The following is a 56,954-nucleotide window of genomic DNA, read 5'->3' as shown; positions in this document are numbered from 1 at the left end:
CCGGCAACCAGCGCTACGACCACACCGGCCCGCTGCTTCCAGGCATATCGGTGTGTTGACACGTCCACCGCCTTCCGGGCTGACTTCCCTCTGGCCGGCGGGGCGCCGGGCCGGGGATCATCACGGTACGAATACGCCGTCGGCAACTATGCCTTGTCCGACTGGATCGGCGCGACCCAGGGCCGACGTCAGGTGCGCGACCTGCGGGTCGTATCGTCCCGTCGTGTCCTCTCCGCACATTAAATCCGCTGCCGTTGTGGCCGCGTTGTCGGCGCTCGACGAGGGGCGTACACCCGAACGGCCGGTGTTCCGAGAGGCGGTCCGGTCGCTGTTGGCCATCCTCGCGGAGCGCGCCCCCGGCCGATCGGTGGAGGTGCGCGTACCACCATACGGTGCGATCCAGTGCGTACCCGGACCTCGACACACCAGGGGAAACCCGCCGAACGTGGTCGAGATGGCCGCGGGGACGTGGTTGGAGTTGGCTACCGGGCGGATCGGCTGGGCGGAGGCGGTCACCGAGGGTCGTGTCCAGATGAGTGGTGTCCGGGCGGACCTCTCGGCGTATCTGCCCCTCTGATCGTCCGATGCCCCACTCATCGTGACGCTCGGCAGGGGAAACGTGACTATCTGTGTCGACGGCGATTCGCGTACACTGTCAGGCGATGACAGTGGTCCCGGCAGACGAGTGTGGATCCGCCCGTGATCCCGCCCAGCCGGTCCAGACCAGCATGAGGGAGCGGTAGGTGCCCCGAGGCGACGGCCGGCTGAGCCACGACCTTGACCCCCAACGACCTGGCCCCCAAGACGCCTGTGGTGTCTTCGGTGTCTGGGCGCCCGGCGAAGAGGTCGCCAATCTGACCTATTTCGGCCTCTATGCCCTGCAGCACCGTGGCCAGGAGGCGGCGGGCATCGCGGTGAGCGATGGTTCCGGCGTGGTGGTCTACAAGGACCTCGGCCTGGTGGCCCAGGTCTTCGACGAGCCCACCCTGGCGAGCCTGCGTGGCCACCTGGCGATCGGGCACGCGCGTTACTCCACGACCGGCGCGTCCAACTGGGAGAACGCCCAGCCGACGATCCGGTCCACCACCTCCGGCACGACCATCGCGCTGGCCCACAACGGCAACCTGGTCAACACCGCCGAGCTGGAGAAGGAGGTCGCCGACCGCGGCCTCGTCGCGGACGGTTCGACGAACGACACCTCCCTGGTGACGATGCTGCTCGCCGGCCGACCGGATCTGTCGGTCGAGGCGGCCGCACTGGAGGTGCTGCCGCAACTGCGCGGCGCGTTCAGTTTCGTCTTCATGGACGAGTCGACCCTCTACGCGGCCCGTGATCCGCACGGCGTGCGCCCGCTGGTGCTCGGCCGACTGGAGCGCGGGTGGGTGGTGGCCAGCGAGACGGCCGCGCTGGACATCGTCGGTGCGAGTGTGGTCCGCGAGGTCGAGCCGGGCGAGCTGATCGCGATCGACGAGAACGGGCTGCGCTCGACCCGGTTCGCCGCGCCCGAGCCGAAGGGCTGCCTCTTCGAGTACGTCTACATCGCCCGCCCCGACGCCACGATCGCCGGGCGCAACGTCCACGCGGCACGGGTGCAGATCGGTCGGCAGCTGGCCAAGGAGCACCCGGTCGAGGCCGACCTGGTGATCCCGGTGCCGGAGTCGGGCACCCCGGCCGCGATCGGCTACGCGGAGGCGTCCGGCATCACCTACGGTGCCGGCCTCATGAAGAACCCGTACGTGGGTCGTACCTTCATCCAGCCGTCCCAGACCCTGCGCCAGCTCGGCATCCGCCTCAAGCTCAACCCACTGCGGGAGAACGTCCGGGGCAAGCGGCTGGTGGTCGTGGACGACTCGATCGTGCGGGGCAACACCCAGCGCGCCATCGTCCGGATGCTGCGCGAGGCGGGGGCGCTGGAGGTGCACGTCCGGATCTCCTCCCCGCCGGTCAGCTGGCCGTGCTTCTACGGCATCGACTTCGCCACCCGGGCGGAGCTGCTGGCCAACGGGTTGGACAACGACGGCATCCGGCGCTCCATTGGCGCCGACACGCTGGGTTATGTTTCGCTTCCTGGCCTGATCGCCGCGACCGAGCAGCCGAAGACCCGGCTGTGTCGGGCGTGTTTCGATGGGGAGTACCCGATCGAGCTGCCAGCCGGCAACCTGATCGGCAAGCACGTGCTCGAAGGAGTGGGCCGCCGGGTCGCCACCTCGGCCCCGGAAGCACCGCACGCCAACGGCTCGTTCGTCGCCACTCCGGGTGGCGTTACCGCAAACCGCCCGTAGCACCAACCGGCGCGGCCCGGCCACCGCCGGCGCGGCACCGAGAACCAAAGGGGAGAACCGTGACGCACGTGTCCGAGCGCAGCGGCGCAGGAAGCAGCCCGACCGGCGCCGGCGGCGACCGACAGCCCTGGACGGGCGGTGCCGGCCGGCAGGCTCGCAAACGCTCGGTCTCGTACGCCGACGCCGGAGTCTCCATCGACGCGGGAGATCGCGCGGTGCAGCTGCTCAAGTCGAAGGTGCGCGAGACCCGGCGCCCCGAGGTGATGGGTGACCTCGGCGGGTTCGCCGGTCTGTTCCGGCTGGACACGAAGAAGTACAAGAGCCCGATCCTGGCGTCCTCCACCGACGGGGTGGGCACCAAGCTGGTGATCGCCCAGCAGATGGACATCCACGACACGGTCGGCATCGACCTGGTCGCGATGGTCGTGGACGACCTGGTGGCCTGTGGTGCCGAGCCGCTGTTCCTGCTCGACTACATCGCCACCGGCGAGGTCGTCCCGGACAAGGTCGCCGAGATCGGCGCGGGCATCGCCGACGGCTGCCGTTACGCCGGCTGTGCGCTGCTGGGCGGAGAGACCGCCGAGCACCCCGGCGTGCTCCGCCCGGACGAGTACGACATCTCCGCGACCGGTGTGGGCGTGGTCGAGGAAGCCGACATCCTCAGCCCGGAGCGGGTCGAGGTGGGTGACGTGGTGATCGCCATGCGCTCGTCCGGCCTGCACTCCAACGGCTACTCGCTGGTCCGGCACGTGCTGCTCGGCGCGGCTCGGATGCGACTGGACATCGTGATCGACGACTTCGGTCGGCAGCGCACCCTGGGTGAGGAGCTGCTCACCCCGACCAAGATCTACGCCAAGGACTGCCTCAAGCTGATCGCCGAGGCCGAGGTGCGGGCGTTGTCCCACATCACCGGCGGCGGCATCCCCGGCAACCTGGTCCGGGTGCTGCCGGAGCACGTCGACGCGGTGGTCAACCGGTCCACCTGGAAGCCGCAGCCGATCTTCGACCTGATCCAGTCGAAGGGTCGCATCGACGACCACGACATGGAGTCGACCTTCAACATGGGTGTCGGCATGTTCGCGATCGTGTCGGCCGAGGACGCTGACCGGGCGCTGGCCACGCTGACCGGCCGTGGGGTCGAGGCGTGGCAGGCCGGCGAGATCATCGAGGGCACCGGCAACGTGCAGATGGTCGGTCAGCACACCCGAGGTTGATCATCGCGCTGGCGATCGTACGGGCACCTGATCGGGCTTCACCCAAGTGGCCAATGCCGCCTAGCCTGAAGGGCTCAGGCTAGGCGGAGGAGGGTGATGGCTGCACGGGGGCAGGCGTTCAGCGGGATGCGCGGTCTGGCGGCCGTCCCGTCGTACGTCGTCATGCAGCCGACCACCCTCTGCAACCTGGACTGCGCTTATTGTTATCTGCCGTTTCGGGCCCTCGATCGGCGGATGCCGGTGGCGGTGGCCGCTGCGGTCGCGGCGGCGGTCAACCCCTGGGCGACGGCCGGCCGGTTCTCGGTGGTCTGGCACGGCGGTGAGCCGCTGGCGGCCGGCCGGGAGCACCTGGCCGACCTGATGGCGCCGTTCGGGCCCGAGGTCGAGCATCACGTGCAGACCAACGCCACGTTGATCGACGACGAGTGGTGCGCCTTCTTCGCCCGGCACGAGATGCGGGTGAGCGTGAGCGTGGACGGGCCGCGGGCACGCAACGGTGACCGCGTCAACCGGGGTGGCCAGCCGGCGTACGACCGGATCCTGCGGGGCGTCGCCGCGCTGCGGCGGCACGACCTGCCCTTCTCCGCGCTGGCCGTGGTCTCCCGACCGGAGCCGGGGCTGGCCACCGAGCTGTACGACTACTTCCTCGACCTGGGCTGCGACGTGTTGGGCATCAACATCGAGGAGACCGAAGGGGTCAACACCCGCGACAACAGCCACGACCCGGCGGCGGTGACCGGCTTCTGGGCCGAGTTGGTCGCGGCCTGGCGGCGGGAGCCCCGGATCCACCTGCGCGAGATCGAGTGGTCGCTGCGTTACGCCGCGGCCGTGCTCGACGACACGACCGACGGGGTGCTGCCCCGTCACCTGGATCCGATCCCGACGATCGGTCACGACGGCTCGGTGATCGTGCTGTCCCCGGAGTTGGGCGGTTTCACCGACCCTCACTACGGCGACTTCAGCAGCGGCAACGTGCTGACGACCCCACTGGCGGAGATCCTCGCGGGTGCGTCGGCCACGCCGTGGGTCGGCGAGTTCCTGGCTGGTGTGGAGGCGTGCCGGGCCTCCTGCCCGTACTTCGGCTTCTGCGGGGGTGGCCACGCCGCCAACCGATACTTCGAGCTGGGGCGTTTTGACGGTACCGAGACAGAGCACTGCCGCAACAGCAAGATCCGCCTATTGGAGGGAGTGTTGGAGCATGCCCGAGACCACCAGTCACCGGCGCCCTGAGCGCGAAGCGGACGACGGCGTCACCGAACGGGTGCGGGAGGCGGGCCCTGCTCTCGTCGCGCTGCTGCAGGAGGCCGAAGACGCGCGGAGGCTGCGCTCCGAGGTTTCGGGAGGCGACGGCACCAGCGCGGTCTGCGCCTGGAACCACTTCGAGAACATCCCGACGTTCTACAACTGGAACAACCGCCCACGCTGAGGTTAGCCGCGATCGGGGGCCTGTCGAGCGACCGGAGTGTCGGTCGGGTCAGGCCCCTGATCGTCGGCAACTGCACAGGACGTGCGTGAGCACGCGGGAGTGCCGCGTGCTCAGTTGCGTCGAGAGGTCAGCGGGTCGGACGGACCCAGGGATCCGGATCGTCGTCCGCGTGATCCTCATCATCGTCGTCGACGAACTCTTTAGAGTCGTCGTCGAAGTGGTGCTCAGACTTACCAGCACCCGCCAGTTCGCGCTGCAAGGCGGTGAGGTCGGTGTTCGGGGAGTGGTACTTCAACTCCCGGGCCACCTTCGTCTGCTTGGCCTTAGCACGGCCGCGCCCCATGGCTCGACCCCCTCGCACAGAATGCGGGGCAGCCCGAAGGCGGGCCCCGATGACGTCAGGCATCTCTCGTGGCTCTTACGGTACATGGGGATGCCATCGTTCGGCACCTCGGGTTACCGTCAGCCGGCTCTGCGCGTCGCGTCGATCCGACCGTCACCCAGTGTACCGGGTAAGGAGCGGATCGGTTAGCACCCGTGACACCGGACAAACCGCATCAAAGTTGACCCGACTTCAGCTTACCCACCCGCGTCGGCCACGGAGGCCCGGAGGCGGATCCGGTCGACCCGCCTCCGGGAATACTCAGCGCAGGTGGATCCCGCGCAGCCGGCCGATGTCCGCCATCCGCCGCTCCGCCAGCCGGTCGGCAGCCACCGCCGGCGGCACACCCTCGGCGTCGGCCATGCGCAGGATCTCGCGGGTGGTGTCGTAGATCCGGGTCGCCCGCAGCTTCGCCCGCTCGAAGTTGAAGCCCTCGATCTCGTCGGCCACCTGGATGACGCCGCCCGCGTTGACGACGTAGTCCGGCGCGTAGAGGATGCCCCGGTCGGCCAGCAGCTTCTCGATGCCCGGGTGGGCGAGCTGGTTGTTGGCCGCACCGGCCACCACCTTGGCGCGCAGCGCCGGCACGGTGTCGTCGTTCAGAGCGCCACCCAGCGCGCAGGGCGCGTACACGTCGATGTCCGCGGCGGCCAGGGTGCTGGAATCGTCGATCAGGGTGACCTGCGGGTGGTTGGTGCGCACCCAGGCCAGCGCCTTCGGGTTGACGTCGGTGGCGACCACCTCGGCGCCATCGTCGAGCAGGTGCCCGGTGAGGTACTTGCCGACCTTGCCCAACCCGGCCACACCGACCCGCCGACCCCGCAGGCTCGGGGTGCCCCAGAGGTGCTCGGCGGCCGCCCGCATGCCCTGGAAGACGCCCCAGGCGGTGAGGATCGACGAGTCACCGGCGCCGCCGTGCTCCACGCTGCGCCCGGTCACGTAGCGGGTCTCCCGGGCCACGACGTCCATGTCCGCCACGTACGTGCCGACGTCGCAGGCGGTGTAGTAGCGACCGCCCAGCGACTCCACGAAGCGACCGTACGCGCGCAGCAGCGCCTCGCTCTTGATCTGCTCCGGGTCGCCCCAGATGACGGCCTTGCCACCGCCCAGGTCCAGACCGGCAAGCGCGTTCTTGTACGCCATTCCGCGGGACAGGTCGAGCACGTCGGCGAGGGCGTCCTCCTCGCTGGCGTACGGGTAGAAGCGGGTGCCGCCGAGCGCCGGCCCCAGGGCCGTGGAGTAGATCCCGATGATCGCCTTCAGGCCGCTCTGCTTGTCCTGGCAGAAGACGACCTGTTCGTGACCTGTCGATACCGGGTCGTCGGTGCTGGCGAATACGCCCATGGTTGGCTCCTGGAGTGGTGTGCGCCCTTGTGGGACGCGGACCTGGCGGACGCCGGCGGGGATGCTGCCGGTGTGATCGAGCCTAGTATCGGCCGCCCTGTCGGTGCTCGACGCGCCGTCGCCGTCCCACGTTGCGGCGCGCGTGGTCCGGCCGCTGACCGCGTACGGCTGCGGTTCGTGGGAGGATCGCGCCGTGCCGTCGCTCTTCGCTTCTTACCTGCGCGTGTACGAACCGTTGACCGCCTTCGACCGAGACCGGCAGAGCTACTGGCGCCGCTATGTCTCGGAGGGGCGGGCGGTGGCCCCGGTCGAGGGTCCCGGTCGGCAGCGGACGGCGGTGATCGAGGCGCTGGGCGCTGGCTGGACCCGGCTGCCGGACCTGCCGGAGGAGGCGTACGTCCTGGAGACGGACGACAGCCTGCTGGTCTGCCCGTGGAACCTGCGGATCCGGGTCGCTGAGGCCGCCCTCAGCGCTCGGGACGGGGTGCCCTCGGTGCTCGCCGACGCCTTCGTGCCGCCGGTGCTCGCCGGGCAGGCCAGGGCGGTGGTCGACGACTGGCGCAGCGGAGCCCGGGTGTTGGAGCACGGTGTGCCCCGGGTGCACGAGCAGATCGCCACGTGGGGAGTGCCGCTGCGCTGGTTCGTGCTCTTCGAGCCGGCCGAACGGGACCTGGTCACCGAGCCGGGTCGACGGGCGCTGCGCTACCGCACGGAGATCTCCAAGGCCCGCCGTCGGTCGTCCCGGGCGCTGTCGGTGTTGCGCAAGTCGGTGGGCGAGGCGCCGATCACCGAGGCGGTGGAGGAGGCGGCGCGCTGGCTGGAGGAGTTCCATCCCCGATCGGTTGTCGAACTGGACTACGGCGGCCTGGTCGATCTTCTTTCCAACGAGACTCTCGCGGCGGACGACTCGCCCGAGTTGGTCGCCAACGGCCTGGCGGGGCTGTCGCGCGGTGAGGCCGAGGAGGCGTCCGCCGCGTACGACAAGCTGGTGGCCCGGTGGCGCGCGGTGCAGCTGTTGGAGCGGTGCAATTAAGGACAAATGCCCGTAGGAGCGCTCCCAAAGTGAGGCGTGCTCGTAGTTGACGCATCACGAACCGTGATCATGAGTCCGAATAAGGTGGTTTCTGCCGTGTAAAAGTCGTAAAAATCGGGCATGGTTCATCCGTCCGTCTAGGGACCTTCATCCGTTCGGCCCATGTCGGACATCGGGGACTAGCCGGACCATGGGAGACGCGTCGGCCGGCGGGACCCCGGCCGATGTCTATACATGTGGAGGAGTGACCGATGGCATCGCGAACGCACGAACCAGAGCCGCTACTCACGCCGGCCGAGGTGGCGTCGATGTTCCGTGTCGACCCGAAGACGGTGACCCGGTGGGCCAAGGCGGGCAAGCTCAGTGCCATCCGCACCCTGGGTGGTCACCGTCGATACCGCGAGTCGGAGGTCAGGGCGCTGTTGCAGGGCCAGATCCCGCAGCAGCGGCAGGGTGACTGAGCGGCACAATTTTTCCGGTCAGGGGCGGTGGATCTCGATCCGCCGCCCCTTTCCATGCCCGACCGAGGTCCGACCGCCCTCAGCGCCGGCCCTCGGCCAGGGTCGCCCTCAGCGCCGGCCCTCGGCCAGGGTCGCCCTCAGCGCCGGCCCTCGGCCAGCGTCACGCGGATGCCGACGGTGCCGCCCTCGCCGCGGCGCAGCCGGCTGCCCAGCAGGCTCAACCGGCCGATCACGCGGTACTTGTGCTTGAGCAGGTCGCGAATCCGGCCGGTGTCACCGCCGCCACAGATCGTCGCGTGGGCCGGCACCTCCGCCCCGTGCGGACGCCCCCGCACGTCGCAGGGCGCCAGGGTCACGTCGCCGTTGTTGCGGATCCGTTTGACCTTGCCGGAGTCGGCCCGGGTCCAGACCGCCAGAGCCTCGCCGTCGCGGACCGCCCAGACCGGGGTCGGCACCGCCCGACCGTCCTTGCGGAAGGTCGTGAGCAGGAGGTATTTCTCGGCGGACAGCCGGTCCAGCATGGTCACGCCGCCAGGATACGACCGCTGCGGGCAATCCAGTGGCCGGATAGCGTGAACGCCGTGACGGGCGAGCCTCAAATCGGTGACGTGGTCGGTGAGCTGCTGCGGGACACGTTTGCCGTGGCCACCGGGGTGGGCCCTCGGCCGCTGGTCGGCGGTCGACTTCCGCGGCCGGTCATCGAGATCATCGAGCGGGACGACGGGCTGATCAACGGCGCGCCGGCCGCGCACTACCTGGACGGGCCGCAGGAGTGGCAGCCGTACGACCACCGGGCGGTGGACCGGGTCCGCGGCGAGACGCTCGACATCGGCACCGGCGCCGGCCGGATCGCGCTGCTGCTCCAGGAGCGCGGGATACCGGTCACCGGGCTGGACACCTCCGCGGGGGCGCTGGCGGTCAGCCGGCGTCGCGGCGTGCGACGGGTGGTGCACGGCACCGTGGACACGCACGTCGCCGACGGTCACCGGTACGACACGTTCCTGCTGCTCGGCAACAACCTCGGGCTGTTCGAGGGCCGGCAGCGTGCCCCCGGGTTCCTGGCCGCGCTCGCCGCGCTGGCCCGGCCGGGCGCGCAGATCATCGCGCATGGCACCGACCCGTACGGCACCCGCGACCCGCTGCACACCGGCTACCACGAGCGCAACCGCCGTCGGGGCCGGCTCGGCGGGCAGTTGCGGCTCCGGCTGCGCTACCGCGAGCTGAGCACCGAATGGTTCGACTACCTGGTCTGTTCGGCTGACGAGTTCGCCGCACTCGTGCACGGCACGGGGTGGCGGCTGACCGATGTGGACGACCGGGACGCTCCCTACTACCTGGCCACCCTGCGCCTCGCCGACTGAGCGACGGCCCCCGCGCGACGCTGCGCAGGGGCCGTCGTACAGCTCAGACCTGGACGGTCGGGGGAAGCTCCTCGGGCGGCATGCCGCCGTCGCCGTCGACCACCTCGTCCGGGGTGCCGTCCTCGTCGATGTCGACCATGGTGATGTCCACCTTGCCGTCACCATCGGTGTCGAACTGGAACAGGTCGGCCTTGCCGTCGCCGTCGGTGTCCACCACCCACACGTCGGTCTTGCCGTCGTTGTTGGTGTCGGCGCGCAGCAGCTCGACCCGCTCGTCGCCTCGGGTCTCCACGATCTCGGAGTCGGTGACGCTCTCCGGTGCCTGGCTCATGTCGACTGGTTCCTTCCCTTGGTTGACGGGCCGTCATTACCCGATCCCGCGCTCCCCCAAGCATGGGCCGGGTCGTCGAGCTGTCTAGGGTCGCACCATGAGCGAGCGGAACGGGCGAGACAACCAGCTCGGTGTGGCGGGGACCCCGCGCGCCGGCGGCTGGGACAGGGAGGCGTGATGGGCGGACGTTTCGTGGTCGTCGGTGCCGGCACGATGGGACTCGGCATCGCGTACGTGGCGGCCGGAGCCGGGCACGCCGTCGAGGTGGTCGAGGTGGATCCGGAGCGGGGCGCCACGGCGCTGAACCGGCTCGCCGAGCTGTGGGAACGAGCCGTGCAGCGCGGGAAGCTGAGCGCCGACGAGGCCGCCGCGCACCGGCAGCGGGTCACGCTGCGCCCGACGCTCGCCGAGGTCGCCCCCGCCCCCGACGTGATCGTGGAGGCGGTGCCGGAGCGACTCGACCTGAAGCGGGCGGTGCTGCGCGACGCCGCTGCGCTGCGCCCGGCGCTGCTGGCCAGCAACACCTCCAGCATCGCCATCGGTGAGCTGGCCGCCGGGCTGGACGCGCCCGAGCGCTTCCTCGGCCTGCACTTCTTCAACCCGGTCTGGGCGATGACGCTCCTGGAGATCGTGGTCGGCCCGGCCACCGCCGAGGAGACCACCGCCGCGGCCGTCGTACTCGCCGGCCGGTTGGGCAAGGACCCCGTCGTCGTACGCGACCTGCCCGGCTTCGCCACCTCCCGACTCGGGGTGACCCTCGGGCTGGAGGCGATCCGGATGGTCGCCGACGGGGTGGCCAGTCCCGCCGACATCGACAAGGCGATGGTGTTGGGATACCGGCACCCGATCGGGCCGTTGGAGCTCACCGACCTGGTCGGCCTCGACGTGCGGCTGGACATCGCCCGTACCCTCCAGGCGGCGTACGGGGACCGCTTCGCGCCGCCGCCGCTGCTCGTGGAGATGGTGGACGAGGGGCGGCTGGGCAAGAAGTCGGGGCACGGCTTCTACCTGTGGAACGACGGGGTCAAGCAGTGAGCGCGCTCGCGAGCCCCAACGAGAGGTGGGCGGGGCAGTGACCGGGCTGCGGATCGAGGAGCGGCCGGACCGGCTGGTGGTGACCCTGGACCGGCCGGAGAGGCGCAACGCCATCGACGCCGACCTGATCGCCGAGCTGCACCAGGTCTGCGCCGAGTTGGAGGCCCGTCCCCGGCTGCTGCTGCTCACCGGTGGCACGGCCGGCATCTTCGCCGGTGGCGCCGACATCGCCCAACTCCGGGAGCGGGGCCGCACGGACGCCCTGGCCGCGATCAACTCCGCCGCCTTCGCTCGGATCCGGGCGCTGCCGATGCCCACGGTGGCCGCCGTCGACGGCCCGGCGCTGGGCGGTGGCGCGGAGCTGGCGTACGCCTGCGATTTGCGGGTGTGCACGGCGCGGGCGGTCTTCGGCCAGCCGGAGGTGCGGTTGGGCATCCTGGCCGGCGCTGGCGCGACCCACCGGCTACCCGCGTTGATCGGTGAGGGCCGGGCCAAGGAGCTGCTGTTCACCGGGCGGCGGGTGGACGCCGCTGAGGCGCTGCGCATCGGCCTGGTGAACCGGGTGGTGGACGAGCCCGACGAGCTGCTCACGGTGGCCCACGCGCTGCTGGACGAGATCGCCCTGGGCTCGTCGCTGGCGCTGCGGTTGACCAAACTGGCGGTGGACGCGCCCGCCGCCGCGCACCCCCACCTCGATCTGGTCAGCCAGGCGGTGCTCTTCGAGGATGAGGAGAAGCACCGGCGGATGACCGAGTTCCTGGAGCGCCGCCGGCCGCGCTGATTCCGGGAAACGAAACGGCCGCACCGACGCTCGCGCCGGTGCGGCCGTTTGCTGCTTCTGGTGGTGCTACTGCCGGATCTGCACTCCGCTGTCGGCCAGCGAACGGATCACCGAGGCCGACTCGCCGAAGCCGATGATCAGTACGGCGTCCGCGCCGAAGTCCTTGATCTCCTTGGCGCCACCGGAGAAGTCCACCGGGGGAGCCTTGGCGTCGGCGGGCGGCTCGTAGGTGAGCAGCTTGAGGCGGTCACCAGCGATGCCGGCCTTCTCCAACTCGTCGCGGACCGTGCCCTGGAGGCCCTCACCGTAGGAGTCCTTGCGGGCGACGATGACGATCTTCTGCGATCCGTCGCGGAGGATGACGTCGGCAAGCGCCCGGCCCTGGAGGCTGTCCGGCGGTGCGGTGCGGAAGTAGAGGCCACCGTCGTCCACGTCGGTCAGGCTGCTGTCGGTGTTGGACGGGGAGAAGAGGATCTTCCCGGCCTGCACCACGTCCGGCAGCACCGCCCGGGAGATGCCCGAACCACCCGCGCCGATGATCACACTGACGCCGCCCGTCACGTGCCTGGCCACCGTCGCCTTGGCCACCACCGGGCTGGTGCCGTCGTCACCCTCGACCCACGTCACCGGCTTGCCCAGTGCGCCACCGGCGGCGTTGATCTCCCTGATCGCCAGCGCGGCACCGGCCGCCATCGGCGGGTAGGCGATCGCCAGGTCACCGGTCTTCGGCAGCAGGCCGCCCAGGATCAGCGGCTTCTGGTCGGGGTCGGCGGTCGGCCGCTGCTTCTTCGGCTTCGGTGGCGTCTTGGTGCTCGCCGCCGACTCGATGCCCGCACCGACGAACTCGGTCTTGCCGTCGTTGATCTGCTGCCCGTCGAAGGTCAGCGTGGCGTAGCTCGCGGTGGCCGGCTCACCCTTGTCGGTGAAGCCCGCCCGGGTCAGCGAAACGCCACGGTACTCGATGTCCTGCCCGGCACGGGCCAGCGCGAGGCAACTGGCCGCGTCCTCGCAGCGCTGCCCGTCGTTGGTCACGGCGACGATCTGCTTGGCGATGGCAGCCGGGTCGGTGCTCCCGGCCAGTTGGGCGGCGAGCACGGCGACCACCACCGCGTCGTACGTCTCGGCGGAGTACACGTAGTCCGTCAGCGCCGGATTGACGGTCCGTAGCCGGCTCTTGAAGTCGTCGGGCAGCGGAACGAGTGGCGTGGTGCCCTTCATTCCGTCGACGAGACTTGCACGTTCCTTCAACTCCGCTGGATAGGAGTTGAGCATGTTGCCGTCCGTGCCATAGAGGCGCACCTGTTGGGCGCTGGGCTCCTTGGCCTTGTCATCCCCGCAGGCGCTTGTGGCGAGCAGGATCGTCGCGCAGGCAGCCAGTGTGGCCACCCGCGAACGGCGTGATACGAGCATGGTCGTCCTTCCTCCGGCGAAGGTCCGCTGCGCACATTAGCGTGCCGGGGCCATCGGCGGGACCGTGGAGGTGGCGTAATGCGCAGGTAGCTCGCGTTGAACACGGACAGTGACGGTCATCCGGATCGCTTGACCGCCCGTCCTACTGTGCGCAGCGTGACGGACCTACCACAGCAGACGTTCGACGACGCGACCGCCGTGCTCCACTCGGCGCTGACCGGGGATGGGGACGCCGTGGTGGGAGCATTCGACGCGGTCGTCGACCGGGCCGGCCTCAGCGGCGCGTACGGGGTGGCCTGGTGCCTGGCCGCGACGATGGTCGGCGACGCGCCAGCGGCCAGCGGAGCGGCGCTCGACTTCCCGGGAATCGACCAGGCCGACTACGACACCCGCTGGGTGGCCCGCTTCGTCAGCGCGTACGCCAATCGCGACGAACCGACAGGCGAGGCGCTGTTCGGCGCCGCGGCGGCCGACGGGCTGCTCCCCGCCTGCCTCCTCACCCTCGCCGGCTCGACGATCGCCACCCTGCGCAGCCGCGCCGAGTGATCTGACCGCCGGGCCGCGGCGTCCGCCGGGCCACTCGGAGCGCGTGGTACGCGATCGTCCCGCGACCCCGGTGGTGTCCGACCCGTGTGATAGCTCTGTAGCCATGTCCGAGGCGATGCTGAGCAAGGTGCGCAAGCTGCTCGCCCAGGCTGAGGACCCAGCCTGCACACCCGCCGAGGCGGAGGCGTTCACCGCCAAGGCGACCGAGTTGATCGCCCGTTACGGCGTGGACCGAGCGCTGCTCGCCGTCCGTGACCCGACCACCGACCCGGTCGGCGACCGGGTCCTGGAGATCGTCGCCCCGTACGCCCGCGACAAGGTCGGTCTGCTCGCCGCGGTCGCCGAACCACTACGCTGCCGCTGCGTACGCCGCCGGCAGGGCAACGGCTTCACGCTGCACCTGTTCGGCTTCGCCAGCGACCTGGAACGGGTCGACCTGCTCTTCACCTCACTGCTCGTGCAGGCGGCGCACGGCCTGGCCGCCACCGAGGTGCCCGCGGACGACCATCCCGCCGCCTTCCGCCGGTCCTGGTTGGCCGGTTTCGCGGAGGTGATCGGGGGTCGACTCTGGGCGGCGGAGACGGCGGCGGCCAGCGAGTCGGGGGCTCCGTCGGTGGCGCTGGTGCTGGCTGACCGGTCCGACCGGGTGCAGCGGCGGCTCACCGAGGAATACCCGCGGCTGCGCACCGCACCGCCACGCAGGCTGGGCGGCACCGGCTTCGGGTCGGGGGCGGAGGCTGGCCGCCATGCGCATCTGGGTGGTCGCGACATCGGTGGCGACACCGCCCGGGCACGGCAACTCGGCCGCTGACAAGCCCGTGCCGGCTGGGCCCTGCGGTGACCGTGTGCCGGCTCGGCCCAGAACAGCCGGATGTCGGCTCGGCCTCCGCGTGTGGGGGCGAGGGCCGGGTGGTTCGGCTTGCGGCGACCGTTGGCGCTGAGGGTCAGGCGGAGGTGGTGGGCTGGTGGCGCGACACCGTCGCGACGTAGCGGGTGAGCAGCTCGTGCCAGCCGGCGGTGAGCGCCTCGCGGTATCCTTCGGCCGCCTCGCCGTGCCTGTCGAAGTGCCGGTGCTCCAACTCGACCCGGGTGCGCTCCGGCCCTTCGGAATGGAACAACACCTCGACCTCGCTCGCGCGGGCCGGGTCCGGCACCGGTGCCCGGTCGGGGCCGATCTGCCAGACGAAGACCAACCGGCGCGGCGGGTCCCAGGTGAGCACCCGACCCCAGTCGGAGCGGAAGCCGTACGGGCCGATCTCGTAGAGCATCCCGCCAGTCCGCGGCTCCATGCCCAGCTCAGCGAGGGCGTCCGGGCCGGACCAGGTGTATTCGGTGACCCACCAGTCGGCCAACTCGTCGGTGAAGACCGCGAACGCGTGCTCGGCGGACACCGGGACGCGGAGGCTGCACCGTAAGGAGAACCGGTCGCCGTCCTGCCGGATGTCGGCCGGATCAGTTTTTTCCTGTCCCATAGGCCCGGACCATACCGTCTGATGCCCGCGTGTGCAGCTTGGTGTTGCGCCTGCTTCGGACACGGGGTGGCCGATCCCTCACGGACGGGATGCTCCGCCGGAAAGCGGGTACCCGCGCCGAACGGCCCGGACGACCGGGCCGGTGTGTGCAGGCGGGTGGGAGAGCATGAGCGAGAGCGCGCAGCAGCGGGAGTCGGGCCACGGGGACCCGGATGTCCTTCTCGACATTCCGAGGGTCTCCGTCGACTCGATCCGGCTGGCGGTCGACGGACTGGACGCCGACCTGTCGCTGCGGGCCCGGGTGGCCAACCTGATCCAGGTCGACGCCGGCGTACGGGTGCACCTGAGCGGCGCCGAGCTGGACATCGACGGGGTGCACGCCGAGGCGCAGCTGCGGGTGCGGTTGGAGCAGTTGACCATGATCCTCGGGCGGGCACTCGACACACTCGACCACAACCCGCAGCTCATCGAGGCGCTCGCCCGAACGGCTGTCACCGCCCTCGACGACGTGAACCCTGGGGTACCACAGCCGGACCCCGGGGCCACGGCGGTCGGGGCGCGCCGCCCCGGCGGCTTACTCGACGGGCCGGGCCAGCAGGTGAGGATGGGGCGGCCGGGCTCGGGGCCGCCTGTTGGAAGCGCCACGCCTCAGGCTGGTGGCCCGGGGCCCAGCGCTGGAGGACCCGGTTCTCGGGCCGGTGGCCCTGCGTCGGGGGAACAGGTACGACCGGAGTCCGGCGGAACGCAGGGCCGTCATCCGGCAGGCCGGCGGCACGGGGAGCGGCACCACCCCGAAGGGCAGCGCCCCGCAGGCCCCGGCGATAGGCAGCAGCCGGCAGGCCCCGGCGGTGGGCAGCAGCCGGCCGACCCCGGTGATAGGCAGCGGCCAGCGGGTCCGGGTGATGGGTCGCGATCGGCAGGCCCAGACGGTGGGCAGCGATCGGCCGGGGCGGCTCGGGGGACCGAGGGCCCGGCGGGGTCGTCGACCGCGCAGCCTCGTAGCCAATCCGATCAGTCGCCCGCCCCACGCCCGAGCGCGTCCGGAGATGGGGACGGCGGCAGCGGTCCGCTGGGTGGGGCGCAGGCAGCAGCGCAGAGCGCGGCCCAGTTCGCCGAGCAGGCAGGGGAGACACTGCGCCAGGCCGGGCGCAGCGTGTGGGAGGCGATCCAGAGCGGCATGGCGCAGCACCGCCAGCAGGGCCGCGACGGCTGACCGCCGCACAGCGTCACGGCCGCACGGCCGCACCCGCCACCAACTCATGATCGACTCGGTTTTTGGCAAAATCGGGGCATCCCGCACACGCCCGGATGCCCCGATTTTCGGGAAGTGGAGTGGATCACATTCCGGCGGCCGAAGGTCGTCGGTGAAAAAGGCGCCCCAACAGCAAGATCCCCACCTGCGTTTCCGCTGGTGGGGACCTCTGTAGCCCGGCGAAAGGCTATGTGGCCAGGGGCGGGGTCGAACCGCCGACCTTCCGATTTTCAGTCGGACGCTCGTACCAACTGAGCTACCTGGCCGTACTGCTCGGCCCATGTTACCCGGCAACCGGACGAACCGGCGGCAAGGGCGACATGCTCCGATACGCAGAACGCCGCGCGAGGCGCGGCGTCAGCGCTGCGGTCCTGACGGGACTTGAACCCGCGACCTCCGCCTTGACAGGGCGGCGAGCACTCCAACTGCTCCACAGGACCTAGCTTGTGTTGCTCCGGCTTGCGCCGGTCGTGCCCCCAACGGGATTCGAACCCGTGCTACCGCCTTGAAAGGGCGGCGTCCTGGGCCGCTAGACGATGAGGGCGGCCCCGCCATCATTGCACATTGGCAACTTCAAGCGGACTTGCTCCCATCCGGCCCCGCCGGAGGCTTGGAAAGCATACGTGATGCCAGGTCGGTGAACAAAATCGGTATCGGGGTGCCCGGAGATCAGGGCGTAACCGCAGGTCAAAGGGTGTTTCAAAGGTGCTGGCCGGCCTGCGCCGGCCCGGAGACGACACCGCCGGAACTCCGGCTCGGCTCGACCGACACGTCCTAGTTGAGTCGGGCGATGCCGAAGCGTTTCTTCAGATCGGCGATCACCTGAGGGCAGGCGGCGAGCGTCGCGGCCCGATTGCCGCCCCCGTCGTGCAGCAGCACGATGGCACCGGGGCCGGCGGCGGCGTGGATTCGCTTGCCGATCGTGGCGGCGCTCGGCTTGTCCCAGTCCTGTGGGTCGACCGACCAGTGCAGGGGGCGCATCCCGAGGTCCTTCGCCACCCCCAGCACCTCCGACGTCCACCGGCCGCCCGGTTGCCGGTAGTAGGACACCTTCGCCCCGGGAGCCGCCGCCTGGATGGCCCTGTTGGTGCGGTCCAGGTCGGCCCTGATCTCGGCGACCGGTCGCCGCGCCAGGTCGAGGTCGTGCCGCCAACTGTGGTTGCAGAGCTGGTGGCCCTCGCGGACGATCCGACGGACCAACTCCGGGTGACGCTGCACCTCGCGACCGACGACACAGAAGGTGGCCGTCACCTTGGCGGCCCGCAGCTGGTCGAGCACCTTGGGCGTCCAGGCCGGGTTCGGCCCGTCGTCGAAGGTCAACACCACCGGGCGCGCGCCGGTGGTGCGACGCAGGCCGGCGGGGAGCTTGGCCGGCAGTGGTCGCAGCGGAGGCTTGGGCGGCTTGGCGACGGTGGGGTGCGGCGGGGTGGGCGGGGCCGATCGCACCGGCTGCGATGCGCTGGAGCGGGTGATGGTGCGGTCCGGCTGGGCACAGCCGGACAAGACCAGCGCCATGGCGAGGACAAACGCCAGGGCGGCGCGGGCTTGCATCTGCTGGCTCCCGGAGGGGTCGGGGTAGGCGGAGCCTCCGACGGTAGTTCACGCCGCAAACGGGCGACAGTGCGGTCAGTCACGCCTCGACTGGTCCAGCGAGTCACGGACCGCGACGGCGAGCGAGACGGCCTCGGCCAGGTCGATCGGCCGCACCACCCCGGCGGGCAGCGCGTCGGCTCGCCAGCCCGGCCCGGCGGCGAGCACCAGCAACGGGCGACGGGGTGCCGCGAGGAGCGCGCTGAGCTGAGCCGGGTCGGCGGTGGCCCGGGTGTGCGACCAGAGCACCACGGCGGCCGGTCCGGTCCGGTTGACCGCCTCGAGGAGGGCGGCGACCGGCACTCGGGCGCCGAGCGTCCGGTAGCTGACCCCGGCCTCCGCGAGCGCGGCGGCCAACGCCTCCAGCGGCAGGGTGTGCTGCTCCTCGTCGGCGCAGGAGAGCAGGATGCGGGCCGGCCCGGTGGGAACCTTGGCCCGACTGGCCGCCGCGAGGGCCTCCGAGACGCAGCGGGACACCAGATGTTCCACCTCGATCAGGCCGGCGGTGGCGGCGTGGCGTTCGCCGATGCCGGTGAGGACCGGGCGCAGCAGGCCTTCCCAGGTGGCGACGACTCCGTCGGCGGCCAGGGCGTGCGCGATCGTCTCGCTGATCGCCGCCGCGTCCAGCCGCATGGCGGCCCGGGCCAACCCGCGGGCTGCCGGCCCGGCACGGCCCACCGGGATGGTTCCACCGCCGCCCCGGCCGGGTCGGTGGATCCGAGCGGGGGTGACGGTGTCGGTGGGCGTCGGATCGGGTGCCTGGCGAGCCCAGCGGGCGGCCTCGGCGGGGCTCACCCCCTCGGCGGTGAGGCGGCGCATGATCTCGAGGCGGGCCAGATCCTTGGGCGTGTACCGGCGGTGGTGGCCGGGGATGTGCTCGCTCGGCCCGAGCCCGTAGCGCTGGTGCCAGGTGCGCAGGGTCGTCACCGCGACCCCCAGCCGGCGTGCGACAGCCCCCGCACTCAGCGCCTCATCGACCACCCGACCGCTCCGCCGTGTCATCCGCCGACGATCCGGACGGGGTCACGGCCGGATCGGATGCGCCCGACGTGGCGCCCGAGGGGTGCAGTAGCCGGTTCACCACCCCGCCCAGCCAGGGGGCGTACGACCGGGGGTCGAGGTCCAGCTCGGCTTCGAGTGCGGTGGGGTCGGCCCAGCGCAACTCGGCGACCTCGTCCGGGTCCGGTAGGAGCGGGGCCGCGGGCAGGAAATCACCCCGCAGTACGTGGTCGTACTCGAATTCGACCCGGCCGGTGGCCGGGTCCTCGGCGTAGTAGACGTAGACGCCGACCTCGGTCAGCTCGACCGGACCCGCGCCCAACTCCTCGCGCAGCCGCCGGTTGGCCGCCTCGGCGAGGGACTCGCCGGGCCGAGGGTGGCCGCAGCAGGAGTTGGCCCAGCGCAGCGGGAACCGGGTCTTGACGGCGGCCCGGCGTTGGAGCAGCACCTGGCCGTCCGGGTCGACGAGCAGCACCGAGAAGGCCCGGTGCAGGTGCCCCGGGGGTTGGTGTGCGGCGGCGACGGTCATCTCGCCGTGGGCTTTGCCGGCGTCGTCGACCAACTCGACAAGGTGCTCCTCGCGGCTGCTCATCGACCTTCCCCACTGATTCGACCGGCGGCGAGCTTGCCGGAGATGAGCACCATCGGCACACCCACCCCGGGTTGGGTGCCGGAGCCGACGAAGACCACGTTCGGCAGGTCGCGGTGCAGGTTCGACGGGCGGAACGGGCCGGTCTGGAAGAGGGTGTGTGCGGCGGCGAAGGGGGTGCCCGCGGCCATCCCCTGCTCCTCCCACTCGGCCGGGGTGATCGCCCGGAGCACCTCGACCCCGGCACCGAAGCCGACGTAGCCGCGCTCCTCCAGCGTGCCGATCAGCTGGTCGCTGTAGCGCTGGGTCAGGTCACCGCGCCACTCGAACGGCGCCCGGTGCAGGTTGGGCACCGGGGCGAGCACGTAGTAGGTGTGCCGGTCGGGTGGGGCCACCGAGGGGTCGGTCCGGCTCGGGTTGGTCACCAGCAGTGACGGGTCGGTCATCAGCTCGCCCCGCCGGATGACCTCATCGAAGGTGCCCTTCCACGCGCGTCCGAAATGGATGTTGTGATGGGCGATCTTCGCATAGGCCTGTCGGGACCCGACGTGCAGAACGACGCACGACGGGGAGTAGGTGAGCCGACGCCGTGGCGCGGTGGGGAGCAGGTCCCGGTAGGCGACCGGTAGGTCGGGGTTGAGCACCACGACATCCGCCCGCACCAGTTCGCCGTCGGCGGTGAGCACACCTGTGGCACGGCCGTTCGCCGTCTCCACCCGGGTCACCGTCGTGTCGTACCGGATCTGCACGCCGTGCTTCTCGGCGGCGCCCGCCATGGCCCTGGAGACCGCGTGGATGCCGCCGCGCGGGAAGTAGACCCCGGCCACCGAGTCGAGGTACGCGATGACCGCGTAGATGGCGAGGGCGTCGTGCGGCGCGAGGCCGGCGTACATGGCCTGGAAGGAGAAGATCCGCTGGGTACGCGGGTCCCGGAAGAATTGGTTGATCTTCGTCTGGAGGCGTCGGAAGGCTCCGCCGCTGAGCAGCTTGAGGAGGTTGCCGGTGATCAGGTCGGTCGGCGCGTCGAGGTTACGCTCGATGAAGTCGGCCCGCTCCAGCCGCCACAGCTCACGCGCGTAGTCGACGAAGCGCAGGTAACCGTCGGCCTCGCGCGGCCCGCAGACCCGGGAGATCTCGGCCGCCATCCGCGTGGTGTCGGTGAGCACGTCCAGCGTCGAACCGTCCGGGTAGTAGGCCCGGTAGGCCGGGTCGAGGGGGGTCAGGTCGAGCCAGTCGTGCAGCTCCTCACCGACCGCGCCGAGCGCCTCGGCGATCAGGTCGGGCATGGTGAGCACGGTCGGGCCGGTGTCGAACTCGTAGCCGTCCGCGGCGAGCCGGCCGGCTCGCCCGCCGGGTACCGGCTCGCGTTCCAGCACGGTGACCTGTCGCCCGGTGCCGGCCAGGTGCAGCGCGCAGGCGAGCCCGCCCAGGCCGGCCCCGACGACCACCACCCGGTCCGTCCGTCCTGTCACCGTCCGCACGTGACCACCTCCTCGAGAGAATCGCGCATCAGGCCCGCCGGTTGGTCGCGGCGGTGGCCAGCCCGGTCAGTGCGGTTCGCGCCGTACGGTCCAGGGGTGCGGAGTCGAGCGCGGCAAGCGCGTCGCTCACCCGCTCGGCGATCATCCGCTCCACCCGGGCCACCGCCCCGGTCTCGGCCACCAGCTCGGCGAACCGGTCGACAGGTGTGTCACCGGGGCGCTCCAACGCCTGGAGTTGCGCCGGCGTGGCCAACTGCCGGGCCAGCATGAACAGCGTGGTCGGCTTGCCGGTGCGAAGGTCGTCACCGGCCGGCTTGCCGGTGGCGGCCGGATCGCCGTACACGCCGAGCAGGTCGTCGCGGAGCTGGAAGGCCTCGCCGACGGCCAGGCCATAGCGGGTGTACGCGGAGATCAGCGGGTCGTCGGCGGGCACCCCGGCCAGGCAGGCGCCGAAGAGCAGTGGTCGTTGGACGGTGTAGCTGGCGGTCTTGTAGTGGGCCACCCGCAGCGCCCGGTCGACCGACCAGTTGGCCGGGTCGTTCTCGCCGAGCACGTCCAGATACTGCCCGGCGACCGTCTCCACCCGCATCTGGTCGTAGCAGCGGCGAACCTCGAACAGGCGGGCCGGTGGCACCGTGGCGTGCGCCAGCAACCGGTCGGCCCAGACCATGCAGAGGTCGCCGATGAGGACGGCGACGGCCTCGCCGAACCGCCTGGGATCACCGCGGTGGCCGGCGGCGATGTGCTGCTCGGCGAGCGCGACGTGTGCGGTGGGCCGGCCGCGACGGGTGGTGGAGGCGTCCATCACGTCGTCGTGCACCAGGGCGAAGGTGTGCAGCAACTCCAGCGCGGCCAGCGCCGGCAGCACGGGCGACAGTGCCTCGGCGCCGCCGATCGCCCCGCGCCAGCCCCAGTAGGCGAACGTCGGCCGGATCCGCTTGCCGCCGACCAGGACGGCCTCCCGCGCGGAGGCGGCGAAGCTGCCCATCGACGCGTCGATCTCGGCGAGGGACTCGACCTCGGCGGCGAGGAAGGTGGTCAGGGTCTCGTCGACCGCCGCGACCAGCTCATGGGTGTACGCGGCCAGAACGGCACCGACCGGGTCGTCCCGGTCGACCGGGACTGCCGCCGCCACACGAGTCGCACTGCCCGCAACCGCGTCGTTGGCCATGCGGCTGAGCGTACCCTAGGCTGCGAGTTGCGTCGATTGGTGCGTCGATAAATGAGGAGGGGCCGGTGGACACAGATCTCACCGCTGCCTACGACAGGTGTCGTGAGCTGCACAAACGTCACGGCCGCACCTACTATCTCGCCACCCGACTGCTGCCCGCGTGGAAACGGCGACATGTGCACGCCCTCTACGGGTTCACCCGGTACGCGGACGAGATCGTCGACCGCACCGAGGACCTGCCGCCGGCCGAGCGGGCCGCCCGCCTGGACGACTGGGCCAGCCGGTTCGTGGCTGGTCTGCGCGGTGCGCCCGTCGACGATCCGCTGCTGCCGGCCGTGCTGCACACGATCGCGGTCTTCGATCTCGACCGGGACGATTTCGCGTCGTTTCTGAAGAGCATGGCGATGGATCTGACCGTCACGGCGTACCCGACCTACGACCACCTGCTCGACTACATGGAGGGCTCGGCGGCGGTCATCGGCACGATGATGCTGCCGATCCTGGGCAGCTCCGACCCGGCGGCGGCGCGGGAGCCGGCCCGGCAGCTCGGGTTCGCCTTCCAACTCACCAACTTCATCCGGGACGTCGCGGAGGATCTCGACCGGGGCCGCACCTACCTGCCCGACGAGGACCTGGCCAAGTTCGGGGTCACCCGCGACGAGCTGGTCGAGGCCGGCACCAGGGGCCGCGGCACACCCCGCATCCGCGAGCTGATCGAGTACGAGGTGACCCGCGCGCAGGCGCACTACGCGGCCGCCGCACCGGGCATCACCATGCTGGCGCCGGCCTCGCAGGCCTGCATGCGCACCGCGTACGTCCTCTACGGCGGCATCCTCGACGAGGTCGCCGCGCAGGACTACGACGTCTTCGTCCGGCGTGCCGTGGTGCCGCAACGGCGACGGATGGCTGTGGTCGGACGGGCGCTGCTCACCTCGACCGGTACGCCGGTCACCATCCCCGGGCCGACCGTCGCTCCGGAGACCCGGTGACCGCAGGCACCGCGATCGTGCTCCTCACCCGCGACCTGCGGGTGCACGACCACCCGGCGCTGGCCACCACCTGCGCGGCCTTCGACCGGGTGGTCCCGCTGTACGTGCTCGACCCGGAGCTGGCCGACCGGTCGGCCAACCGCACCCGGTTCCTGCACCAGGCCCTCGCCGACCTGCGCGCCGAGCTGCGCGAGCGGGGCGGCGACCTGGTGGTGCGCCACGGTGACCCGGTGGCCGAGACGATCCGGCTGGCCGGCGAGGTCGGTGCCACGGCCGTCGCCCTCTCCGCCGACGTCAGCCACTACGCCCGCCGGCGGGAGCGGCGACTGCGCGCCGAGTGCGAGCGGCACCGGCTGCACCTGCGCCTGTTTCCCGGGCTGACCGTGGTCGAGCCGGGAGCCCTGCGGCCCGGTGGCGGCGGCGACCACTACCGGGTGTTCAGCCCCTACCACCGGGCCTGGGCGGCCAACCGGTGGCGCGAGGAGTTGGCCGCGCCGGCCCGGATCACGCTGCCGGACGGCGTGCGGGTGGGCCGACTGCCGGCGCTTCCGGCCGGGGACTCGCCGGACGCGGCGGTCGGCGGTGAGCGGGTCGCCCGGCAGCGGCTCACCGACTGGCTGCCGGACCTGGACCGGTACGCCGACCAGCACGACGACATGGCCGGCGACGACACCTCCCGACTCAGCCCGTACCTGCGCTTCGGCTGCGTGTCCCCGCTGGCGGTGGCCAACCGCGCCGGGGACCGGTCCGGGCCGTTCGTCCGGCAGATCTGCTGGCGGGACTTCTACTACCAGGTCACCGCCGCCTTTCCGGAGATCTCGACCGCGGCGTACCGGCGGGGTGCCACCGAGCGGTGGCGCTACGACGACGACGCGTTGGCGGCCTGGGCCGAGGGGCGGACCGGAGTGCCCATCGTCGACGCCGGGATGCGGCAGCTGCGGACGCAGGGCTGGATGCACAACCGGGCCCGGCTGATCACCGCCGGCTACCTGACCAAGTCGCTCGGGCAGGACTGGCGGGGCGGTGTCGGAGTCTTCTCCCGCTGGCTGCTGGACGGGGACGTGGCCAACAACTCCGGCAACTGGCAGTGGGTCGCCGGCACCGGCAACGACACCAGGCCGTACCGGGGGTTCAACCCCGTCCGGCAGGCCGAACGGTACGACCCGGCCGGCGACTACGTACGCCGGTGGGTGCCGGTGTTGGCGACGGTGCGGGGTAAGGCCGTCCACCAACCGTGGAAACTGCCCGAGGCGCCCGACTATCCACCGCCGCTCTCGGTGCCGGGCACCGACCCCGTCTGGCTGCGCTGATCAGAGGCAGGAGTGCAACACCTCGACCAGCTCGTCCACCCGGTCGTGCTCGGCGAGGTGCGCCGTCGCGTACGCGAAGGTGTAACCGCGCTCCGGGTCGGCCCACGCGCTGCTGCCACCGAGGCCGCCCATGCCCCAACTGCCGTCCGGCTCCCACTGCATACCCAGCGTCCAGTGGGCCGGGCGGTCCAGCACCAGGTCCGGCCCGTCGTACTGCACCCGGGTCGCCTCCGCCACCAGCTCCGCGCCGAACAGCCGAACCCCGTCCAGGACACCGCCGGCCAGCAGACCGGTGTAGAGCCGGCCCAGGCCGCGTGCGGTGGCGTGCAGGTTGACCGCCGGCATCTCGGCAGCCCGCCACAGCGGGCTGTTCACCACGGCGAGATCCTGCCCACCGGCCGGGTTGCCCATCGCGCGCGCCCGCAGTGAGCCCGGCTCGCCGAGCGCCCGGGTCGGCCACCCCGGGTCGCCGTAGCGCAGGTCGGCGCAGTGCCGCTGGTCCGCCTCGGTCAGCCCGAACGCCAGGTCGAGCTGCCACCGGTCGGCGATCTCCTCGGCCAGGAACCGGCCCACCGACCGCCCGTCGACGCGACGGACCACCTCGCCCACCAGGTGCCCGTACGTCCAGGCGTGCTCGCCGGCCACCGAGCCGGGCGACCACTCGGGGTCGGCGGCGGCCAGGTCGCCGGCGAGCAGCGCCCAGTCGGCGATGGCGGCGGCGGGTCGGGGCACCGGAAAGGCCGGCAGCCCGGCGGTGTGCGACAACACCTGGCGCACGGTGGCGGGGGTGCGGAACTCCGGCCAGTACCTGTCGACGGGCGCGTCGAGGTCGACCTGCCCCCGGTCGACGAGCATCAGCAGACAGAGCGCGGCCACCGGCTTGCCGACCGAGTAGACGTTGACGAGCGTGTCCGGCCGCCACGGCTCGGCGCCGGTCCGGGTCCCACCGACCAGGTCGACGACCGGCTGACCGTCGTACCAGATGACCAGGCCCGCGCCGGTCTCCCGGCCGGAGGTGAGCAGGTCGTGGAAGCAGTCCCGGACCGGAGCGAAGCGTGCGTGCATCCCGCCACCGTAAGGGGCCGGCACGGGTGAGCGTGTCGACTTTTTCTCCGGCCCCGGTGGTTGCGCTGGTGTCGCTGGGGGATGCTGTTGCGGTGGCAGAGCCGGAGCTGGTGGATGTGGTCGTGGTGGGGCTCGGGGTCGGCGGCGAGGAGGTCGCCGGGCGACTCGCCGAGGCCGGCCTGAGCGTCGTCGGCATCGAGCGGGACCTGGTGGGCGGGGAGTGCCCCTACTGGGGCTGCATCCCGAGCAAGATGATGATCAGGGCCGCCAACGCGCTCGCCGAGGCCCGCCGGGTCGACGGGCTGGCCGGGACGGCGCAGGTCCAACCCGACTGGGCACCCGTGGCCAGGCGGATCCGCGAGGAGGCCACCGACACCTGGGACGACACCGTCGCGGCGGAGCGGTTCACCGGCAAGGGCGGCCGGCTCGTGCGCGGCAGTGGCCGCTTCGACGGCCCGGCCCGGGTCCGGGTCGGTGACCAGGTTTTCCAGGCCCGCCACGGGGTCGTGTTGGGCACCGGCACCCGTCCGTCGGTGCCGCCGATCGACGGCCTGGCCGACACCCCGTACTGGACCAACCACCAGGCGATCGAGGCCGACCAACTGCCGGAGTCACTGCTGGTGCTCGGCGGCGGCGCGATCGGCCTGGAACTCGCCCAGGTCTTCGCCCGCTTCGGAGTGCGGGTCACCGTGGTGGAGGCACTCGACCGGGTGCTGGCCGTCGAGGAGCCGGAGGCGTCCGACGTCGCCGCCGCGGCGCTGCGCGCCGACGGCGTGGAGATCCACACCGGGGTACGCGCCGAACGGGTCGACCACGACGGCACCCGGTTCGTCCTGCGCGGTGGCGGCGGGGCGGAGTTCACCGCCGACCGGCTGCTGGTGGTGACCGGGCGCAGGGCCCACCTGGAAGAGCTGGGGTTGGACACGATCGGCGTGGACGCCAACCAGCGTTACCTGTCGGTCGACGACCGGTTGCACGTCACCGACCGGGTCTGGGCGGTCGGCGACCTGACCGGTGAGGGCGCCTTCACCCACATCGCCATGTACCAGGCGGGGATCGTGATCGCGGACATCCTGGCCCTGGCCCGGCAGACGAAGGCGGGTGCGGACGCCAGCGGCACGTCCAGCGTGGTCGGTGGCGCGATGGGGGCGTCCAGCTCACTGGCCGCGAGCGGGTCGAGCGGGTCGGCCGGCACCGTCCCACGGGCCGACTACCGTGCGCTGCCCCGGGTGACCTTCACCGATCCCGAGGTGGGCGCGGTCGGGCTCACCGAGCAACAGGCCCGCGAACGCGGCATCAACGTGCAGGTCGGCTTCACGAAGCTCGGCAGCTCCACCCGGGGCTGGATCCACCGGGTCGGCGACGACGGCTTCATCAAGCTCGTCGCGGACGCCGACCAGGGCGTGCTGATCGGCGCGACGTCGGTCGGCCCGGCCGGCGGCGAGGTGCTCTCCGCGCTGGTGGTGGCGGTGCACGCGGCGGTGCCGCTGAGTCAGCTCCGCCACATGATCTACGCGTACCCGACCTTCCACCGGGCCATCGAGGCAGCCCTGGGCGACCTGTCCTGACCGTCCGCGCCGCGCCGCTTCTGCGCGCTTGATCCACTCGACTTCATGAAAGTCGCGGTGTCCGGGGCCTCTCGACACCGCGACTTCCTGAAAGCCGAGTCGATCAAGACCGCTATCCGGCAAACGCTGCATTTTGCTGTTCATTTCTTTCACTGCGGTGACGTACGATTGCGGCTGTGACCAAGCGGTTGACTGAAGTTGCCAAGAAGGCAGGCGTCAGCGAGGCCACCGTCAGCCGGGTGCTCAACGGCCGTGACGGGGTCTCCGAGGCGACCCGCACCGCCGTGTTGACCGCACTCGACGTGCTGGGTTACGAGCGGCCGACCAAGCTGCGCGGCGAACGCGCCCGGCTGGTCGGGCTGGTGTTGCCCGAGCTGCAGAACCCGATCTTTCCGGCGCTGGCCGAGGTCGTCACCGGGACCCTCGCCCAGCGTGGCTACACCCCGGCCCTGTGCGCCCGGACCATCGGCGGCGTGTCCGAGATGGACTACGTGGAGATGCTCCTCGACCATCAGGTCTCCGGGGTGATCTTCGCCGGTGGCTCGTACGCGCTCGCCGACGCCCGGCACGACCACTACCGTCGACTGACCGACCGGGGCCTTCCCGTCGTCCTCGTCAACGCGGGCGTCGACGAGTTGGGCTTCCCCCGGGTCTCCACCGATGACGCGGTCGCGGTGGAGCAGGCGTACGGGCACCTGCGCTCGCTCGGCCACGAGCGGATCGGGATGGTGCTCGGCCCGGAGGGGCACGTGCCGTCCCGTCGCAAGTTGGACGCGATGATCCGGGCCGCCGGCTGGGGTGCGGCCGACGCCGAGTGCGTCGAGCGTTCCAGCTTCTCGATGGAGGGTGCGCGGGTCGCCGCGACGAAACTCGTCGAGCGGGGCGTCACCGGCATCATCTGCGCCAGCGACGTCCTGGCGTTGGGCACGATCCGTGCGGCCCGGCGGTTGGGTCGCTCGGTGCCGGCCGACGTGTCGGTGGTGGGCTTCGACGACTCCGCGTTCATGACGTGCACCGACCCGCCGTTGACCACGGTGCGGCAGCCGATCGAGACGATGGGGCAGGCCGCCGTGGATCTGCTGGTCACCCAGATCGAAGGTGCCGGCGTGCTGCACGACGAGTTGCTGTTCGAGCCCGAGTTGGTGGTTCGCGGCTCGACCGCTCCCGCCCCGGGTCGCTGACGACAGCTTCCGCCCCCGGTCGCTGACGACCGCCCCCGCCTGCGGTCGGTTGCGACCGTTTCACCCGACGCCTCGGCCGTCGACCCCTCCTGCGGTCGGCGGCCGTTTTCGTCGTTGCGCACCAGGACCGGCATCGACCTTGCCGAATGACCCACCATAAGGGATCAAAGGACAACAAACAGGGCTACTTTCACGGCTTTGCAAACATCTGCCGTAATCACGTCGTGTCTTTTCGGAACAGGGTCGATACCTTGCCGAAATGAGTCCCCCTCGCTACAGTGACTCCACTCACACCTGGCTCCGACGCAGCTACTGGGCGTCAGGTCGCATCACCGCAGATCAGCGAAGGTCATTGGAGTCACCCGTTCCCGAAGGGATGGACAGATGTCCGTACCGCAATACCGAAAGGCTGCGGCGGTCGCGCTCGTGGCCGGCCTGGGGCTCAGCCTCACGGCGTGCTCCACGAAGAGCGACGACAAGGACACGACCGCCGGCGGCAAGGTCACCATCACTGTCGACTGCCAGCCCGTCGGCGCCCAGAAAGAGCTGTTGAAGAACTGGAACGACGACGTCGCCGAGTTCCAGCGGCAGAACCCGGACATCGTCGTCAAGAGCGTGAGCGTCGGCGAGCAGTGCAACAACCCGCCGGACTTCACCGCCCGCCTCGCCGGCGGCACCGTGACCGACGTGTTCTACGGCTACATGACCGACCTCCAGCAGGTGCTGGACTCGGGCCAGGCGATGGACATCGCCCAGTACGCCAACAAGGACACGATCCCCACCTGGGACAGCGTCGACCCGGCGCTCAAGGAGGTCTTCACCGACGGCGGCAAGCTCTACGCCGTACCGGTGAAGAACTACTCGATGGGCCTGGTCTACAACAAGGTCCTGTTCCAGAAGGCCGGGCTCGACGTCAACAACCCGCCGAAGACCTGGGCCGACGTCCGGGCCGCCGCCAAGAAGATCTCCGCGCTCGGCAACGGCGTCGCGGGCTACTCGGAGTACAGCGCCGGCAACACCGGCGGCTGGCACTTCACCTCCCTGCTCTACTCGCAGGGTGGTCGCGTGCTGACCGAGGACGGCAAGAAGGCCGACTTCAACAACGCCCAGGGCAAGCAGGTCCTGCAGAACATCAAGGACATGCGGTACGGCGACAACAGCATGGGCTCCCGTCAGCTGCTGCAGTGGGGCGACCTGCTGACGAACGCCGGCGCGGGCAAGGTGGGCATGTTCATCGGCGCACCGGACGCCACCCAGGCGATCGTCAGCCAGTTCCAGGGCAAGTTCCAGGACTGGGCGATGAGCCCGCTGCCCGGCCAGGACGGCCCGGCGAAGGGGACGCTCGGTGGCGGCGAGGGCTACTTCTTCAAGAAGGACCTGACCCCCGAGCAGGTCAAGGCCGGCATGAAGTGGATCGCGTACCAGAAGCTGACCCCGGGCAAGGGCCAGTTCGACTACGTCCGGGCCAAGCCGCAGAACTACCCGGTGGGTCTGCCCCAGCCGCTGCTCTTCGCCAACGGCAGTGCGGCGCAGAAGCAGGAGTTGGAGCTGCGCAAGGCGAACGCGAACGTCGACACGGCGAACTTCGCGCTCTTCGAGGCCACCCCGGTGCCGATCAAGGGTGAGCCGCGCAACGCACAGGCGGTCTACGCGGTGCTGGACGCCGCTATGTCCGGTGTGCTGACCAACCCGAACGCGAACATCGACGCGCTGCTCAAGACCGCCGAGGAGAAGGTCAACCAGCTCCTCGCCGCAGAGAGCTGACAGGTCGTGTGGGGGCCGGTACGCCGAACCGGCCCCCACACCATCCGCGCCACGTCGTCGACGTCACCGACTCACCCAGGAGTTGCCTTGGCGATCACCACCGTCCCGGAGACCCCCAGGAAACCGGGCCGCCCGCCGTTGCCGTACTCGGCCGGGCCGCAGCGCACCAGCCTCGGCCGCAAGGTACGGGACAACCTCACCGGGCACGCGTTCCTGATCGGCGCGGTGCTCTGCTTCGTCGTCTTCTCCTGGTACCCGATGGTCCGCGGCATCGTGATGAGCTTCCAGCGGACCCGGCGCGGCGAGACCACCTGGGTGGGTTGGGACAACTACTCCCGCCTCCTCGCCGACCCGAGTTTCTGGCCGGCCTGGCAGAACACGCTCTACTTCACGGCGCTCGCGCTCGTCCTCGGGTACGCGGTGCCGTTCTTCGTGGCGGTCCTGCTCAACGAGTTCCGGCACGCCAGGGGTTACCTGCGGATCCTGGTCTACCTGCCGGTGATGCTGCCGCCAGCCTCGGCGCTGTACCTCTTCAAGTTCTACGCGTACGACCCCAGTGAGGCCGGGCTCTTCAACGCGATCCTGAAGGCGCTGCACCTGCCCACCTCGCAGTGGATGCAGTCGCCGGAGATGACGATGCCGGCCATGGTGATCGCGTCGACCTGGATGAACATGGGCGGCGCGGTGCTCATCTACCTGGCGTCGTTGCAGAGCATCCCCGGCGAGCTGTACGAGGCCGCCGAGCTGGACGGCGCGGGGATCTGGAAGCGCATCCGCCACGTGACGATCCCGCAGACCCGGCTGATCCTCGCGCTCCTGGCGATGATCCAGATCGTCGCCACGATGCAGCTCTTCATCGAGCCGCTGATCCTCGCCAACGGCGCGGGCGCGGAGGACTCCGCGACCACCGTGGCGTACCTGATCTACCAGCACGGGTTCTTCCAGAACGACCTCAACGGTGCCGCCGCACTGGGCGTGATCATGCTCGTGGTGCTGGCCGGCTTCTCCGCCGTGTACCTGCGGCTGAGTGCGAAACAGGACTAGGACGGCGAGGAATGGCACAGGAATCCGGCACCCGGACCCTCATCTCCCAGGCCCAGCTCAGCCGAGGACGCGGCAGGGTCATCTACTGGACGCTGCTGGTGGTCGTCGTGGCGGGGTTCACGCTCGTCTTCCTCGGCCCGCTCTACTGGATGGTGACCGGCGCGCTCAAGTCCGGCCAGGAGATCGCGCAGACCCCACCGACGCTGTTCCCGAAGGATCCCCAGCCGCAGAACTACATCGACGCCTGGAACAACCTGGAACTCGCCAAGCTGCTGTTCAACACGTTCTACTACGCGATCGGCGCGGTGCTGTTCCAACTCGTCCTGGACGCGGCTGCCGCGTACTCGTTGTCCAAGCTCCGGCCGATCTTCGGCAACGTGATCCTCGCGCTGATGCTGGGGACGCTGATGATTCCGGCGATGGTCCTCATCGTCCCGCAGTACGTGACGGTGATCGACCTGCCGATCGTGCACATCAACCTGCTGGACTCGCCGTTCGCGATCTGGCTGCCGCTGGTGGCGAACGCATTCAACATCTTCCTGTTGAAGCGGTTCTTCGACTCGATTCCGGAGGAGTTGATGGCGGCGGCCCTGGTGGACGGGGCCACCCCACTGCGTACGCTCTGGTCGATCATCCTGCCGATGTCCCGGCCGATCCTCGGCGTCGTCGCGATTCTGGCCATGACGGCGGTCTGGAAGGACTTCCTCTGGCCGAAGCTGGTCATGCCGTCGCCGGAGACCCGGACGGTCAGCGTCGGCATCTACTCCTTCGCGGGTGGTACGCCCATGAACGTGGTCATCGCCGCGTCGGTCATCGCCGCGATTCCGACAGTTATCGTCTTCCTGATCTTCCAGCGGAACATCATGTCCGGTCTGACCACGGGCAGCATCAAGGGATAGCCACCAGCGCATCCTTCCGCGCGGCGAACAACGACAGTTCGCCCGAACACATATCCAGGTCCGGCTGACCCGCCGACGTACTGACGCAGAAAGCAGGTGCTCGTGTCCACAGCTGACAGAAGTCCGTGGTGGCGTGGAGCCGTGATCTACCAGGTGTATCCCCGGAGCTTCGCCGACGGTAACGGCGACGGCATCGGTGACATCGCCGGCATCCGGTCCCGGCTGAACCACCTGTCCGCGCTCGGCGTCGACGCGATCTGGTTCAGCCCCTGGTACCCCTCGCCGATGGCCGACGCCGGCTACGACGTGTCCGACTACCGCGACATCGACCCGGTCTTCGGCAGCCTCGCCGAGGCGGAGGCGCTGATCGCCGAGGCACACGAGCTGGGCATCCGGACCATCGTCGACGTGGTGCCGAACCACTGCTCCGACGCGCACCCCTGGTTCCAGGCGGCGCTCGCCGGCGGGCCCGGCGCCCCGGAGCGGGACCTGTTCTGGTTCCGGCCCGGCCGGGGCCCGAACGGCGACCAGCGGCCCACCGACTGGATCGGCGAGTTCGGCGGCGAGACCTGGACCCGCACCACCAACCCGGACGGCACCCCCGGCGACTGGTACCTGCACCTGTTCGCCCCGCAGCAGCCGGACTTCAACTGGGACCACCCCCGGGTACGGGCGGAGTTCGAGGACATCCTGCGGTTCTGGTTCGACCGGGGCGTGGACGGCATCCGGATCGACTCGGCCGGGCTGCTGGTCAAGGACGGGACGCTGCCCGAGGTGCACCCGGACCAGCCACACCCGTTCCACGACCTCGACGGGGTGCACGAGATCTACCGGGGTTGGCGTCGGGTCGCCGACGAGTACGCCGATCGGGCCCTGATCGGTGAGGTGTGGCTGCCGGACCGGCAGCGGTTCGCCAACTACCTGCGCCCGGACGAGCTGCACGCCGCGTTCAACTTCGACTTCCTCGGCTGCGCGTGGGACGCCTCGGCGCTGCGCGAGAGCATCGACGGGACGCTGAGCGCGCACGCGCCGGTCGGCGCGCCGGCCACCTGGGTGCTCTCCAACCACGACGTCACCCGGCACGTCACCCGCTACGGGCGGGCCGACACCCGGTTCAGCTTCGCGGCCAAGCGCGAGGGGACCCCCACCGACCTGGAGTTGGGCACCCGCCGGGCCCGCGCCGCCGCGCTGCTCTCACTGTCGCTGCCCGGCGCCGCCTACGTCTACCAGGGCGAGGAGTTGGGCCTCTACGAGGTCGAGGACATTCCGTACGCGTTGCGCCAGGACCCGATGTGGGAACGGTCCGGCCGCGTCGACCCGGGCCGGGACGGCTGCCGCGTACCCCTGCCGTGGGCTGGTGACGAGCCACCGTTCGAGTTCAGTCCCGCCGGGGCCACGACGCCGTGGCTGCCCCAGCCGGCCGACTGGAAGGACCGGACCGCCAGCGCGCAGACCGGCGACTCGGCCTCGATGTTGGAGTTGTACCGGGCGGCGATCCAGGCCCGGCGGGCCGACCCGGCGCTCGGTGACGGCGAGCTGACCTGGCTGCCCGCCCCGGACGGGGTACTCGCGTTCAGCCGTGGCGGTGGCTTCACCTGCCTGGTCAACCTCTCCGACACGGCGGTGCCGATGCCGGCCGAGGGGGAGTTGCTGCTGGCCAGCGGGCCGCTCGACGACGGGTTGCTGCCGTCGGACACCGCGGTCTGGCTGCGTACCACCGATCCGACCTGACTCTGCTCGCAGTGGTGGGGGGGGGGGGGGCCCCCCCCCCCCCCCCCCCCCCCCCCCCCCCACCCCCCCCCCCCCCCGGGCCCCGCCCCCGGGCCGGCCCGCGCGGGGGGGGGGGGGGGCGCCCCCCCCCGGGGGGGGGGCGCCCACCCCCCCCCCCCCCCTGCCCGGGCGGGGGGGGGGGGGGGGGGCCCGCCCCGCCCCCCCCCACCACCTCACCCACGGAAAGGAGGACCGGGGGGAACGCGTCACACCGCACCGACACGGGGGGATCTGGCCTGCCTGACGAAAGGGAGAGCGCAGCTCATGGCCAACCACACCACCGGCACCCCGCACCACCTTCGACACCCGACCCGGGCAGGGTTGGCCGCCATCGCCGCCACCCTGCTCGCCGCCACCTCGTTGACAGCCCTCGCGATCACCGGCACGGCGACCCCGGCCTCGGCGGCCGGGTTGTCCCCCTTCGACATTTCCGGCCGGGGCGCCACCGTCCCGTTCGTCGAGCAGGAGGCGGAGGAGGCCGCCCACAACGGCTCGAAGATCGGCCCGGACCGCCGCTACGGCACGTTGCCGTCCGAGGCGTCCGGCCGGGAGGCGGTCACCCTCGACGCCGTCGGCGAGTACGTCGAGTTCACCCTCACCGCACCGGCCAACGCGGTCACCTTCCGCTACAGCCTGCCGGACAGCCCGTCCGGGACCGGCCGGGACGCCGCCATCGACCTGCGGGCCAACGGGTCGCTGCTGAAGTCGGTCCCGGTGACCTCACGGTACGGCTGGTACTACGGCGGATACCCGTTCAACAACAACCCGGGTGACACCAACCCGCACCACTTCTACGACGAGACCCGGGCGATGTTCGGCAGCACCCAGCCGGCCGGCACGAAGATCCGGTTCCAGGTCTCCTCCACCGCCCAGTCGCCCACGTTCACCATCGACCTGGCCGACTTCGAGCTGGTCGCACCGGCGATCACCAAGCCGTCCGGTGTGCTCGACGTGGTCACCGACTTCGGCGCCGACCCGAGCGGCGCGACCGACTCCACAGCCAGGTTCCAGGCGGCGGTCGACGCCGGCAAGGCCCAGGGCCGGGCCGTCTGGATCCCGACCGGCACCTTCACCCTCTGGGACCACGTGGTGGTCGACGGGGTGACCCTGCGCGGCGCCGGCCCCTGGTATTCGGTGCTCGGCGGCCGGCACCCCACCGACCGGAACCGCTCGGTCGGCATCTACGGCAAGTACGTCCCCGGTGGCGGCTACACCGGCCCGGTCCGCGCGCACGAGGCGAACGGGCCGAGCCGCAACGTCACGCTGCGGGACTTCGCCATCATCGGCGACATCCGCGAACGGGTGGACGACGACCAGGTCAACGCCCTGGGCGGGGCGATGACCAACTCGGTGGTCGACAACCTGTGGCTGGAGAACACCAAGGTCGGGGCGTGGATGGACGGCCCGATGGACAACTTCACCATCCGCAACAGCCGGATCCTGGACCAGACCGCGGACGGGGTGAACTTCCACACCGGCGTCACCAACTCGACGGTGACCAACACGTTCGTCCGCAACACCGGCGACGACGCCCTGGCGATGTGGGCGCAGAGCGTGCCGAACGTCAACAACTCCTTCACGCACAACACCATCGGCGTGACCCTGCTGGCGAACCACCTGGTCAGCTACGGCGGTCGGGACATCACGATCTCCGACAACGTGACTGCCGACTCGCTGTCCAACGGCGGCGGCATCCACGTGGCCAACCGCTATCCGGGTGTGCAGGGCGACACCGCGGTCCGGGGCACCTGGACGATCGCCCGGAACACGCTGATCCGCAACGGCAACTCGGACTACAACTGGAACTTCGGCGTCGGGGCGATCTGGTTCTCCGCCCTCAACGAGTCGTTCCAGCAGGCCACCATCAACATCACCGACACCGACATCCTGGACAGCTCGTACGCGGCGCTGCACTGGATCGAGGGCCAGACCAGCGGCATCAACCTCACGAACGTGCGGATCGACGGCGCCGGCACGTACGCGCTCCAGGTGCAGGCACCCAGCCAGGTGTCCTTCACCAACGTGCGGGCCACCAACATCGCGCAGAGCAACCCGATGCACAACTGCGTGGGCGGTGGCTTCCAGATCACCCAGGGTTCCGGCAACTCCGGCTGGTACACGTCGACCCCGTACTGCGGGCCGTGGCCGGACCCGCAGTGGGGCGGCGGGCCCACCACGCCACCGCCGACCAGTCCGGCACCCACCACGCCGGCACCGACCACCCCGGCACCGACCACGCCGCCGCCCACCAGCGGGGGGAACCTGGCGCTGAACCGGCCGGCGACCGCGACGAGCACCAACCAGAGCTACACGGCGGCCAACGTGGTGGACGGCAACGCGGCCAGCTACTGGGAGAGCGCCAACAACGCCTTCCCCCAGTCCGTCACCGTCGACCTGGGTTCGGCCCGGTCGGTCGACCGGGTGGTGCTCAAGCTGCCCAGCGGTTGGGAGCAACGCACCGAGACCCTGTCGGTGCTCGGCTCCACCGACGGATCCTCGTACGCCACCCTGGCGTCGTCCGCCGGTCGGGTGTTCGCCCCCGGCTCGGGCAACGCCGTGTCGATCGGCCTGCCCTCCGGTGACCGCCGCTACCTCCGGGTGACAGTCACCGGCAACACCGGCTGGCCGGCGGCCCAACTGTCCGAGGTCGAGGTGTACGGCGGCACCCAGACCACGCCGCCGCCCACCACGCCGCCGCCGACCACGGCGCCGCCCACCACGCCGCCGCCCACCACGGCGCCACCGACCACGCCGCCGCCCAGCGGCAACCTGGCCGCCGGGCGGTCGATCACCGAGACCAGCCACTCCGACGTGTACGCCGCCCCCAACGCGGTGGACGGCAACGCGAACACCTACTGGGAGAGCGCCAACAACGCCTTCCCGCAGTCGCTGACCGTGGACCTGGGCGCCAACCGGACGGTGTCCCGGGTCGTCCTGAAACTCCCACCGTCGTCGGCCTGGCAGACGCGTACGCAGACGCTGGCGGTGCTCGGCTCCACGAACGGCTCGTCCTTCAGCACGCTGAAGGCGTCCGCCGGCCACACCTTCAACCCGGCCAGCGGCAACACCGTCACCGTGACCTTCACGGCGACCAGCCAGCGGTACCTGCGGCTGACACTCACCGGCAACACCGGCTGGCCAGCCGGTCAGCTCAGCGAGTTCGAGGTCTACTCCAGCTAGCCCGGGGTGCCCCCGTCCGATCCGGGCGGGGGCCACCCGATCCGGCGCTCCGGGGCGACGCAGCCCCGGCCCGCCGACCCGTCCCCCCACCCGCACCGTCCCCCACCTGTCGCGGAACGACGGGCGTACCCCTGCACCCGTCGCCGGGCAACGCACCCGCACCCCACCCCCGAAAGAGGTGTAGCGACCCCATGTCCAGTTACGGCACCAGACGAGGCACGCCGCCGAGCGGCGCGCCCAATCCCGTCCCCCGCACCCGTGGCCGGCGGCTCCTCGCCGGCGCGCTCGCCGGGATGCTCCTCGCCACCGCCCCGGTCGTCACCCCCGCGGCGACCGCGGCTCCGGCGGCCGACCCGTCCGCCGCCGCCGCGCGCGTGGCGATGCTCGCCGGGCTCTCGGCGACCATGACCGCCAGCAGCTACAACCAGAACTACGTGGCGAGCAACGCCAACGACGGCAACGCGTCGACCTACTGGGAGAGCGCCAACAACGCGTTCCCGCAGTGGATCCAGGCGGACCTGGGCGCCACGGTCAGCGTCGACCGGGTGGTGCTCAAGCTGCCGCCCTCGGCGGACTGGCAGACCCGCACCCAGACGCTGTCGGTGCTGGGCTCCACCAACGGCTCGTCCTTCAGCACCCTGAAGGCGTCCGCCGGCTACACCTTCAACCCGAGCAGCGGCAACACCGCGACCGTCAGCTTCACCGCCGCCAGCACCCGCTACGTCCGGGTGCAGGTCACCGGCAACACCGGCTGGCCGGCCGCGCAGCTCTCCGAGGTCGAGGTGTACGGCGCCAGCGGCGGCACCGACACCCAGGCGCCGAGCGTCCCGGGCAACCTGGCGTACACCCAGCCGGCCAGCGGGCAGATCCGGCTCACCTGGTCGGCGTCCTCCGACAACGTCGGGGTGACCGGCTACGACGTCTACGCCAACGGTGGGCTGCGCGGCAGCGTCGGTGGCTCGACGCTCACCTACACCGACAGCCAGTCGGACAGCGCCACCGTCTCGTACCACGTGCGGGCCAGGGACGCGGCCGGCAACCAGTCGGCGAACAGCAACACGGTGACCCGGACCGGCACCGGCAACCCGCCGACCGGGAGCAACCTGGCAGTCGGCAAGCCGATCACCGCCTCCGGTTTCGTGCACACGTTCGTGGCCACCAACGCCAACGACAACAGCGTGGCCACCTACTGGGAGGGCAACGGCAACCCGAGCACGCTGACCGTGCAGCTCGGTGCGAACGCCAGCCTCAGCCAGGTCGTCGTGAAGCTCAACCCGGACTCGGCCTGGGGTGCGCGTACGCAGAACATCACGGTGCTCGGGCGGGACCAGGGCTCGTCGAGCTTCACCACCCTGGTCGGCGCGACGAACTACACCTTCAACCCGGGCAGCGGCAACACGGTGACCATCCCGGTCTCCGGCGCGGCGGCCGACGTCCGGCTATCGATCGCCTCGAACACCGGCGCACCGGCCGGGCAGGTGGCCGAGTTCCAGGTCTTCGGCACCCCGGCGCCGAACCCGGACCTGACCGTGACCGGCATGTCGTACAGCCCGTCGGCACCGGTGGAGACCAGCACCATCACGGTCTCCGCGACAGTCCGCAACGCGGGTTCGACGGCGTCCGGCGCGACGAACGTCAACTTCTACCTGGGCTCCACCCGGGTCGGCACCGCGTCGGTCGGCGGCCTCGCGGCCGGCGCCTCGACCACGGTCAGCGCCAGCATCGGCACCCGCGACGCGGGCAGCTACCCGCTCAGCGCGAAGGTGGACGAGTCGAACACCGTCGTCGAGTCCGACGACACCAACAACAGCTACACCAACCCCAGCCCGCTGGTGGTCGGCGCGATCGCCAGCTCCGACCTGGTCGCCGCCGCGGTCGACTGGTCACCGGGCAACCCGCCGCCGGGCAGCACCGTCACCTTCTCCGTGTCGATCCGCAACGCCGGCAACCAGGCGTCCGCGTCCGGCTCGCACGGCATCACGCTGACCGTGCTCAACGAAGCCGGCACCGTGGTCCGTACGCTCACCGGCTCGTACTCCGGGGTGATCAACGCCGGTGCGACGGTCGGCCCGGTCAACCTGGGCACCTGGACCGCCGCGAACGGCAAGTACACAGTCCGGGTGGTGCTCGCCGTGGACGGCAACGAGCTGCCGGTCAAGCAGACCAACAACACCAGCGACCGCCCGCTCTTCGTGGGGCGCGGCGCCAACCTGGGCTACGACACGTACGAGGCCGAGGACGGCACGACCGGCGGCGGTGCGGGGCAGGTCGGCCCGAACCGGGAGATCGGCAACCTCGGCGGTGAGGCGTCCGGACGTCGGGCGGTGACCCTGAACAGCACCGGCTCGTACGTCGAGTGGACCACCCGGGCGGCGACGAACACCCTGGTCACCCGCTTCTCCATCCCCGACTCGGCGGGCGGCGGGGGCATCGACTCGACGCTGAACATCTACGTCAACGGCACCCTGCACAAGCCGATCAACCTGACCTCCAAGCACATCTGGCTCTACGGCGCGGAGGCCAGCCCGAGTGACTCGCCAAGCGCCGGCCCGCCTCGGCACCTGTACGACGAGGCGAACGTGATGCTGAACTCGACGATCCCGGCCGGCAGCAAGATCCGGCTCCAGAAGGACCCGGCCAACACCACCACGTACGCGATCGATTTCATCAACCTGGAGCTGGTCGCACCGCGAGCGAACCCGGACCCGTCCCGTTACCGGGTGCCGTCCGGCTTCAGCCACCAGGACGTGCAGAACGCGCTGGACGCGGTCCGGATGGACACCACCGGCAACCTGATCGGCGTCTACCTGCCGGCCGGCACCTACGAGACCGCGCAGAAGCTCCAGGTGTACGGCAAGCCGACAAAGGTGGTCGGCGCGGGCATGTGGTACACCCGCTTCCAGACGCCGACCGGTCAGCAGAACACCGACGCGGGCTTCCGGGTGGAGTCGTCGGCCAGCGGGTCGTCCTTCTCGCACCTGGCCTTCTTCGGCAACTACACCAACCGCATCGACGGGCCGGGCAAGGTCTGGGGTGAACTGAAGGACGTCGACAACATGACGTTGGACAGCGTCTGGGTCGAGCACACCGTCTGCGCGTACTGGGGGGTGAGCGTCAGCGGGCTGACCATCCGCGACAGCCGCTTCCGCAACACCTTCGCCGACGGGGTGAACCTGACCAACGGCAGCACCAACAACCTGATCACCAACACCGAGGGGCGGTCGAACGGCGACGACGCGTTCGCCCTCTTCTCGGCCACCGACCAGGGCGCGTCGACAGGCAACAACGGCAACGTGTTCGAGAACCTCACCGCCACGTTGACCTGGCGGGCGGCCGGGCTGGCGGTCTACGGCGGCTACAACAACATCTTCCGCAACCTCTACATCGCGGACATGTTGACGTACTCCGGGATCACCATCAGCTCGCTGGACTTCGGCTACCCGTTCATCGGGTTCGGAGCCAGCCCACCGACCCAGTTCCAGAACATCTCGCTGATCCGGGCGGGTGGGCATTTCTGGGGCTCCCAGACCTTCCCCGCGATCTGGGTCTTCTCCGCCTCGAAGGAGTTCCGCGGCATCCGGGTGTCCGACGTGGACATCGTCGATCCGACGTACTCGGGAATCATGTTCCAGACCAAGTACAACGGCTCGCAGCCGGAGAACCCGATCACCGACACCGTCTTCACCAACATCTCGATCAGCGGTGCCCGCAAGAGCGGTGACGCGTTCGACGCGAAGTCGGGCTTCGCGGTCTGGGCCAACGAGATGCCGGAACCCGGTCAGGGCCCGGCGGTCGGCTCGGTCACCTTCAACAACCTGCGACTGACGAACAACGCGGTGGACATCCGCAACACCACGTCGACCTTCACCATCAACCGCAACTGAGCTAGTCGGTAGCCGACGCCGCCGGGGGGTGCACTCCTCCCGGCGGCATCGCGCCGTGTCGGCCCTCGCCCGCCACGAACCGGGCCGCGCCGGCGGCGGCGTCCGTGGCGAGCGAAGCCATCCCGTACGCCAGTTCGGTCGCCAACGCCTCCGGCTCGGGTAGCCCGCCGCCCGCCAGGACCGCCGCCCGATCGTTGCGCAGGCAGGTCTGCGGGTGCCGGGCGATCGCCGCCGCCAACTCCTCGGCCGCGGCCCGCGCCTGGCCGGGTGGCACCACCCGATTGACCAACCCCATCGAGTACGCCTCGTCCGCCGTTACCGGCCGGCCGGTGAGGATCAGATCCATCGCCCGGCTCTCGCCGATCAGCCGAGGCAGCCGCACGGTGCCACCGTCGACAAGCGGCACTCCCCAGCGGCGACAGAACACCCCGAGCGTCGCGTCGGACTCGGCGACCCGCAGGTCGCACCAGAGTGCCAACTCAAGGCCACCCGCCACCGCGTACCCGGAGATCGCCGCGATCACCGGTTTGCTGAGCGTCATCCGGGTCGGGCCCATCGGGCCGTCCCCCTCCGGCTCGACCCGGTTGCCGCTCGGCGTGCCGAGGGCCTTGAGGTCGGCGCCGGAGCAGAACGTGCCCCCAGCGCCCCAGAGCACGGCCACCGAAGCGTTCGGATCGGCGTCAAAGGCCCGAAACGCGTCGGCGAGCGCCCGAGCCGTAGGCCCGTCCACAGCGTTCCGCGCCTCCGCCCGATCCAGTACCACTGTGCAAACCGCCCCAACCCGTTCCACCCGCACACCCATCCCGCCAGCATGCCCGCCCCGCCCGCCCACTCCCACCCCACGGTCGGGGTGGGTGGCGCGGCAGGTTTGTTCCCGCCGACCGGTTTGTTACGGAGATCGCCGGGAAGTCGGTACCTGTGCGAGCACTTTTGACGAAAGTTGAGCAGGACTCCCGGCTGGACCGCGCGGGCGACCGGTTGCAGAAGGCCGTCCTGGGGACGCTGCGTCCGCGGCGGCTGCGCGACCTGCTGCACGGGGTGACCCTCGGGCATCCACTACACCCGGCGATGGTGCAGGTGCCGGTCGGCGCGTGGATCAGCGCCGCGGTGCTGGACCTGATGCCCGGCCAACGTCGACCCGCCACCGTGCTCGTCGGCCTGGGCACCGTCAGCGCCCTGCCGGCGGCGATCGCCGGGCTGAACGACTGGGCGGCACTCGCCCGGGACCAGCGCCGGGTCGGCCTCGTGCACGCCGCCGCCAACACCGTCGGCATGACGCTCTACACCGGCTCGCTGGCCGCGCGGCTGTCCGGTCGGCACGGCGTCGGCCGTGCACTCGGCTTCCTCGGGCTCTGCACCGTGAGCCTCGGCGCGTACATCGGGGGTCACCTCGCGTACAAGCAGGGGGCGCAGGTCAACCAGAGCGTCTCCGAGTTGCACCGGATGACCGACGGCTGGCACTCGCTCGCCGACATGGCCACGATGCCGCAGCGCACCCTGATCACCCGAGAGGTGGATGACGACATCTCGGTGATCCTCTACCGGCACGGTGACGAGGTGACAGTGATGTTGGAGCGTTGCCCGCACCAGAGCGGGCCGCTCGGCGAGGGCGAGGTGCAGGAGATCGACGGCCACGCCTGCGTGGTCTGCCCGTGGCACGGCAGCGCTTTCCGGCTCAACGGTGGCGAGGTCATGCAGGGGCCCTCCGGCAACGACCAGCAGATCCTGCCCACCCGGATCCAGAACGGCGTGCTCCAGACCCGCCTACCCTGAGGCGGTACGCGCCGGGTCCGTCGAACGGATCAGCCGCGTCGGTGTCGGCCGACCGAAGGCCCGTCCGGTACGGAGTCCCCGTCGTGCCCCCCGTCGAAGAATCCGCCCTCGGCGCTGCCGTCAGCCCAGCCGTCGTCGGCACCCCAGCCCGACGCACCGGCGGACGCCGTTCCGCCGCCGGGAGGCACCATCCCGCTGCCGGGCGGTGCCATTCCACTGCCGTTCGGTGCGGTACCGCCGTCGCGAGATGCCGTGCCACCACCGTGCGGTGCCGTGCCGTCGTTGCGTGTTGCTGGCGCTTCGACGGCCGCGACCGTCCAGCTGGCGGCCCACGCGGCACCACTTCCCGCCGACCCGGAACCGGTTCGCCGGGGACCGCTGGTTCGGCCCGCGCGCTCGGCACCCCGGCTCGTACTCCCGCCGGCCCGGCCGGTGCTCCGGCCCGCACCGCCCCGGCCCGTGCGGGAGGAAACGAGAGCCGCTCCGGCGGCGGCCGGGCGGCGGCGCAGCCCCAACACCGCGCCGATCTGAGCGCCGACGATGCTCGCCACGGCGAGGACGGCCGAGACGGCGAGCGGACGGTTCACCCGGTCCTCGGTGCCGGCCCGGGCCGCGCCGACGGTCATCGCTGGTGGCTGACCCGCCTCCGTACCGCTGGGGGGCACCGGGGCCGGCTGCTGCGGTGCGGCCCGTTCGGGCGCCGGCCGGGGCGCGGGTGGTTTCGGCGCCGCGAGCCGGTCGACGAGCCGGCCGGTGGCGTGCTGGCGGGCACCCTGGTCGGCGGCCTCCGTGGGCAGTCGAAGCAACTGGCCGGGGCGGATCCGGTCCGGGTCGTCGATCTTGTTGAGCTTGGCGAGCTGCCGGTAGTCGCCGAACTCGTCCAGGTAACGCTCGGCCACCTCGCCGAGGTAGTCGCCCCGCGCCACCCGATACACCGGGGCGGGCTCGTCGTTGGCCGTCGAGCCACCGGGGGCGGCGGCCCTGCCCGCCAGCCCGCCCTGCGCCAGCGGGGCCGCCGTGTCCGGCGTCGCACCCGCGCGGGTCGGTGCGGCCAGGGTGGCGGCGGCCGGTGCGCTCGTGCTCGCGTACGCCGGGGCGCCGTAGACCGCTGCGGCGCTGGCGGCTGCCGGGCTGGCGGCGAGGATCAGCGCGACCGAGCCGACAAGCGCGGCGGCGGCCTTCTGCTGGCGACTCATCCCGGGCAGCCTCGGTGCCGGGCGGCGCAGGCTCTGCGCCCCCAACTCGACGAGGACGGAGAAGGCGAACGTGGCCCAGCCGAACCAGCCGGCCACCGCCAGTGCCCGCAGGAAGAGTTGGCCATCGTCCCGGCTGGTCAGCGTGGTGCCGATCTCGGCGATGGTGGGAAGGTGATCAGGCAGGGGATTGCCAGCGAAGGCCAGCAGCGCGATCGGCGCGCCAACCAGCAGCGCACACAGCACGGCCAGCGCGCCGACGCCGGTGAGGATCCGTCCGGTCCGTCGTACGACGGACCCACCCGATACGGGCATGGCTGCCTTCCTTCCTACGTTGCTGCTGCGGTGATGGCCCGCGCGGTCGCCTCGCCGGTGACGGTGACCGTCTTGTCCTGGACGAACGGCCCGACCATCGAGCGGTTGTAGGTGATCGTGACGGTGACTCGGATCAGGGTTTGCCCGGCGACCTCGGGGAAGCTCACGGTGTGGCCGCTGGTGCCGGTGGCCGCGGCCAGGTAGTTGGCGACCGCCGCGCGCGCCTCGGTCTCGTCGATCCGCGGCACCCCGCCATCGATCGCGGTCGCCCGATCGATGGCCTGACCACCGGCGCGGGCAGCCTCGGCGGCCAGGTTCTCGGCACGTTGCAGGGTGCGTAGCTGCCCGGCGCCGTCGAAGGAGAGACCCACGATGGCCAGTACGCCGATCATCGCCACCGCCAGGAAGATGCTCACCCGGCCGTGGTCGCCCAACAGGCGGCGGCCGTCCGTGGTCATTCCCGCCCCCGGTAACGGTCCAGTGGCGAGGTGAACGTCGCGCTCACCCGCTTCTCGCTCGGCATTCCGGGCAGGACATCGAGGGCGATGTCCTGCAGCGACACCAGGCAGGTCACCGTCACCGTCACCGTGGCGTCCGCACCGACCACGCTGCTGAAGGCGTCGTCGAAGCTGGTCGGTTGGCCAGCGACCGAGCCGGTGAGTTCCGGGTTCGGGTCGTTGGCGCAGGCCAACCCGTGCCAGTCCAGTTGGTCCTGGACGGCCTTCAGCGCCGCTGTCCGGGCCGTGGTCGAGTCCCGGGAGATCGACGCGGCTCGGGCGGCGTCGTGTGCCGCGGCATCGATCGTCTCCGCCGCCACCGCGGTACGCCCGACGACGCCGGCAAGCACCATCAGCGCGATGAACGCGGGCGCGAGCACCGCCACCTCGATGGAGACCGAGCCCCGCTCGGCGGTGTGCTTCACGGCTCGGTCACCCTCTCCACCGTCCCGTGGGCGGTCTGCCGCACCGCGAAGTCCACGCCCGGCACCACCGACAGGGATCGGCCGCTCACCGTGCAGGTGACCTCGACCTCGTCGATGATCACGCAAGTCGGGTCGGTCTCGTCCCAGCCGGCCAACCAGCCGCCGGCGGCCTGGAGGAAGCGGGTCGCGCTGTCCACGCCGGCGCCGTTGGGCGCCTGGTAGGGCCGTTGCGCGTTCACGCCGCTCTGCGCGGCGTGCAACGCGGTCGAGCGGGCGAGGAAGACGGCCGCGATCTGGACCGAGGCGAAGAGCAGCACCATGATCAGCGGCATCAGCACGGCCAGCTCCACCGGATTGGCGCCCCGCTCCCGGTCGGCGCCCGCGAGGCGGCGCCGGATGGCGCTGACCACCCGGTGCCACCTGGGAAACGCGGCTCGGCGCATCCCGGTTACTCGCCCCCGCCTTCGCCCGTGCCGGGGCCGGCGCCGCCGCCTGGGTGGTCCGGGATGCCTGTCATCCAGTTGTCGGCCTTGGTCAGGGCCAGGGCGGTGACGGCGATGGCGACGGCGACCAGACCGGCGATGATCACCGCGGTGGGCACCGGGCTGTCACCGCGTTCACTGTCGCGGCGCAGCTCGGCCAGCCGCGTCGTCACCACGACGTGCAGGTAGCTGAGGATGGACATGGCGTTACTCCTTCAGGGGGAGGGCTTTCAGACACGGGCGACGAACGGATAGAGCACGAAGCCGAGCAGCACGAAGACGAGCAGTGCGCCCGGGATGTCGAGTCGACTTGTCACCCCCTCGGCGCGGGCGAGGTTGTCGGTGCGGATCTGGTCGCGTAGCGAGTCGGCCCGGCTGCGCAGGGTCTCGTGCACCTGTGCCCCCTCGCTGCCGGAGGAGCGCATGATCGCGCCGACGTCGCCCAGCTCCGGAATGCCGATCTTGTCGGCGAGGTCGCGCAGCTCGTCCCACGGCGCGTGCATCTGCATCTGGGCGATCCGCAGCGACTCCTGGAGCCGGTCGAACACCCAGCCGTCGCAGACCGCCGCGGCGCGCTCCAGCGACTGCACCGGCCCGTGCGCGGCGGAGAGCTGCAACGCCACCAGGTCGAGGTAGGTGCAGACGGCCGCCCGGAACTCCTCCCGGGCGGCCTCGGCCTTGGTCAGCACGGCCCGGTGTGCCAGCAGCCCACCGATCAGTGCCAGGCCGAGGCTGCCGAGCACCGGTACGACGAGCGGGAACGACATGCCGAACACCAGCAGCGCCACCCCGAGCAGGGTCGGCGTGGCCAGCCCGATCAGTGCGGAGAGCAGCACCGACAGCGCGTACTGCTCGGGGGTCTGGCCGATCAGGGCGAGCGCCCGGTGCGGCGGGCGCAGCCAGCGGGACAACCCGCTCAGCGATTCCAGTCGCCGGGAGGCGGGAGTGGCGGCCCGGCCGGTGCCCGGCGGCTGGTGCAGCCGGCGCAGCGCCGGCCCGAGCGCCGGGGTCGCCGGCACCAACTCCCGGACCACCAGGAACACGCCCAACCCGATGCCGGCACCACCGCAGACGGCGACAACCAACGGCCAGTTCACGATCATGTTCATGCGATCACCTCGGCGGGGTCGGGCGCCGGCAGGAACCGGGACGGCCGCCGCGGCTGGCTCATCGACCGCACCCAGGCCAGCAGGCCGATGAAGGCCGCGCCGAGGGCGGCCATCACCACCTGACCCACCGGCGTGCCGTACGGCTTGATGTACTCGGCGTTGAGCAGCCCGTACGCCAGGGTGGCCAGGGTCATCCCGGTGAGGAAGCGGACCGCGAACCGGGGTTGCGTCCGCTTGGCCTCGATCTCCCGACGGGTGGCCACCTCCGCGGACGCCGCGCCGGCGATCGAGCCGAGCACGTCACCCAGCCGTTCGCCCCGGTCCGAGAGGTGCAGGATCAGCGCCGCCACCACCTGGTCACCGACCGGGTCGGCGATCTCGTCGGCGAACGCCAGCAGCGCGGACCGGGCCAACCAGCCGGCCTGGAGACGAGCGGCGAGCAGTCGCACCTCGTCCTCGATGCCGGGTGGCACGCTGCCGATCGTGCCGATGATCGACTGTTGGAGGCCCTGCCCGGTGCCGGAGACGTCCTTGAGTCGGCGGGTCCACTCACCCACCGCCTCGATCCGGGCGATCGCCCGCTGCTCGGCCCTGCCCACCCCGAACAGCCACGGGGTGCCGGGCACGGCCACCGCCACCAGCAGGCCCACCACCGGCAGCCCGGTCAGCAGGAACGCCAACGCGCCAGCGCCCAGCGCGGCGACCAACAGCGTCTGGTAGGCCCGCTGCTCGGCCGGGGTGGCACCCGGCCCGCGCCACAGTCGACCCAGACCCTGCCCGCCTCCCGGACGAGGCCCCGGGGGTCGGCGGGTGCCGACAAGTGCGACCACCGCCAGCAGCAGACCGGCCACACAGGCGGCCCCGGAGACCACCGCGATCACCTCAAGGCTGCCCATCACCAGGTCACCGCCGGGCCAGTCGGGTCTGCCGCGGCCGCCGCCAGGCACCGGCACCGGCCTCGACCCACCGGGTCAGCAGCCGCGCGTCGTAACCCACCCGCAGCAACTGGTCGCGGACCCGCTCGGGCAGGTGCCGGGGGACCGCCCGGCCGTCCGGGCCGGGCCCGAAGACCGTGGTGGTGGTGATCCGTCCGGCTTCACCGGGCCCGATCACCTCCTCCACATGCGAGACGAATCGGTGTTTACGCCCGCCGATGGCGGTCTCGTCCTCGACGGTGACGTAGACGATCAGGTCGAGGGCGTTGCCGGCCATCCGACGGGCCTGGTCGACTGTCATCTCACGGCCGTGCGCCAGCGCCAGCTCGACGATCCGTTCGCCCACCCCGGCAGCCGTGCGGGCGTGGATCGTGCACATCGAACCCCGGCTGGTGGTCATCGCCTGGAGCATCGGCACGATCTCCCGGGACCGCACCTCACCCACGATGATCCGCAACACGCCCATCCGCAGCGACAGCGGGATCAGGTCGGCGATCGTCACCTCACCGGCCGGACGCCCGTCGAAGCCGCGCTCGCCGTGCCCCTCCCGGGCCTCGAAGCTCATCACCGCCCGGTGCCGCTCCCGGCGGCGGGCCGGCAGCAACTCCCGGCTCTCCTCCAACAGCACGTACGGCTCGTCCGGCGGGATCTCGTTCATCAACGCCCGGATGATCGTGGTCTTGCCGGCACCGGCCAGCCCGGCGACCATGATGTTCAACCCGGCGCGCATCGCCGCGCGGAGGAAGTCGCGCAGCAGCGGGTCGATCATCTCGTCCAGGTCACCCCGGGCGCCCGCGATGTCGTCGAGGCTCACGTCCAGGGTGTTGTGCTTGCGGATCACCGCGTACGGGCGGTGGCTGACCAGGAACACCGCCGCCAGCCGACTGCCGTCGGGCAGTTGCAGGTCGAGGGTGGGCTTCACGGTGGACAGGGACCGCTCGGTCGCACCCGCCCGGCGGGCCGCCGCCTGGAGGATCTCCACCAACTCGGCGTCGCTGTCGGCGATCGGCTCGGCCCAGTCCACCCCGCCGCCGTGCCGGGCGATGCGCACCTGGTCGCAGCCGAGGATGTGCACCTCCTCGATGGTGTCGTCGACGAGCAGCGTCTGCAGCCGACCGAGCCCCACCAGCTCGGCGGTCACCTGGTCGAGCAGCAGACGCTCCTCGCCGGCGGCCATCGGGGTGCCGGCCCGGCGGACGAAGTCCGCGTACGCGGCGACCACCATGACGGCCAGCCGGGCCCGCTCGGTGTCCTCCTCGTCGACTGTGAACTCCCGGCCGCGCTGCCACAGGGTGAGCCGTTCGGTGAGTTCCCGGCGCAGCTCCCGGACCACCTGGAAGTCCGTCCGGGGGCGGGGCGTGGGCGGCGGCGTGGCGGTCGGCGTCGGCTGCGGCATCGGCACGGACTGGTGGTGCCGGCCGTTCGGCACGGCCAGCGGCGGCTCGGTGGAGGTCGCGCCCGGCGGCTGTTGGCGAGGGTCCGCGGAGACCGGCTCAAACCGCATCCGGGACCCCCTGCTGCACGGGCCAGGCCAGCCGGGCCTGCCGCCGCTCCAGGAGCGCGCCGATCGGCACCTCCAACGCGGCGGCCGCGCGCATCAGCGGCCGTCCGGTCCGCACGGTCCCGCCCAGGGCGAGCACCCCGGCGGTACGCGGATCGTGTGGCAGCCGTGCGATCACCGGCAGTTTCAGGGCGCGACTGATCTCGGCTCGCCCGTGCCCGCCGCCGACCAACAACAGCCGCAGGGTGCCGGCCGGCACCCGGTGCTCGGCGAAGTCCCGTTCGATCGCGGTGATCACCGCCCGGGTGCCGGAGAGGTCCGGCAGGTGCGCCCGGGACACCAGCAGCACCACCGAGGCTGCCCGCAGCACGGGCCACGGCGGCGCGGCCACGTGCAGCCGGCCGCAGTCGACAAGCACGTCGTAGCCGGGGATGCCGCGATCGAGGGTGTTGAAGTAGTCGGCGAACCGCTGCCAGAGCGGGGTGACACTGCCACCCTGGGCCGGGTCGACGATCCCGGGCAGCAGCAGCCGTTCCCGGCGGGGTGCGTCCAGGTCGACGAGTTGCGACCAGAACGCGCTCTCCAGGTTGCCGTCGCGCAGCTCCCCGACGGCCAGTTCGCCGATGCCGCGGGGGCCGTCCAACTGGCCGCCGAGATAGCCGGCGAGGATCGACCCGCCGGCCGGGTCGCACTCGGCGAGCACCATCCGTCGGTGCCAGGCCAGCGTGCAGGCCAACGCGGAGGTCGTGACGCCGGGCGAACCCTTCGCCGACACCAGCGCGATGATCGCCATGCTCAGGCCGCCTCGGTCAGCACGACGGCGATGCGCGCCTGCGCGGTGAGGGCCACCACCGCGGGCACATCCCGGGTGGAGAGCGCCAGGTACAGCACCTTGTCGGTGTTGGCCGGGCTGACCATGTCGATCACGATGGCCGGGAACCGGGTGCCGGCGGCGGCCGGGTCCCCGTTGGCGCTGCGGTCCGGGGTGCTGATCAGCAGGACCTTGTCGCCGGGGTGCAGTTGCCGAGCCGGCACCTGGGCGGTCTTCAGGCCCAGCGCGATCTGCTGCTGGTCGGGGCCGAGCAACGGATCGTCGGTGACCTGCCCCAGGGTGAGCAGGGTGCCCGGGACCAGCTTCACCGCGGCCCGTTTGCCGACCACCTCGTCGAGCCGGCCGGCGGGCACCGGACGCAGCCCCTGCCCGCCGGCGACCTGCACGGTGACCAGGTCGGTGGCGCTGATCTCCCGACCCACCTCCACCGGCCGGGCGACCGCGAGATAGCTGCCGGTGGCCCGGACCGAGGTGACCGCGAACGCCGCGCCCAGCCCACCCAGGGCGATCAGGAGCACGGCGAGACCGAGCAACCCCGGGCGGACCCGACGCTGCCGGACCACCCTGGGCGGGCTGACCGGTGCGTCCACCGACCCGGTCCCGTTGTGCGTCGCGAGACTCATCGGGTCACCACCTGGAGTTCGTTGATCTGGATCTGTACGACGCCGCTGTTCCGGGTCACCAGGATCTCTCCGCTCTCCCCACCGCCGGTCCAGGTCACCTTCCAGTGGGTGGTGGCGGTGACGTCGTAGGTGCCGGCCTTCTGGTAGCCCTTGTGGTAGCCGCAGGTCGGGGAGGTGCGGCCGGCAAGGTCCTTGTCCGTCGCGACGTACGGGGTGCCGGCACCGGGGCAGGGCACCTGATCGCCGTTGCCCATGTCCCAGACGATCTCGTCGACCTGCGCCGTGATATCGACGGTGACGCCCCGGTCGGTCTCCTCGGCGCCGAGCGGGCCGAAGTAGGCGTTTTTTGGGTCGGACCACATCCACACCGGCAGGCCGACCAGGCCGGGGCCGTTCTTCTTGCGGGGTGCGACCGCCAGCGGCGCCGGCTCCAGCGTGATCTTCGCCAGGGCGCGGCGGGCTAGCTCCTCCGGGTTGGGCGGTGCGCCGAAGCCGGGCGGCGGCTCGCGCAGCACCACTGTTATGTTGCCCACGTCCGCGCCGCCGTTGCAGGTCTGCACGTACCAGTGCTGACCCTCGGGTGCCTCGTCCTGCGGCTCGGCCAGCTTGTAGTAGCAGCCGTCGCCGCTGTTGAACCAGCCCTTGAACTCGTCGTAGCAGGGCACGGTCCGCCCGTCCCACCGGCAGACGCCACCACCACCGCCACCACCGTCGTCGTCCCCGCCGCCGTTGTCCCCACCGCCACCGGGACCGCCCGGCTTGCCGGGTTCGTCGTCCCAGACGCTGCAGTCGGGCTGGTCGGGCGGGCAGCTCGCACCCGGACCGGCACGCCGAGCGGCGTCGGCCGGCAGGGTCGTGCCGACCACCAGGAGGAGCGCGAGCCCGATCCCGGCGAGGGCCCGCCGAGCTGTCGCGACCCCGGGGGTACGCGCCGGAGCGCCCCCTCCTGCCCAGGTCAGCATGGCTGGTCCCGGTGCAGCGCGCCCGCGTTGATCAGCCAGCGGCCGTCGGGATATCGGGTCGCCGTGGCGGTGGAGAGGTGTCTACCGCCCCCGCTGCCCGGCACCACGCGTTTGTTCTTGGCGTAGACCAACCGGTAGTCGGTCATGTCCAGGCAGTCCTGGATCTCGACGGTGGCCGGGTTCGCATCCAGGCTGGCGGCGGTCACGGTCGGGTCGGACTTCAGCGTCCCGGTTCGCACAGCACCGTGCTCCTTAGCATCACGAATGGACAATCGCACCCGGGTCAGAAGTGGATCAGCGAGAAATCGGGACAGTTCCGGCGCGTGTGGATCACTGCGCCCACTCGCCGCCCGCGAGGCCGCCAGATAACCGGAGTACGCGTCAAGCGCCGCCTTTTCGGCAGCGCGCCGTTCGACGTCCGGATCTGTCCGTTGCCCGTCGTCCTGGGCTGCGGCCGGCCTTTCGATGGCCTCCGGCCCGCCGGCGCAGGCGGTGACCGGCACCACCGCCACGACCGCCAGCAGGCAGATTGCCGCTCGTCTGAGCTGCCGTCCGCGCACCGTCGAGCCTCCTCGTGGTCGCCCGGCGTGGTGACGGATCACCGCCGCAGGGCATGCGGAAGCGCGCCCGGATCAGCACATCCGGAGCCGATCATTGCGCCTCTGCATTCACCGTTACGGATCTTCTACAAATGCATGGTCCCGTGTCGTCGGATTGTGAGGGTGAGGCTAGCGTCACACCCAAGGGGCGAGCATAAGCTGACGCTCGCCGATGCAACAGAGGCAATCAAAGCGAATACGCTCCGTGGTGACAGGTGGTGGTGGCGGGTGTCCGTACCGCGTCCGGCGCGGCGGCCCGGCGGGAGATCGTCCATGGCTGGGCGCCGGCGGGCCGCTCGGGGGCAACGACGTCTCGTCGGCGGTCCTGGGAGTAGGACAACGTGGTCTCATCCCGGCATCCGGGTGGGGTTGTCGACCGATCGACGAGCTGTCGCGACCGGCGGGGTGCCCGGTCCCGATCCCGCCGGAGGCACCCTCCGGTGGCCGGTCGGAGAGGTCGCTTTCTGCGCCATCCGCCACACCTCAGCGATCGCCCAGTCACGATCCGTGTTCACGTTTGCGGAGGGATGCCGGGGCGCCCAGGCGGTGACATGGCGCTGACCGGCCCCCCGGCCGTGGCCCACGTCCGGCTCCCGACCGTGCTCGCGTTCCTCGCAGTCAGCCCACTGATGCGGATGGCCGCGCTGCGCTACGCCGTACCGTCGGGTCTGCCGAACCGGACCGGCTGCGACGCCTGCGGCGCGCCGGTCGGCCTGACCCGGCCCTGGCCCGCGCTGGGCCCGGCGGCCCGGTGCGGTCGCTGCCGCGCACGGGTCGGCCCACCGCCGGGCACGGTCGAGCTGGCCGGGCTCACCGCGCTGCTGCTGCTGGCACTCGTCGGCCCAACGGGCGGGGCGCTGCCGGCGCTGGCCTGGTGGCTCGGCTGGACGATCCCGGCGGTCTTCGTCGACCTGGCCGCGCACCGGCTGCCGGACCGGCTCACCCTGCCAGCGGCAGCCGGGACGTGGCTGCTGCTGGGTGTCGCCGCCGCCCTGGCCGGCGAGCCGGGGCCGTGGCTGCGGGCTGCCGTCGGCGGCGCGGGGCTGGCGCTGTTCTTCGCCACCACCACGGTGCTGCTGGGCAACCGCGGCTTCGGGCTGGGTGACGCCAAGCTGGCGCTCGGTGTGGGGGCGCTGCTCGGCTGGTACGGCTGGCCGGTGCTGCTGCTCGGGCTGCTGCTCGCCTTCGGGCTGTCCGCCGTGGTGAGCCTCGGCCTGTTGGCCACGCGCCGGGCCCGCTGGAGCACGCACCTGCCGTTCGGCCCGTTCCTCCTCCTCGGCACGGTGGGCGCGCTCCTGCTGCCCGGCTGACCCCGCCCGCCGCTGCCGCCCGCCGCCGCCCGCCGCCGCCCGCCGCCGCCCGCCGCCGCTCACCGCCGCCCGCCGCCGCCCGCCGCCGCTCACCGTCAAGATCGTGCTCGATCCTGGATTGAGTGGTATCGCGCCGGTTGGAGGCCACTGCAACCAGGATCGAGCGTGACCTTGTGCGGCGCGGGGGTCACCGGCGGGTGCGGCTCGCCAGTTTCGGGGTTGAGCGGTCGGCGCGCTCGGATCGACGGCGTAGCACCTCGGCGGCCGGGCGGGCCAGCAGCGGGGTTGCCACCACGGCGACCAGCGCACCGAACAGCACGCCGGCGATCACGTCGTGCGGGTAGTGCACGCCCACGAAGACCCGGGAGAAGGCGCCCAGCGCGGCCAGGGGCAACGCGACCAGACCGAGTCGGCGGGAGAGTAGCAGCGTGGTCACCGCCAACGCGCCAGCGACGGTTGCGTGGTTGCTCGGGAACGACCAGTCGCCCGGGGGTGGGCAGGTGCCCGCGATGATCGCCTGGCCGACCGTCCGACAGGGGCGGTCCTCGTCCACCACGGTCTTGAACCATTCGCTGCCGACGTACGCCAGAAGGGCCGGCACCGGCGCGATCAGCGCGAGCGCCCGGTCGTGCGGGCCGCCGGACCGGCGGGTCAGCGCGGCCATCAGCAGCAGCGCACCGAGCAGCAGGATCACCCCTTCGGTGGCGTGCCCGACGAACCACTGCACCGGCTCTGGGCTGCTGGCGGCGGCGTCGACGACGTCGCGGTACCACTCGACACTGATCTCCGGAACGTCCATGCTGCCGTTGTCGGCCATGCCTCACCTCACCTCACGTTCATACCCTGTTCACCTTCGAGACACCCTAGGAACACGGCAGCGGGCACCACAGCTGACGAAGGTCGGCCGGGCTTCCTGACCTTCGTCCAGGATTCGTTCAGCCTGCTCTGCTTGGCTGGCCGAGGACGTCGGCATTCACAGGAGGCTTTGTGCAGACCAGTTCGGCCACCGACCAACCGCCGCCCGCCAGCGAGACGGTGGACGACCAAGCCTGGCGGATTCGACGGACGAAGGCCGACCTGGACCGGCTCGACGAGACTGAGTCGATCTTCGCGGTGGGCAACGGGTGGGTCGGTTGGCGGGGTGTCCTCGACGAGGGCGTGCCGTGCGGAATGCCGGGCAGTTACGTCAACGGCCTGCACGAGCGGCGCGAGCTGACCTACCCCGAGGAGGGGTACGCGTTTCCACCGGCCAGCGACACCGTCATCAGCGCGCCGAACGCCGCGCTGATCCGGCTCTGGGTCGACGACGAGCCGCTGGACATCCGGACCGGGACGCTGCGCCACCACGAGCAGGTGCTCGACCTGCGCTCCGGCGTGCTGCGCCGGGAGACCGAGTGGATCTCGCCGGCCGGGCGGGAGGTGCGCATCCGCAGCACCCGGTTGGTGTCCCTGCCGCGCCGCCCGGTCGCCGCCGTCCGGTACGAGGTCGAGCCGCTGGACGCCCCCGTCGAGCTGCGGGTCTGCTCGGATCTGCTGGCCAACGAGACGGTGCCGGAACGCTCGGACGATCCCCGCGCGGCCTCGGTGCCCGACAACCCGCTGACCGCCGAGGCACACCACGCCGCCGGGCGCGAGGGAGTGCTGGTGCACCGCACCGAACGCAGCGGTCAGCGCGTCGCGGTCGCGGTCAGTCACCTGGTGGACGGGCCGGGCACACTCACCACCACCGGCGACGGCACCCCGGACCGGGTACGGCTGACCGTGGCGGGCCGCCTGCACCCCGGGGAGCGGCTGCGGTTGACGAAGTTCGCCGCGTACGAGTGGGCGGCTGTCGACGCGACACCCGTCGACGAGTTGGCCGCCCTGGTCACCGCGGAGGCGGACGCGGCCCGCGCCGACGGCTTCGACGCGCTGCTCACCGACCAGCGCGCCGCCCTGGACGCGGCCTGGCAGGTCGCCGACGTGCAGCTCGACGGTGACCCGGAGCTACAACAGGCGGTCCGGTTCGCGATGTTCCACCTGATCCAGGCCGGCCGCCCGGACTCCGACCGGACCATCCCGGCGAAGGGCCTGACCGGCAACGGCTACGACGGGCACGTCCTCTGGGACACCGAGACCTACGTCCTGCCGGTGCTCACCTACCTGGCACCGGCGGTGGCCCGGTCGGCGCTGCGGTGGCGGCACAGCCACCTGCCCGAGGCCCGCGAGCGGGCCACGGAACTGCGGCTGACCGGTGCGACGTTCCCGTGGCGCACCATCGGCGGCCGGGAGTGCTCCGGCTACTGGCCGGCCGGCACCGCCGCACTGCACGTCAACGCCGACATCGCCGACGCGGTGCTGCGCTATCTGGCCGCCACCGACGACAAACGGTTCCTCGCCGAGTCGGGGCTGGAGTTGCTGGTGGAGACGGCGCGCCTCTGGCACGGCTTCGGGCACTGGTCGGACGAGGGCCACTTCCACCTGCACGGCGTGACCGGCCCGGACGAGTACGCCGCGCTTGTCGACGACAACGTCTTCACCAACCTGATGGCCCGGCGCAACCTGCGGGGCGCGGCGGACGCCGCCGAGCGTCACCCCGACCTGGCCGACCGGCTCGGCGTGGACCGCGACGAGATCGCCGGCTGGCGGGCCGCCGCCGACGCGGTCTTCGTCCCGTACGACCGCGCGCGCGGCGTGCACCAGCAGGCCGCCGGGTTCACCGGGCAGCCCGAGTGGGACTTCGCCAACACGGGCGACGACGACTATCCGCTGCTGCTGCACTTCCCCTACCTGGAGCTGTATCGCAAGCAGGTGGTCAAGCAGGCCGACCTGGTGCTCGCCATGCAGCTCTGCCCCGGCGAGTTCACCGCCGACGAGAAGGCCCGCAACCTGGCCTACTACGAGGCCCGTACGGTCCGCGACTCGTCGCTGTCGGCCGCCCCGCAGGCGGTGCTGGCTGCCGAGGTCGGGCACCTGGACCTGGCGTACGACCTGTTCGCCGAGTCGGTCCTGCAGGACCTGGCGGACCTGGGCGACAAGACCGCCGACGGGCTGCACCTGGCCTCGCTGGCCGGTGCCTGGCTGGCGCTGGTGCAGGGCTTCGGCGGCCTGCGCGACGACCGGGGTGTGCTTTCCTTCGACCCCCGGCTGCCACGACGGATCGACCGGCTGGCGTTCAACCTGCGCTGGCGCGGCCACCGGCTGCGAGTCACGTTGACCCCGACCGAGGCCCGCTACGAGTTGCCAGGTGCCGGCCCGGACGCCGAGGTCGAGCTGTGGCACCACGGTGAGTCGCTGCGAGTAACCGGGGCCGAGCCGGTCATCCGACCGATGCCGCCGGTGCCCGACCCCGGGCCGGAGCCGCCCTCCCCACCCGGTCGTCGCCCCACCCGCCGCTCGGCCGACTGAGCCGCGCAGGCGGGCTCTGGTCCACCCGGTCGTCGCCCGACCCGCCGCTCGGCCGACTGAGCCGCGCAGGTGGGCTCTGGTCCACCCGGTCGTCGCCCGACCCGCCGCTCGGCCGACTGAGCCGCGCAGGTGGGCTCTGGTCCACCCGGTCGTCGCCCGACCCGCCGCTCGGCCGACTGAGCCGCGCAGGTGGGGTG

Annotated in this window: 51 protein-coding genes, 3 tRNA genes and 2 pseudogenes (1 of these 56 only partly in view); 26 read left to right on the top strand and 30 right to left on the bottom strand. The window is 71.4% G+C overall.

Going from position 1 to position 56,954, the window contains the following annotated elements:
• Positions 1–62, bottom strand: partial view of a carboxypeptidase regulatory-like domain-containing protein gene (locus ACGFIQ_RS14730; RefSeq protein ID WP_393243721.1) — the start only. 2,077 nt of this gene lie to the left of the window's left edge; only the first 62 of its 2,139 coding nucleotides appear in the window; the start codon lies at positions 60–62; its stop codon lies off the left edge, out of view.
• Between the two features lie 161 nt (positions 63–223).
• Here ACGFIQ_RS14730 and ACGFIQ_RS14725 point away from each other — a divergent pair, with 161 nt between their 5' ends.
• From ACGFIQ_RS14725 to amcA, 5 genes are all read left to right on the top strand, one after another.
• Positions 224–577, top strand: coding sequence for a sterol carrier family protein (locus tag ACGFIQ_RS14725; protein ID WP_393243719.1), 354 nt, complete (start codon positions 224–226; stop codon positions 575–577).
• Between the two features lie 166 nt (positions 578–743).
• Positions 744–2,282, top strand: coding sequence for an amidophosphoribosyltransferase (gene purF, locus ACGFIQ_RS14720; RefSeq protein ID WP_393243717.1), 1,539 nt, complete (start codon positions 744–746; stop codon positions 2,280–2,282).
• Between the two features lie 59 nt (positions 2,283–2,341).
• Positions 2,342–3,496: a phosphoribosylformylglycinamidine cyclo-ligase gene (gene purM / locus ACGFIQ_RS14715; RefSeq protein WP_357068926.1), complete on the top strand. Its 1,155-nt coding sequence runs from the start codon at positions 2,342–2,344 to the stop codon at positions 3,494–3,496.
• 126 nt (positions 3,497–3,622) lie between these two features.
• Entirely contained in the window at positions 3,623–4,726 is a 1,104-nt protein-coding gene (gene amcB, locus ACGFIQ_RS14710) for a cyclophane-forming radical SAM peptide maturase AmcB (RefSeq protein ID WP_393244027.1), read from the top strand.
• The gene (amcA, locus tag ACGFIQ_RS14705; protein ID WP_357068924.1) at positions 4,695–4,922 is read left to right on the top strand and encodes a multiple cyclophane-containing RiPP AmcA; all 228 of its coding nucleotides are present in this window, start codon (positions 4,695–4,697) and stop codon (positions 4,920–4,922) included. The genes amcB and amcA overlap by 32 nt, the downstream gene beginning before the upstream one ends.
• A gap of 127 nt (positions 4,923–5,049) precedes the next feature.
• Here the strand turns inward: amcA and ACGFIQ_RS14700 are convergent, their stop codons facing one another.
• Entirely contained in the window at positions 5,050–5,265 is a 216-nt protein-coding gene (locus tag ACGFIQ_RS14700) for a DUF3073 domain-containing protein (RefSeq protein ID WP_030332207.1), read from the bottom strand.
• Between the two features lie 300 nt (positions 5,266–5,565).
• On the bottom strand, positions 5,566–6,648 hold the full coding sequence (locus ACGFIQ_RS14695; RefSeq protein ID WP_393243714.1) for a Glu/Leu/Phe/Val dehydrogenase: 1,083 nt from the start codon (positions 6,646–6,648) through the stop codon (positions 5,566–5,568).
• A gap of 193 nt (positions 6,649–6,841) precedes the next feature.
• Between ACGFIQ_RS14695 and ACGFIQ_RS14690 the strand changes: the two genes are divergently transcribed.
• Both ACGFIQ_RS14690 and ACGFIQ_RS14685 read left to right on the top strand, forming a co-directional pair.
• Entirely contained in the window at positions 6,842–7,681 is an 840-nt protein-coding gene (locus tag ACGFIQ_RS14690) for a hypothetical protein (protein WP_393243712.1), read from the top strand.
• A gap of 251 nt (positions 7,682–7,932) precedes the next feature.
• Positions 7,933–8,142: a BldC family transcriptional regulator gene (locus ACGFIQ_RS14685; RefSeq protein WP_007073996.1), complete on the top strand. Its 210-nt coding sequence runs from the start codon at positions 7,933–7,935 to the stop codon at positions 8,140–8,142.
• Between the two features lie 137 nt (positions 8,143–8,279).
• On the opposite strand, the gene ACGFIQ_RS14680 is transcribed toward ACGFIQ_RS14685, so the two are convergent.
• Positions 8,280–8,669, bottom strand: coding sequence for a PPOX class F420-dependent oxidoreductase (locus ACGFIQ_RS14680; RefSeq protein WP_357068919.1), 390 nt, complete (start codon positions 8,667–8,669; stop codon positions 8,280–8,282).
• A 54-nt stretch (positions 8,670–8,723) separates the two neighbouring features.
• On the opposite strand from ACGFIQ_RS14680, the gene ACGFIQ_RS14675 reads away from it, so the two are divergent.
• On the top strand, positions 8,724–9,503 hold the full coding sequence (locus ACGFIQ_RS14675) for a methyltransferase domain-containing protein (RefSeq protein WP_393243710.1): 780 nt from the start codon (positions 8,724–8,726) through the stop codon (positions 9,501–9,503).
• 43 nt (positions 9,504–9,546) lie between these two features.
• Here ACGFIQ_RS14675 and ACGFIQ_RS14670 read toward each other — a convergent pair whose 3' ends face one another.
• The gene (locus tag ACGFIQ_RS14670; protein ID WP_393243708.1) at positions 9,547–9,834 is read right to left on the bottom strand and encodes a hypothetical protein; all 288 of its coding nucleotides are present in this window, start codon (positions 9,832–9,834) and stop codon (positions 9,547–9,549) included.
• A 177-nt stretch (positions 9,835–10,011) separates the two neighbouring features.
• Between ACGFIQ_RS14670 and ACGFIQ_RS14665 the strand changes: the two genes are divergently transcribed.
• Positions 10,012–10,869 carry a 3-hydroxyacyl-CoA dehydrogenase family protein gene (locus tag ACGFIQ_RS14665; protein WP_393243706.1) on the top strand — a complete coding sequence of 286 codons (858 nt, stop codon included), beginning with the start codon at positions 10,012–10,014 and terminating at the stop codon, positions 10,867–10,869.
• A 37-nt stretch (positions 10,870–10,906) separates the two neighbouring features.
• Positions 10,907–11,650: an enoyl-CoA hydratase/isomerase family protein gene (locus tag ACGFIQ_RS14660; RefSeq protein ID WP_393243704.1), complete on the top strand. Its 744-nt coding sequence runs from the start codon at positions 10,907–10,909 to the stop codon at positions 11,648–11,650.
• Positions 11,651–11,716: 66 nt separating this feature from the next.
• Here the strand turns inward: ACGFIQ_RS14660 and ACGFIQ_RS14655 are convergent, their stop codons facing one another.
• Positions 11,717–13,060, bottom strand: coding sequence for an ABC transporter substrate-binding protein (locus tag ACGFIQ_RS14655; RefSeq protein WP_393243702.1), 1,344 nt, complete (start codon positions 13,058–13,060; stop codon positions 11,717–11,719).
• Between the two features lie 156 nt (positions 13,061–13,216).
• On the opposite strand from ACGFIQ_RS14655, the gene ACGFIQ_RS14650 reads away from it, so the two are divergent.
• Together ACGFIQ_RS14650 and ACGFIQ_RS14645 are read left to right on the top strand one after the other, a co-directional pair.
• Entirely contained in the window at positions 13,217–13,606 is a 390-nt protein-coding gene (locus ACGFIQ_RS14650; protein ID WP_393243700.1) for a hypothetical protein, read from the top strand.
• 103 nt (positions 13,607–13,709) lie between these two features.
• On the top strand, positions 13,710–14,417 hold the full coding sequence (locus ACGFIQ_RS14645; RefSeq protein WP_393243698.1) for a DUF2786 domain-containing protein: 708 nt from the start codon (positions 13,710–13,712) through the stop codon (positions 14,415–14,417).
• 133 nt (positions 14,418–14,550) lie between these two features.
• Here ACGFIQ_RS14645 and ACGFIQ_RS14640 read toward each other — a convergent pair whose 3' ends face one another.
• Positions 14,551–15,078, bottom strand: coding sequence for an SRPBCC family protein (locus tag ACGFIQ_RS14640; RefSeq protein ID WP_393243696.1), 528 nt, complete (start codon positions 15,076–15,078; stop codon positions 14,551–14,553).
• Positions 15,079–15,244: 166 nt separating this feature from the next.
• Here ACGFIQ_RS14640 and ACGFIQ_RS14635 point away from each other — a divergent pair, with 166 nt between their 5' ends.
• A complete protein-coding gene (locus tag ACGFIQ_RS14635) occupies positions 15,245–16,291 on the top strand; it encodes a hypothetical protein (RefSeq protein WP_393243695.1) in 1,047 nt (348 codons plus the stop codon).
• Between the two features lie 231 nt (positions 16,292–16,522).
• Here the strand turns inward: ACGFIQ_RS14635 and ACGFIQ_RS14630 are convergent.
• The 8 genes from ACGFIQ_RS14630 to ACGFIQ_RS14595 all read right to left on the bottom strand — a co-directional run bounded on the left by ACGFIQ_RS14630 (position 16,523) and on the right by ACGFIQ_RS14595 (position 22,160).
• Positions 16,523–16,596: transfer RNA gene (locus tag ACGFIQ_RS14630), tRNA-Phe, on the bottom strand.
• 100 nt (positions 16,597–16,696) lie between these two features.
• Positions 16,697–16,770, bottom strand: a tRNA-Asp gene (locus tag ACGFIQ_RS14625).
• A 31-nt stretch (positions 16,771–16,801) separates the two neighbouring features.
• Positions 16,802–16,874: transfer RNA gene (locus tag ACGFIQ_RS14620), tRNA-Glu, on the bottom strand.
• Positions 16,875–17,104: 230 nt separating this feature from the next.
• Positions 17,105–17,881 (bottom strand): polysaccharide deacetylase family protein, encoded by a 777-nt coding sequence (locus tag ACGFIQ_RS14615; protein WP_393243693.1) that lies wholly within the window; start codon positions 17,879–17,881, stop codon positions 17,105–17,107.
• Positions 17,882–17,956: 75 nt separating this feature from the next.
• A complete protein-coding gene (locus ACGFIQ_RS14610; RefSeq protein WP_393244025.1) occupies positions 17,957–18,901 on the bottom strand; it encodes a MerR family transcriptional regulator in 945 nt (314 codons plus the stop codon).
• Positions 18,891–19,511 (bottom strand): isopentenyl-diphosphate Delta-isomerase, encoded by a 621-nt coding sequence (idi, locus tag ACGFIQ_RS14605; RefSeq protein WP_393243691.1) that lies wholly within the window; start codon positions 19,509–19,511, stop codon positions 18,891–18,893. Before idi ends, ACGFIQ_RS14610 begins: the two co-directional genes overlap by 11 nt.
• Positions 19,508–20,989 carry a phytoene desaturase family protein gene (crtI, locus tag ACGFIQ_RS14600; protein ID WP_393243689.1) on the bottom strand — a complete coding sequence of 494 codons (1,482 nt, stop codon included), beginning with the start codon at positions 20,987–20,989 and terminating at the stop codon, positions 19,508–19,510. Before crtI ends, idi begins: the two co-directional genes overlap by 4 nt.
• A 28-nt stretch (positions 20,990–21,017) precedes the next feature.
• Positions 21,018–22,160: a polyprenyl synthetase family protein gene (locus tag ACGFIQ_RS14595; RefSeq protein ID WP_393243687.1), complete on the bottom strand. Its 1,143-nt coding sequence runs from the start codon at positions 22,158–22,160 to the stop codon at positions 21,018–21,020.
• Positions 22,161–22,225: 65 nt separating this feature from the next.
• Here ACGFIQ_RS14595 and ACGFIQ_RS14590 point away from each other — a divergent pair, with 65 nt between their 5' ends.
• Together ACGFIQ_RS14590 and ACGFIQ_RS14585 are read left to right on the top strand one after the other, a co-directional pair.
• Positions 22,226–23,149 carry a phytoene/squalene synthase family protein gene (locus tag ACGFIQ_RS14590; protein WP_393243685.1) on the top strand — a complete coding sequence of 308 codons (924 nt, stop codon included), beginning with the start codon at positions 22,226–22,228 and terminating at the stop codon, positions 23,147–23,149.
• Complete coding sequence (locus tag ACGFIQ_RS14585; protein WP_393243683.1) at positions 23,146–24,459, top strand: cryptochrome/photolyase family protein; 1,314 nt, start codon at positions 23,146–23,148, stop codon at positions 24,457–24,459. The genes ACGFIQ_RS14590 and ACGFIQ_RS14585 overlap by 4 nt, the downstream gene beginning before the upstream one ends.
• Here the strand turns inward: ACGFIQ_RS14585 and ACGFIQ_RS14580 are convergent, their stop codons facing one another.
• Positions 24,460–25,524, bottom strand: coding sequence for a serine hydrolase domain-containing protein (locus ACGFIQ_RS14580; protein ID WP_393243681.1), 1,065 nt, complete (start codon positions 25,522–25,524; stop codon positions 24,460–24,462).
• 92 nt (positions 25,525–25,616) lie between these two features.
• Here ACGFIQ_RS14580 and ACGFIQ_RS14575 point away from each other — a divergent pair, with 92 nt between their 5' ends.
• The 8 genes from ACGFIQ_RS14575 to ACGFIQ_RS14540 all read left to right on the top strand — a co-directional run bounded on the left by ACGFIQ_RS14575 (position 25,617) and on the right by ACGFIQ_RS14540 (position 40,814).
• Entirely contained in the window at positions 25,617–27,092 is a 1,476-nt protein-coding gene (locus ACGFIQ_RS14575) for a dihydrolipoyl dehydrogenase family protein (RefSeq protein WP_393243679.1), read from the top strand.
• A 176-nt stretch (positions 27,093–27,268) separates the two neighbouring features.
• A complete protein-coding gene (locus ACGFIQ_RS14570; protein WP_393243678.1) occupies positions 27,269–28,273 on the top strand; it encodes a LacI family DNA-binding transcriptional regulator in 1,005 nt (334 codons plus the stop codon).
• Between the two features lie 384 nt (positions 28,274–28,657).
• Complete coding sequence (locus ACGFIQ_RS14565) at positions 28,658–30,037, top strand: ABC transporter substrate-binding protein (RefSeq protein ID WP_393243676.1); 1,380 nt, start codon at positions 28,658–28,660, stop codon at positions 30,035–30,037.
• Positions 30,038–30,124: 87 nt separating this feature from the next.
• Positions 30,125–31,081, top strand: a complete 957-nt coding sequence (locus ACGFIQ_RS14560; protein WP_393243674.1) for a carbohydrate ABC transporter permease — start codon at positions 30,125–30,127, stop codon at positions 31,079–31,081.
• A gap of 11 nt (positions 31,082–31,092) precedes the next feature.
• On the top strand, positions 31,093–31,980 hold the full coding sequence (locus ACGFIQ_RS14555; RefSeq protein WP_357555798.1) for a carbohydrate ABC transporter permease: 888 nt from the start codon (positions 31,093–31,095) through the stop codon (positions 31,978–31,980).
• A 141-nt stretch (positions 31,981–32,121) separates the two neighbouring features.
• A complete protein-coding gene (locus ACGFIQ_RS14550; protein WP_393243672.1) occupies positions 32,122–33,711 on the top strand; it encodes a glycoside hydrolase family 13 protein in 1,590 nt (529 codons plus the stop codon).
• 303 nt (positions 33,712–34,014) lie between these two features.
• Positions 34,015–36,930, top strand: a complete 2,916-nt coding sequence (locus ACGFIQ_RS14545; protein ID WP_393243670.1) for a discoidin domain-containing protein — start codon at positions 34,015–34,017, stop codon at positions 36,928–36,930.
• Positions 36,931–37,121: 191 nt separating this feature from the next.
• Complete coding sequence (locus ACGFIQ_RS14540; protein ID WP_393243668.1) at positions 37,122–40,814, top strand: discoidin domain-containing protein; 3,693 nt, start codon at positions 37,122–37,124, stop codon at positions 40,812–40,814.
• Between the two features lies 1 nt (position 40,815).
• Here ACGFIQ_RS14540 and ACGFIQ_RS14535 read toward each other — a convergent pair whose 3' ends face one another.
• Positions 40,816–41,616, bottom strand: a complete 801-nt coding sequence (locus ACGFIQ_RS14535) for a crotonase/enoyl-CoA hydratase family protein (RefSeq protein ID WP_393243666.1) — start codon at positions 41,614–41,616, stop codon at positions 40,816–40,818.
• A gap of 116 nt (positions 41,617–41,732) precedes the next feature.
• Between ACGFIQ_RS14535 and ACGFIQ_RS14530 the strand changes: the two genes are divergently transcribed.
• The gene (locus ACGFIQ_RS14530; RefSeq protein ID WP_393243664.1) at positions 41,733–42,587 is read left to right on the top strand and encodes a Rieske 2Fe-2S domain-containing protein; all 855 of its coding nucleotides are present in this window, start codon (positions 41,733–41,735) and stop codon (positions 42,585–42,587) included.
• A 452-nt stretch (positions 42,588–43,039) separates the two neighbouring features.
• Here ACGFIQ_RS14530 and ACGFIQ_RS14525 read toward each other — a convergent pair.
• From ACGFIQ_RS14525 to ACGFIQ_RS14470, 12 genes and pseudogenes are all read right to left on the bottom strand, one after another.
• Positions 43,040–44,095 (bottom strand): annotated as a pseudogene (locus ACGFIQ_RS14525) (LysM peptidoglycan-binding domain-containing protein); the annotation flags it as partial.
• A gap of 14 nt (positions 44,096–44,109) precedes the next feature.
• Positions 44,110–44,553: a pilus assembly protein TadG-related protein gene (locus ACGFIQ_RS14520; protein ID WP_393243662.1), complete on the bottom strand. Its 444-nt coding sequence runs from the start codon at positions 44,551–44,553 to the stop codon at positions 44,110–44,112.
• Entirely contained in the window at positions 44,550–45,017 is a 468-nt protein-coding gene (locus ACGFIQ_RS14515) for a TadE/TadG family type IV pilus assembly protein (RefSeq protein WP_393243660.1), read from the bottom strand. Before ACGFIQ_RS14515 ends, ACGFIQ_RS14520 begins: the two co-directional genes overlap by 4 nt.
• On the bottom strand, positions 45,014–45,460 hold the full coding sequence (locus ACGFIQ_RS14510) for a TadE family protein (RefSeq protein WP_393243659.1): 447 nt from the start codon (positions 45,458–45,460) through the stop codon (positions 45,014–45,016). The genes ACGFIQ_RS14515 and ACGFIQ_RS14510 overlap by 4 nt, the downstream gene beginning before the upstream one ends.
• A gap of 5 nt (positions 45,461–45,465) precedes the next feature.
• Positions 45,466–45,702: a hypothetical protein gene (locus ACGFIQ_RS14505; RefSeq protein ID WP_393243657.1), complete on the bottom strand. Its 237-nt coding sequence runs from the start codon at positions 45,700–45,702 to the stop codon at positions 45,466–45,468.
• Between the two features lie 27 nt (positions 45,703–45,729).
• Positions 45,730–46,599 carry a type II secretion system F family protein gene (locus ACGFIQ_RS14500; protein WP_393244024.1) on the bottom strand — a complete coding sequence of 290 codons (870 nt, stop codon included), beginning with the start codon at positions 46,597–46,599 and terminating at the stop codon, positions 45,730–45,732.
• Positions 46,600–46,604: 5 nt separating this feature from the next.
• Positions 46,605–47,551 (bottom strand): annotated as a pseudogene (locus tag ACGFIQ_RS14495) (type II secretion system F family protein).
• Complete coding sequence (locus ACGFIQ_RS14490) at positions 47,512–49,047, bottom strand: CpaF family protein (RefSeq protein ID WP_393243655.1); 1,536 nt, start codon at positions 49,045–49,047, stop codon at positions 47,512–47,514. Before ACGFIQ_RS14490 ends, ACGFIQ_RS14495 begins: the two are co-directional and overlap by 40 nt.
• A complete protein-coding gene (locus tag ACGFIQ_RS14485) occupies positions 49,037–49,837 on the bottom strand; it encodes a ParA family protein (protein ID WP_393243653.1) in 801 nt (266 codons plus the stop codon). Before ACGFIQ_RS14485 ends, ACGFIQ_RS14490 begins: the two co-directional genes overlap by 11 nt.
• A 2-nt stretch (positions 49,838–49,839) precedes the next feature.
• Entirely contained in the window at positions 49,840–50,499 is a 660-nt protein-coding gene (locus ACGFIQ_RS14480; protein ID WP_393243651.1) for an SAF domain-containing protein, read from the bottom strand.
• A complete protein-coding gene (locus ACGFIQ_RS14475) occupies positions 50,496–51,461 on the bottom strand; it encodes a hypothetical protein (protein ID WP_393243650.1) in 966 nt (321 codons plus the stop codon). The genes ACGFIQ_RS14480 and ACGFIQ_RS14475 overlap by 4 nt, the downstream gene beginning before the upstream one ends.
• The gene (locus ACGFIQ_RS14470; protein ID WP_393243648.1) at positions 51,455–52,021 is read right to left on the bottom strand and encodes a hypothetical protein; all 567 of its coding nucleotides are present in this window, start codon (positions 52,019–52,021) and stop codon (positions 51,455–51,457) included. The genes ACGFIQ_RS14475 and ACGFIQ_RS14470 overlap by 7 nt, the downstream gene beginning before the upstream one ends.
• 590 nt (positions 52,022–52,611) lie before the next feature.
• Between ACGFIQ_RS14470 and ACGFIQ_RS14465 the strand changes: the two genes are divergently transcribed.
• Entirely contained in the window at positions 52,612–53,370 is a 759-nt protein-coding gene (locus tag ACGFIQ_RS14465) for a prepilin peptidase (protein ID WP_393243646.1), read from the top strand.
• Positions 53,371–53,557: 187 nt separating this feature from the next.
• Here the strand turns inward: ACGFIQ_RS14465 and ACGFIQ_RS14460 are convergent, their stop codons facing one another.
• On the bottom strand, positions 53,558–54,187 hold the full coding sequence (locus ACGFIQ_RS14460; RefSeq protein ID WP_393243644.1) for a phosphatase PAP2 family protein: 630 nt from the start codon (positions 54,185–54,187) through the stop codon (positions 53,558–53,560).
• Between the two features lie 170 nt (positions 54,188–54,357).
• Here ACGFIQ_RS14460 and ACGFIQ_RS14455 point away from each other — a divergent pair, with 170 nt between their 5' ends.
• Positions 54,358–56,757, top strand: coding sequence for a glycoside hydrolase family 65 protein (locus ACGFIQ_RS14455; protein WP_393243642.1), 2,400 nt, complete (start codon positions 54,358–54,360; stop codon positions 56,755–56,757).
• The last annotated feature ends 197 nt before the right edge of the window (positions 56,758–56,954 follow it).

It is taken from the genome of Micromonospora sp. NPDC048898 (assembly GCF_043198035.1).
Lineage (GTDB): Bacteria > Actinomycetota > Actinomycetes > Mycobacteriales > Micromonosporaceae > Micromonospora.
The sequence above is the reverse complement of the archived record's forward strand: the minus strand, read 5'-3'. Positions and strand labels throughout refer to the sequence as shown.

Excerpts from the sequence above, each read along its gene's own strand:
- amcB (WP_393244027.1), top strand. The coding sequence starts at position 3,623 with ATGCGCGGTCTGGCGGCCGTCCCGTCGTACGTCGTCATGCAGCCGACC.
- amcA (WP_357068924.1), top strand. The coding sequence starts at position 4,695 with ATGCCCGAGACCACCAGTCACCGGCGCCCTGAGCGCGAAGCGGACGAC.
- ACGFIQ_RS14700 (WP_030332207.1), bottom strand. The coding sequence starts at position 5,265 with ATGGGGCGCGGCCGTGCTAAGGCCAAGCAGACGAAGGTGGCCCGGGAG.
- ACGFIQ_RS14695 (WP_393243714.1), bottom strand. The coding sequence starts at position 6,648 with ATGGGCGTATTCGCCAGCACCGACGACCCGGTATCGACAGGTCACGAA.
- ACGFIQ_RS14685 (WP_007073996.1), top strand. The coding sequence starts at position 7,933 with ATGGCATCGCGAACGCACGAACCAGAGCCGCTACTCACGCCGGCCGAG.
- ACGFIQ_RS14670 (WP_393243708.1), bottom strand. The coding sequence starts at position 9,834 with ATGAGCCAGGCACCGGAGAGCGTCACCGACTCCGAGATCGTGGAGACC.
- ACGFIQ_RS14665 (WP_393243706.1), top strand. The coding sequence starts at position 10,012 with ATGGGCGGACGTTTCGTGGTCGTCGGTGCCGGCACGATGGGACTCGGC.
- ACGFIQ_RS14655 (WP_393243702.1), bottom strand. The coding sequence starts at position 13,060 with ATGCTCGTATCACGCCGTTCGCGGGTGGCCACACTGGCTGCCTGCGCG.
- ACGFIQ_RS14645 (WP_393243698.1), top strand. The coding sequence starts at position 13,710 with ATGTCCGAGGCGATGCTGAGCAAGGTGCGCAAGCTGCTCGCCCAGGCT.
- ACGFIQ_RS14640 (WP_393243696.1), bottom strand. The coding sequence starts at position 15,078 with ATGGGACAGGAAAAAACTGATCCGGCCGACATCCGGCAGGACGGCGAC.
- ACGFIQ_RS14635 (WP_393243695.1), top strand. The coding sequence starts at position 15,245 with ATGAGCGAGAGCGCGCAGCAGCGGGAGTCGGGCCACGGGGACCCGGAT.
- ACGFIQ_RS14615 (WP_393243693.1), bottom strand. The coding sequence starts at position 17,881 with ATGCAAGCCCGCGCCGCCCTGGCGTTTGTCCTCGCCATGGCGCTGGTC.
- idi (WP_393243691.1), bottom strand. The coding sequence starts at position 19,511 with ATGAGCAGCCGCGAGGAGCACCTTGTCGAGTTGGTCGACGACGCCGGC.
- ACGFIQ_RS14595 (WP_393243687.1), bottom strand. The coding sequence starts at position 22,160 with ATGGCCAACGACGCGGTTGCGGGCAGTGCGACTCGTGTGGCGGCGGCA.
- ACGFIQ_RS14580 (WP_393243681.1), bottom strand. The coding sequence starts at position 25,524 with ATGCACGCACGCTTCGCTCCGGTCCGGGACTGCTTCCACGACCTGCTC.
- ACGFIQ_RS14565 (WP_393243676.1), top strand. The coding sequence starts at position 28,658 with ATGTCCGTACCGCAATACCGAAAGGCTGCGGCGGTCGCGCTCGTGGCC.
- ACGFIQ_RS14555 (WP_357555798.1), top strand. The coding sequence starts at position 31,093 with ATGGCACAGGAATCCGGCACCCGGACCCTCATCTCCCAGGCCCAGCTC.
- ACGFIQ_RS14545 (WP_393243670.1), top strand. The coding sequence starts at position 34,015 with ATGGCCAACCACACCACCGGCACCCCGCACCACCTTCGACACCCGACC.
- ACGFIQ_RS14540 (WP_393243668.1), top strand. The coding sequence starts at position 37,122 with ATGTCCAGTTACGGCACCAGACGAGGCACGCCGCCGAGCGGCGCGCCC.
- ACGFIQ_RS14535 (WP_393243666.1), bottom strand. The coding sequence starts at position 41,616 with ATGGGTGTGCGGGTGGAACGGGTTGGGGCGGTTTGCACAGTGGTACTG.
- ACGFIQ_RS14520 (WP_393243662.1), bottom strand. The coding sequence starts at position 44,553 with ATGACCACGGACGGCCGCCGCCTGTTGGGCGACCACGGCCGGGTGAGC.
- ACGFIQ_RS14510 (WP_393243659.1), bottom strand. The coding sequence starts at position 45,460 with ATGCGCCGAGCCGCGTTTCCCAGGTGGCACCGGGTGGTCAGCGCCATC.
- ACGFIQ_RS14505 (WP_393243657.1), bottom strand. The coding sequence starts at position 45,702 with ATGTCCATCCTCAGCTACCTGCACGTCGTGGTGACGACGCGGCTGGCC.
- ACGFIQ_RS14490 (WP_393243655.1), bottom strand. The coding sequence starts at position 49,047 with ATGCGGTTTGAGCCGGTCTCCGCGGACCCTCGCCAACAGCCGCCGGGC.
- ACGFIQ_RS14485 (WP_393243653.1), bottom strand. The coding sequence starts at position 49,837 with ATGGCGATCATCGCGCTGGTGTCGGCGAAGGGTTCGCCCGGCGTCACG.
- ACGFIQ_RS14480 (WP_393243651.1), bottom strand. The coding sequence starts at position 50,499 with ATGAGTCTCGCGACGCACAACGGGACCGGGTCGGTGGACGCACCGGTC.
- ACGFIQ_RS14475 (WP_393243650.1), bottom strand. The coding sequence starts at position 51,461 with ATGCTGACCTGGGCAGGAGGGGGCGCTCCGGCGCGTACCCCCGGGGTC.
- ACGFIQ_RS14465 (WP_393243646.1), top strand. The coding sequence starts at position 52,612 with ATGGCGCTGACCGGCCCCCCGGCCGTGGCCCACGTCCGGCTCCCGACC.
- ACGFIQ_RS14460 (WP_393243644.1), bottom strand. The coding sequence starts at position 54,187 with ATGGCCGACAACGGCAGCATGGACGTTCCGGAGATCAGTGTCGAGTGG.